Source organism: Acinetobacter sp. T63 (genome assembly GCF_053852345.1).
This window is the reverse complement of record NZ_CM132659.1, coordinates 807,402-865,072: the sequence shown is the minus strand read 5'-3', so window position 1 is coordinate 865,072 and position 57,671 is coordinate 807,402. Positions and strand designations below refer to the sequence as shown.

Annotated in this window: 46 protein-coding genes, 1 tRNA gene and 4 pseudogenes (2 of these 51 cut by a window edge); 19 read left to right on the top strand and 32 right to left on the bottom strand. The window is 41.8% G+C overall.

The features are described from left to right. Positions 1 to 573, top strand: partial view of a hypothetical protein gene (locus tag ACVLR6_RS04140; RefSeq protein WP_168397313.1) — the 3' portion only. 159 nt of this gene lie to the left of the window's left edge; only the last 573 of its 732 coding nucleotides appear in the window; the start codon falls outside the window, past its left edge; it ends in the stop codon at positions 571 to 573. Positions 574 to 613: 40 nt separating this feature from the next. Here the strand turns inward: ACVLR6_RS04140 and ACVLR6_RS04135 are convergent, their stop codons facing one another. Continuing rightward, positions 614 to 2,383, bottom strand: a complete 1,770-nt coding sequence (locus tag ACVLR6_RS04135; protein ID WP_455995879.1) for an alkaline phosphatase D family protein — start codon at positions 2,381 to 2,383, stop codon at positions 614 to 616. Positions 2,384 to 2,582: 199 nt separating this feature from the next. Here ACVLR6_RS04135 and ACVLR6_RS04130 point away from each other — a divergent pair. Further along, positions 2,583 to 2,668 (top strand) — tRNA-Leu (locus ACVLR6_RS04130). Positions 2,669 to 3,031: 363 nt separating this feature from the next. Here ACVLR6_RS04130 and ACVLR6_RS04125 read toward each other — a convergent pair. The 5 genes from ACVLR6_RS04125 to rlmE form a co-directional block, all read right to left on the bottom strand. Continuing rightward, positions 3,032 to 3,346 carry a DUF5713 family protein gene (locus ACVLR6_RS04125; protein WP_045796482.1) on the bottom strand — a complete coding sequence of 105 codons (315 nt, stop codon included), beginning with the start codon at positions 3,344 to 3,346 and terminating at the stop codon, positions 3,032 to 3,034. Between the two features lie 126 nt (positions 3,347 to 3,472). After that, complete coding sequence (gene folP, locus ACVLR6_RS04120) at positions 3,473 to 4,324, bottom strand: dihydropteroate synthase (RefSeq protein ID WP_104471725.1); 852 nt, start codon at positions 4,322 to 4,324, stop codon at positions 3,473 to 3,475. Between the two features lie 188 nt (positions 4,325 to 4,512). Next, positions 4,513 to 5,166, bottom strand: coding sequence for a YitT family protein (locus ACVLR6_RS04115; RefSeq protein ID WP_005176321.1), 654 nt, complete (start codon positions 5,164 to 5,166; stop codon positions 4,513 to 4,515). 259 nt (positions 5,167 to 5,425) lie between these two features. Beyond that, positions 5,426 to 7,315, bottom strand: a complete 1,890-nt coding sequence (gene ftsH / locus ACVLR6_RS04110) for an ATP-dependent zinc metalloprotease FtsH (protein WP_160241524.1) — start codon at positions 7,313 to 7,315, stop codon at positions 5,426 to 5,428. A gap of 134 nt (positions 7,316 to 7,449) precedes the next feature. After that, positions 7,450 to 8,100 (bottom strand): 23S rRNA (uridine(2552)-2'-O)-methyltransferase RlmE, encoded by a 651-nt coding sequence (gene rlmE, locus ACVLR6_RS04105; protein ID WP_005176316.1) that lies wholly within the window; start codon positions 8,098 to 8,100, stop codon positions 7,450 to 7,452. Positions 8,101 to 8,296: 196 nt separating this feature from the next. On the opposite strand from rlmE, the gene yhbY reads away from it, so the two are divergent. Together yhbY and ACVLR6_RS04095 are read left to right on the top strand one after the other, a co-directional pair. Continuing rightward, positions 8,297 to 8,620 carry a ribosome assembly RNA-binding protein YhbY gene (yhbY, locus tag ACVLR6_RS04100; RefSeq protein ID WP_005176314.1) on the top strand — a complete coding sequence of 108 codons (324 nt, stop codon included), beginning with the start codon at positions 8,297 to 8,299 and terminating at the stop codon, positions 8,618 to 8,620. A gap of 9 nt (positions 8,621 to 8,629) precedes the next feature. Continuing rightward, positions 8,630 to 9,169, top strand: a complete 540-nt coding sequence (locus ACVLR6_RS04095) for a DOMON-like domain-containing protein (protein ID WP_075167187.1) — start codon at positions 8,630 to 8,632, stop codon at positions 9,167 to 9,169. Between the two features lie 95 nt (positions 9,170 to 9,264). Here ACVLR6_RS04095 and ACVLR6_RS04090 read toward each other — a convergent pair whose 3' ends face one another. Beyond that, a complete protein-coding gene (locus tag ACVLR6_RS04090; protein ID WP_005176311.1) occupies positions 9,265 to 9,756 on the bottom strand; it encodes a hypothetical protein in 492 nt (163 codons plus the stop codon). Positions 9,757 to 10,066: 310 nt separating this feature from the next. On the opposite strand from ACVLR6_RS04090, the gene carA reads away from it, so the two are divergent. From carA to ACVLR6_RS04060, 6 genes are all read left to right on the top strand, one after another. After that, positions 10,067 to 11,206 (top strand): glutamine-hydrolyzing carbamoyl-phosphate synthase small subunit, encoded by a 1,140-nt coding sequence (gene carA / locus ACVLR6_RS04085; RefSeq protein ID WP_005176309.1) that lies wholly within the window; start codon positions 10,067 to 10,069, stop codon positions 11,204 to 11,206. Positions 11,207 to 11,220: 14 nt separating this feature from the next. Further along, the gene (gene carB, locus ACVLR6_RS04080) at positions 11,221 to 14,451 is read left to right on the top strand and encodes a carbamoyl-phosphate synthase large subunit (RefSeq protein WP_016659941.1); all 3,231 of its coding nucleotides are present in this window, start codon (positions 11,221 to 11,223) and stop codon (positions 14,449 to 14,451) included. A gap of 92 nt (positions 14,452 to 14,543) precedes the next feature. After that, positions 14,544 to 15,020, top strand: a complete 477-nt coding sequence (gene greA / locus ACVLR6_RS04075) for a transcription elongation factor GreA (protein WP_016659940.1) — start codon at positions 14,544 to 14,546, stop codon at positions 15,018 to 15,020. A gap of 132 nt (positions 15,021 to 15,152) precedes the next feature. Then, positions 15,153 to 16,589, top strand: coding sequence for a cryptochrome/photolyase family protein (locus tag ACVLR6_RS04070; protein ID WP_160243449.1), 1,437 nt, complete (start codon positions 15,153 to 15,155; stop codon positions 16,587 to 16,589). A gap of 42 nt (positions 16,590 to 16,631) precedes the next feature. Next, positions 16,632 to 17,255: a CatB-related O-acetyltransferase gene (locus ACVLR6_RS04065; protein ID WP_005176296.1), complete on the top strand. Its 624-nt coding sequence runs from the start codon at positions 16,632 to 16,634 to the stop codon at positions 17,253 to 17,255. 318 nt (positions 17,256 to 17,573) lie between these two features. Beyond that, entirely contained in the window at positions 17,574 to 18,011 is a 438-nt protein-coding gene (locus tag ACVLR6_RS04060) for a universal stress protein (protein WP_168414508.1), read from the top strand. 52 nt (positions 18,012 to 18,063) lie between these two features. Here the strand turns inward: ACVLR6_RS04060 and ACVLR6_RS04055 are convergent, their stop codons facing one another. From ACVLR6_RS04055 to ACVLR6_RS04045, 3 genes are all read right to left on the bottom strand, one after another. After that, on the bottom strand, positions 18,064 to 18,393 hold the full coding sequence (locus tag ACVLR6_RS04055; protein ID WP_168390664.1) for an MGMT family protein: 330 nt from the start codon (positions 18,391 to 18,393) through the stop codon (positions 18,064 to 18,066). A gap of 137 nt (positions 18,394 to 18,530) precedes the next feature. Then, positions 18,531 to 19,436, bottom strand: coding sequence for a KPN_02809 family neutral zinc metallopeptidase (ypfJ, locus tag ACVLR6_RS04050; protein ID WP_005176288.1), 906 nt, complete (start codon positions 19,434 to 19,436; stop codon positions 18,531 to 18,533). Positions 19,437 to 19,483: 47 nt separating this feature from the next. Beyond that, positions 19,484 to 20,410, bottom strand: a complete 927-nt coding sequence (locus ACVLR6_RS04045) for a DUF808 domain-containing protein (RefSeq protein WP_411688485.1) — start codon at positions 20,408 to 20,410, stop codon at positions 19,484 to 19,486. Positions 20,411 to 20,613: 203 nt separating this feature from the next. Between ACVLR6_RS04045 and trpS the strand changes: the two genes are divergently transcribed. From trpS to ACVLR6_RS04010, 7 genes are all read left to right on the top strand, one after another. Continuing rightward, entirely contained in the window at positions 20,614 to 21,627 is a 1,014-nt protein-coding gene (gene trpS / locus ACVLR6_RS04040; RefSeq protein WP_005176282.1) for a tryptophan--tRNA ligase, read from the top strand. Between the two features lie 405 nt (positions 21,628 to 22,032). Next, positions 22,033 to 22,680: a YqiJ family protein gene (locus tag ACVLR6_RS04035; protein ID WP_045796468.1), complete on the top strand. Its 648-nt coding sequence runs from the start codon at positions 22,033 to 22,035 to the stop codon at positions 22,678 to 22,680. 25 nt (positions 22,681 to 22,705) lie between these two features. Continuing rightward, on the top strand, positions 22,706 to 22,867 hold the full coding sequence (locus ACVLR6_RS04030; RefSeq protein ID WP_160243451.1) for a band 7 protein: 162 nt from the start codon (positions 22,706 to 22,708) through the stop codon (positions 22,865 to 22,867). Positions 22,868 to 23,050: 183 nt separating this feature from the next. Further along, entirely contained in the window at positions 23,051 to 24,346 is a 1,296-nt protein-coding gene (locus ACVLR6_RS04025; RefSeq protein WP_160243452.1) for a tyrosine-type recombinase/integrase, read from the top strand. Further along, the gene (locus ACVLR6_RS04020) at positions 24,333 to 26,729 is read left to right on the top strand and encodes a hypothetical protein (RefSeq protein WP_160243453.1); all 2,397 of its coding nucleotides are present in this window, start codon (positions 24,333 to 24,335) and stop codon (positions 26,727 to 26,729) included. Before ACVLR6_RS04025 ends, ACVLR6_RS04020 begins: the two co-directional genes overlap by 14 nt. Before the next feature lie 15 nt (positions 26,730 to 26,744). Next, on the top strand, positions 26,745 to 28,733 hold the full coding sequence (locus ACVLR6_RS04015) for a site-specific integrase (protein WP_455995873.1): 1,989 nt from the start codon (positions 26,745 to 26,747) through the stop codon (positions 28,731 to 28,733). Next, positions 28,733 to 29,218: a hypothetical protein gene (locus tag ACVLR6_RS04010; RefSeq protein WP_160243455.1), complete on the top strand. Its 486-nt coding sequence runs from the start codon at positions 28,733 to 28,735 to the stop codon at positions 29,216 to 29,218. The genes ACVLR6_RS04015 and ACVLR6_RS04010 overlap by 1 nt, the downstream gene beginning before the upstream one ends. 152 nt (positions 29,219 to 29,370) lie before the next feature. On the opposite strand, the pseudogene ACVLR6_RS04005 reads toward ACVLR6_RS04010, so the two are convergent. The 6 genes and pseudogenes from ACVLR6_RS04005 to ACVLR6_RS03980 all read right to left on the bottom strand — a co-directional run. Continuing rightward, positions 29,371 to 29,821, bottom strand: a pseudogene (locus ACVLR6_RS04005) (IS66 family transposase); the annotation flags it as partial. Positions 29,822 to 30,007: 186 nt separating this feature from the next. Beyond that, positions 30,008 to 30,112 (bottom strand): annotated as a pseudogene (locus ACVLR6_RS04000) (transposase domain-containing protein); the annotation flags it as partial. 39 nt (positions 30,113 to 30,151) lie between these two features. Next, positions 30,152 to 31,089, bottom strand: a pseudogene (locus ACVLR6_RS03995) (IS3 family transposase); the annotation flags it as partial. 204 nt (positions 31,090 to 31,293) lie between these two features. Further along, the gene (locus ACVLR6_RS03990; protein ID WP_252513924.1) at positions 31,294 to 31,488 is read right to left on the bottom strand and encodes an ArsB/NhaD family transporter; all 195 of its coding nucleotides are present in this window, start codon (positions 31,486 to 31,488) and stop codon (positions 31,294 to 31,296) included. 322 nt (positions 31,489 to 31,810) lie between these two features. After that, entirely contained in the window at positions 31,811 to 32,335 is a 525-nt protein-coding gene (locus tag ACVLR6_RS03985) for a TIGR00645 family protein (protein ID WP_160243456.1), read from the bottom strand. After that, positions 32,329 to 32,424 carry a hypothetical protein gene (locus tag ACVLR6_RS03980; protein ID WP_394803983.1) on the bottom strand — a complete coding sequence of 32 codons (96 nt, stop codon included), beginning with the start codon at positions 32,422 to 32,424 and terminating at the stop codon, positions 32,329 to 32,331. The genes ACVLR6_RS03985 and ACVLR6_RS03980 overlap by 7 nt, the downstream gene beginning before the upstream one ends. 172 nt (positions 32,425 to 32,596) lie before the next feature. On the opposite strand from ACVLR6_RS03980, the gene ACVLR6_RS03975 reads away from it, so the two are divergent. Further along, entirely contained in the window at positions 32,597 to 33,571 is a 975-nt protein-coding gene (locus ACVLR6_RS03975) for a calcium/sodium antiporter (RefSeq protein ID WP_160243457.1), read from the top strand. A gap of 176 nt (positions 33,572 to 33,747) precedes the next feature. On the opposite strand, the gene tnpC is transcribed toward ACVLR6_RS03975, so the two are convergent. From tnpC to ACVLR6_RS03940, 7 genes are all read right to left on the bottom strand, one after another. Next, a complete protein-coding gene (gene tnpC, locus ACVLR6_RS03970; protein WP_455995871.1) occupies positions 33,748 to 34,905 on the bottom strand; it encodes an IS66 family transposase in 1,158 nt (385 codons plus the stop codon). A gap of 74 nt (positions 34,906 to 34,979) precedes the next feature. Then, entirely contained in the window at positions 34,980 to 35,315 is a 336-nt protein-coding gene (tnpB, locus tag ACVLR6_RS03965; protein WP_160243458.1) for an IS66 family insertion sequence element accessory protein TnpB, read from the bottom strand. After that, the gene (gene tnpA, locus ACVLR6_RS03960) at positions 35,312 to 35,695 is read right to left on the bottom strand and encodes an IS66-like element accessory protein TnpA (RefSeq protein WP_156188711.1); all 384 of its coding nucleotides are present in this window, start codon (positions 35,693 to 35,695) and stop codon (positions 35,312 to 35,314) included. Before tnpA ends, tnpB begins: the two co-directional genes overlap by 4 nt. A 339-nt stretch (positions 35,696 to 36,034) precedes the next feature. Next, on the bottom strand, positions 36,035 to 37,141 hold the full coding sequence (locus ACVLR6_RS03955) for a hypothetical protein (RefSeq protein ID WP_160243460.1): 1,107 nt from the start codon (positions 37,139 to 37,141) through the stop codon (positions 36,035 to 36,037). A gap of 4 nt (positions 37,142 to 37,145) precedes the next feature. Further along, positions 37,146 to 40,301: a type I restriction endonuclease subunit R gene (locus tag ACVLR6_RS03950; protein ID WP_455995869.1), complete on the bottom strand. Its 3,156-nt coding sequence runs from the start codon at positions 40,299 to 40,301 to the stop codon at positions 37,146 to 37,148. A gap of 10 nt (positions 40,302 to 40,311) precedes the next feature. After that, positions 40,312 to 41,562, bottom strand: a complete 1,251-nt coding sequence (locus tag ACVLR6_RS03945) for a restriction endonuclease subunit S (protein ID WP_160243462.1) — start codon at positions 41,560 to 41,562, stop codon at positions 40,312 to 40,314. Next, positions 41,546 to 43,129, bottom strand: a complete 1,584-nt coding sequence (locus tag ACVLR6_RS03940) for a type I restriction-modification system subunit M (protein WP_160243463.1) — start codon at positions 43,127 to 43,129, stop codon at positions 41,546 to 41,548. The genes ACVLR6_RS03945 and ACVLR6_RS03940 overlap by 17 nt, the downstream gene beginning before the upstream one ends. Positions 43,130 to 43,431: 302 nt before the next feature. Between ACVLR6_RS03940 and ACVLR6_RS03935 the strand changes: the two genes are divergently transcribed. Continuing rightward, complete coding sequence (locus tag ACVLR6_RS03935) at positions 43,432 to 45,021, top strand: flotillin domain-containing protein (protein WP_455996153.1); 1,590 nt, start codon at positions 43,432 to 43,434, stop codon at positions 45,019 to 45,021. A gap of 59 nt (positions 45,022 to 45,080) precedes the next feature. Here ACVLR6_RS03935 and pgaD read toward each other — a convergent pair whose 3' ends face one another. The 9 genes and pseudogenes from pgaD to ACVLR6_RS03890 all read right to left on the bottom strand — a co-directional run. Beyond that, positions 45,081 to 45,569 (bottom strand): poly-beta-1,6-N-acetyl-D-glucosamine biosynthesis protein PgaD, encoded by a 489-nt coding sequence (pgaD, locus tag ACVLR6_RS03930; RefSeq protein WP_005176275.1) that lies wholly within the window; start codon positions 45,567 to 45,569, stop codon positions 45,081 to 45,083. After that, positions 45,562 to 46,830 carry a poly-beta-1,6-N-acetyl-D-glucosamine synthase gene (pgaC, locus tag ACVLR6_RS03925; RefSeq protein ID WP_171065070.1) on the bottom strand — a complete coding sequence of 423 codons (1,269 nt, stop codon included), beginning with the start codon at positions 46,828 to 46,830 and terminating at the stop codon, positions 45,562 to 45,564. The genes pgaD and pgaC overlap by 8 nt, the downstream gene beginning before the upstream one ends. Beyond that, complete coding sequence (gene pgaB / locus ACVLR6_RS03920; protein WP_455995867.1) at positions 46,830 to 48,680, bottom strand: poly-beta-1,6-N-acetyl-D-glucosamine N-deacetylase PgaB; 1,851 nt, start codon at positions 48,678 to 48,680, stop codon at positions 46,830 to 46,832. Before pgaB ends, pgaC begins: the two co-directional genes overlap by 1 nt. Then, positions 48,680 to 51,040: pseudogene (pgaA, locus tag ACVLR6_RS03915) on the bottom strand (poly-beta-1,6 N-acetyl-D-glucosamine export porin PgaA); the annotation flags it as partial. The pseudogene pgaA and the gene pgaB, both read right to left, overlap by 1 nt. 285 nt (positions 51,041 to 51,325) lie before the next feature. Continuing rightward, positions 51,326 to 52,216 carry a succinate--CoA ligase subunit alpha gene (sucD, locus tag ACVLR6_RS03910; protein WP_104471739.1) on the bottom strand — a complete coding sequence of 297 codons (891 nt, stop codon included), beginning with the start codon at positions 52,214 to 52,216 and terminating at the stop codon, positions 51,326 to 51,328. Between the two features lie 11 nt (positions 52,217 to 52,227). Then, positions 52,228 to 53,394, bottom strand: coding sequence for an ADP-forming succinate--CoA ligase subunit beta (sucC, locus tag ACVLR6_RS03905; RefSeq protein WP_005176263.1), 1,167 nt, complete (start codon positions 53,392 to 53,394; stop codon positions 52,228 to 52,230). 170 nt (positions 53,395 to 53,564) lie between these two features. Continuing rightward, positions 53,565 to 54,998, bottom strand: coding sequence for a dihydrolipoyl dehydrogenase (lpdA, locus tag ACVLR6_RS03900; RefSeq protein ID WP_005176261.1), 1,434 nt, complete (start codon positions 54,996 to 54,998; stop codon positions 53,565 to 53,567). A gap of 99 nt (positions 54,999 to 55,097) precedes the next feature. After that, the gene (gene odhB / locus ACVLR6_RS03895; protein ID WP_104471741.1) at positions 55,098 to 56,306 is read right to left on the bottom strand and encodes a 2-oxoglutarate dehydrogenase complex dihydrolipoyllysine-residue succinyltransferase; all 1,209 of its coding nucleotides are present in this window, start codon (positions 56,304 to 56,306) and stop codon (positions 55,098 to 55,100) included. 16 nt (positions 56,307 to 56,322) lie between these two features. Then, on the bottom strand, positions 56,323 to 57,671 hold the 3' end of the coding sequence (locus ACVLR6_RS03890; protein ID WP_005176258.1) for a 2-oxoglutarate dehydrogenase E1 component. It continues 1,477 nt past the right edge of the window; 1,349 of the gene's 2,826 nt are visible here — the last part of the coding sequence; the start codon falls outside the window, past its right edge — the gene reads right to left on this strand; it ends in the stop codon at positions 56,323 to 56,325.

Sequence of the window (57,671 nt, the reverse complement as noted above, 5' to 3'; positions counted from 1 at the left end):
ATTCCGCTGTCGATGGTCCTTGCAGATGTGATTCAGCAGCACTTGCCACAGTTTGATGCCGCACAAAGCAAAAGTATGGCAATTTTAGCGCTCATGTTGCTGTTGATGCTCACGACACCCTATGTGATTTATCAACTCAAACACAGTGCAGCGGCCTTATATCGCATGCTCCGCCACACCCCAATCAAACTGGCGATCGTGATTTTAGTGCAGGCGCTAAATGTCTATTACTGGCAAAGCGTGCTATTGCAAGGGATACTGTTCTTTTTTGCCCTGAGTTTTGGCTTTGTACGTTTTTATAAAGAAAACCTGTTTCGTCATGAGGCTACACCAGAACAGCAATATTGTTTGCAGCAGATTCGCCGTGCAGCGTACTGGTCATATCGTCAGCTTCGTAATACCCACCTAAAAATGTACTTTTATCCCAAAAGTTCGGCACGCTATGCAGACCTGGCGGTACAGCGGATGAAATATGCCAATCTGCATCAGCAAATCATGCAGGTTGAACACAAGTTTGCGCAGCAGATTAAATTTATTGATCTGGACAGTTATCTCAACGAAATCAGCCAATAAAAAAACCGGGACAATCCCGGTTTTTTTATAGAAACAGGGTTTAAGCACTGGCCGGCAGGTCTTTAATTTCCACCAGAGCCGGCGTGTATTGCAGACGGTGATAACGCGCATCATCCAGTTGATAATCTGCTGCTTTGACCGTGTTCACGAATTTCCACTCGGCCAGCATCTCATCTGCCGTAAAGCTGACGGTCAGATAACCTCGCTGATTCAGGTTGCAATAACTCAGCTCATCAATCAGGGTATTAAAGGCAAATTCAAATTCGTATAGCTTGGCCGCCGGAATCTGCAGATATTTTTCCATCCCCGGAGAGGACACCGAACTGGTGGCCAGCTCCACCCCGACAAAGTTCTGCTGGGCATCATACAGCTGTGCAGACCAGGCATTATGAGTATCGCCCGCCAGCACCACCACTTTTTTACCCAGTTGACCCAATACGCTATACAGTGCTTCACGCTCGTAAGCATAGCCATCCCAAGCATCCAGATTATACGGCACCACGGTCAAAATACGGGCCTTTTCCTGTGCGGTTAAAGTGGGATCGCCCTGTAAATAACGGCTTTTCAATGTGACCAGTTCTACCAGCATCCGTTCGACATTGGCCAAGGTCTCTACGGTTGCTTGACCACTGGTGATTTGCCCGAGCACCTGCAAGATTTCCGCCGGAATCAGCATTTTCGCCATCAGCACCTGTTGCCCCAGCACATTCCAGGTGGCTTGAGATTGAGTCAGCTGCTGGGCCAGCCAGGCAAACTGAGTACGTCCAAGCAAGGTACGGTTAGTGTCAGTTAAATCTGCGCTAAATCGGGCGGTATCCAGACCGGTCGCGGTTAAATAATGGGCATAATCCAGCTGCTTGTGACGTGCTAGTACCCGCGTATCCAGCATATTCAACTGCACCAGCTGACCGAAATTGAACTGGCGGTAAATATTCAGATGGTCATTTTCAGAGACCGGACGAATTGGCATCCACTCAAAATAGGCCTGCAATGCAGCCAACTTGCGTGCAAAGAAATCACCTTCGTTGTCCTGATGATTCTCCGCCCCTTCCATCCAAGTGTCATTGGTTAGCTCGTGGTCATCCCAGATTACAATAAACGGATGACGCTGGTGCACTGCCTGCAAATCGGCATCTCCACGATACAGAGCATAACGCTTGCGATAATCATCTAAACGGATAATTTCCTGATTGTTATCGGCGGCCAGGGTATGTCCCAGTTTTTCGGCATCTTCAGTGGCATAACCATCGGCGCCATATTCATAAATATAATCACCCAGATGGATGACTACATCCAGATTTTCCTTGGCCATTTCTTTATAAACATGGAAATAACCGGCCGGATAATTGGAGCAGGAACAGACTGCAAACTTTACGGCAGCGGTATCAAGCGGCAAGGTTTTAGTCTGGCCCACCGGTGAGCTTTGTGCGCCATAGCGGAAACGGTAGAAATAGGTCTGATTGGCTTCTAAACCGTCTGCATCAACTTTGACGGTAAAGTCCTGCGCCTGTGTGGTCAGCACTTTGCCCGTATTTACAATGTGCTGAAACGCCTGATCGGTCGCGATTTCCCACTGTACTTCCAGACGCATAGCCGTATCTTCGGGGCTAAGACGGGTCCATAGAATCACCCGGTCTGCCAATGGGTCACCACTGGCCACGCCATGTAAAAATTGTATTTGTGGCGCATCAGGAGATGGATGCTCTGGATCATCATCGCCACAGGCAGTTAAGCTGAGTGGCAAAGACAGTGCCCCAAAACCAGCAATGGTTTTTTGAATCAGTTCACGACGGTTCATGTGCGTTGTCATACGGTTTTCCTGTTGTTTTTATTTGATCTACCTTAGAAAACCGAGGTTTAGCTTTGATCTCATTTTGATGAAAAAATGATGACAGTCGTTTCCTTCCCTGCCGAGAGTTTAGGCTAATACAATGATTTGCTTGAAAAGAAAGCAATTGTAAGCAAATTTACTTGCCAAGTTTTCCATCCTCCTCTATTATTGCGCACATGCCCGAGTGGTGAAATCGGTAGACACAGGGGATTTAAAATCCCCCGCCCTCAAAGCGTGCCAGTTCGAGTCTGGCCTCGGGCACCATTTTAATAGATCTTAAAATGGTGCAATAAATTACCCAGCGTCAAGCTGGTTTTTTTATGCCCGAAATTTAATAAAACAGATTGAATAGAAAGAGAAGAAATATAAAAAGAAGAATGAAATATCAGGTCACCCTACTCACCTTGCCAAGCTGTTTTTCAAGCATTTATGCCGCCGATGAATCAAGCATTTAATATGATCAAGAAACGCCCGTACAGCAGAGTAACACACTGAGTAGGTCGTGCAGGTAGATGAGAGGACTAAAGCATATCCGAAACAGAGCTGCTATTTACTGTACACCCTGTAAGATTGAGCGATAGAATCATCTCAAACCCAGATCACCCCATTATAAAAAAAGAGAGCGGCTTACCACTCTCGATTCGATACCAGTTCTTCCATTTCCAGCTCGAAATAGCCGGCATCTTGCAGCACCATCATCATCGCTTCGGCAATATAATCTGCCGCAGTATCATCCAGTGATGAATCCAGATCTTCAAATTGTGGTTTCATCTTGTTGATGACGTTTACCGTTTCATGCGCGAAGTGATAAATGTCAGCCTCGGACAAATTCGGCTTGGCGACTTTTTTCGCAAACTGTTCAATGGACTGTTTGATTTCAGCGACCAGAATATCGGGATAATAGTCATCGTCAAACATGGGGAGAAGTAAATCTGTAAACATACAGGCACTCAAAACTACAAAAGGTCAAATTCAAGACAGGCTATATAGCACAAAGCCCCTGAAAAGCCAAACTGAGCGAGATTTGAATACCTATATGATATAAAGCAGGCTGGTATAGAGCAGCCCTTAAGCCAATTGCATCGCCTGCCAGATTTTAATGGCATCGGCGGTAGCTTTCACATCATGCGCGCGCACCATACAGGCACCCTGCTGAATACTCAGCAAATGCGCAGTGGCTGAACCAACTGCACGTTGCTGTGGCTCTGCGGCATCCAGCACACTGCCAATAAAACGTTTACGCGACAAGGCAGATAAAATTGGATAACCCATGTCAGTCAGTTTATGGAACTCATTTAGCAATTGCAGATTTTGCTGGGCATTTTTGGCAAAACCAAAGCCCGGATCAATCATAATGTTTTCAGCCTTGACCCCGGCATCCAGTGCATCCTGAACCCGTTGCGAGAGTTCACGAATAACATCTGTAGTGACATCCTCATATTGATCCAGATTATTCATGGTGGTTGGCTCACCGCGCATATGCATGATGATCACCGGAATATTTAATTCAGCTGCGGTTTCCAGCGCCTGAGGACGGGTTAAAGCCCGCACATCATTCCAGATATGTGCACCGGCCGCTACTGCCGCACGAATCACTTCCGGCTGTGAAGTATCAATTGAAATCACCACATCCAGTTTGGCCAGCTCCTCGACCACAGGCACCACCCGGCGGATTTCTTCCTCAATTTCCACCACCGCTGCGCCGGGACGGGTCGATTCACCCCCCACATCAATGACGGTGGCACCTTCAGCAATCATCTGTTTGGCACGGGCAATCGCCTGCTCTTTTTCATTGTGCTGCCCCCCGTCACTAAACGAGTCCGGGGTTACATTCAAGATTCCCATCACATGCGGCTGAGACAGATCCAAAGTTAAAGCTCCAAAGCTCCATTGACGCTGCGGTAATGGCATCAGCTGCATGTTTTTCTCCTCATTCACAATAAGGCAAATATTGTCTTATGGATAATTCAGTAAAGTAAAGCCTTAGATGTCAAACTGCGGCTTATTTGCATATTGTAACAGCTTGGACAGTCGGCTTAATTTAACAAAAGGGATCATTTTTTTCGTCCGACAAAACAGCTGATAGATCCCCTATTAAAGACAGGAGATTATGACTGACCTTGATAACGCCCCGGCCGATGATTGAGGGCCAAAAAGATACCCATAATCACCGCTGCCAAGATAGACCACAACACCTGCTGATACGGCATTACCCCAAAGGCCAATGCAACGACCACACAATCAATGGCCATTTGTACTTTACCGGCACTGATGCCAACTTTGTCTTGCAAATACAGCGACAAGATGGTGGCGCCGCCCAAACTCGATTGATGCCGGGCCAAAAACAGAATACCAGTTCCCAGCATTAAGCCACCGGCAATGGCGGCAAAAAGTGGATGCAAATAATGAATGTCCAGATATTGCGGCACAATATAGGTCAATAAAGAAAGTAAGGCCACACAAATAAAGGTTTTCAGCGTGAAGCTTTTGCCCAGTCTGCGCCACGCAAACCAGTAAAATGGCAGATTAATCAGGAAATACAGCAAACTAAACGACCAGCCAGTTGCATAGTGCAGCACAAAAGCAATCCCTGCGGTACTGCCGGTCAGCAGACCTGCCTGTTCATACAGAATCAGGGTAATTCCGACAAACAGCGTTCCCGAAAACAGGGCCAGACTGTCATCCATATAACTATGTTTAAGCGGATGCATCGATGGTAGAGGCGCAGCTTTTAACGCGCTTGGATTAGATTGGTTATTCATGTTGAGAATCCCCTGTTCACCCTGTACTTGTGGTCTGTGGTGAATAGCATGTGTGTGCTTGTGGCACGTGGTATTTTTATTGCGTTTTTAATATGACAAAGGATAAAAATTTCTACAATCTTTAATTGTTGTCTTTTCTCCTGTCCGGGTTTATGGCTTGCATAGACCTTTCATCTAACCAATTGGGTCAGGTACCGATAAATACATGCAAATTTCATGCATAAAAAAACCACCCGAAGGTGGTTTTCTTAAAATATTCTTAGTTGGCTGGCAATGGTGGCGGTGTGCTTGGACCATTGCTTGGGGTTACATCAATCACCGGATTTTCTGCAACATATACTTTTGGTGGCTGTGGTTCACGACCTTCCATAATGTCACGAATCTGCTCACGATCAATGGTTTCCCAATCCATCAGCGCTTTTACCATGGCATGGGCAATCTCTTTGTTGTTTTCCAGGATATCCCAGGCCACTTTATATTGCTCATCCAGAATGCGGCGCACTTCACGGTCCACTTCCAGCTGTGTCGCTTCAGAAATGGTCCGGCTACCCAGGCTGCCCATGAAGGATTGCTGTGAATCATCTTCATAAACCATCACGCCTAGTTTGTCCGACATACCGTATTTGGTCACCATGGCACGTGCCATTTTGGTTGCACGCTCAAAGTCGTTCGATGCACCGGTAGATTGCTGATTAATGAAAATTTCTTCAGCAATACGACCACCAAACAGGATTGAAATTTCTTTCAGCATCTTGTCTTTGTAATGGCTGGTCTGATCAAACTCAGGCAACTGCCAGGTTACACCCAGCGCCCAACCACGCGGCATAATCGTAACTTTATGCACAGGATCCGTACCCGGCAGCATTTCCGCCACAATGGCATGGCCTGCTTCATGATAAGCCGTCGCACGACGTTCTTCTTCACGAATCACCATTGATTTACGTTCAGGACCCATGTACAGCTTGTCTTTGGCGTCTTCAAAGTCATGCATGTCGACCGTGTTCTTGTTACGACGTGCAGCAAATAGCGCTGCTTCGTTCACCAAGTTGGCCAACTGTGCACCCGAGAAGCCCGGTGTACCACGTGCAAGGACTTTTACATCCACACCTGTGGTTGAAGGCAATTTTTTCAGGTGAACATTCAAGATTTGCTCACGACCTTTAATATCGGGTAAGCCCACCATCACCTGACGGTCAAAACGACCTGGACGTAATAAAGCTTTATCCAGTACATCGGCACGGTTGGTTGCGGCAATGACGATAATACCTTCGTTGCCTTCAAAACCGTCCATTTCGACCAGCATCTGGTTTAAGGTCTGCTCACGCTCATCGTGACCACCACCGGTACCTGAACCACGGTGACGACCGACCGCATCAATCTCATCAATAAAGATAATACATGGCGCGTGGCGTTTCGCCTGCTCGAACATGTCACGGACACGAGAGGCGCCCACACCCACGAACATTTCTACGAAGTCAGAACCTGAAATACTGAAGAATGGCACTTTAGCTTCGCCAGCAATGGCTTTTGCCAGCAAAGTTTTACCGGTACCCGGAGGACCAACCATTAACACGCCTTTCGGAATGGTTGCACCCAAACGTTTAAATTTGGCCGGATCTTTCAGGAAGTCGACAATTTCTACTACTTCCTGTTTGGCTTCATCACAACCTGCAACATCGGCAAAGGTTACTTTAATCTGGTCTTCAGACAGCATTTTCGCTTTGGACTTACCAAAGCTCATTGGGCCGTTTTTACCACCTGCACCGCCACCCATGTTGCGCATAAAGAACATGAATAACAAAATGATTAAAAGTACAGGGAAACTAGCAATGAGTAGTTGCATCAACAAACCTTGACGTTGAGGTGCAGTACCTTCAACAACAACGTTGTTTTCAATGAGGCTCGGCATGAGTTCAGGATCTTGAACCGCCGGACGAATACTTTCAAATGGTGAGCCATTGGCTTTTTCACCACTAATTCTTTCGCCATCAATTGTAACTTTTTTAATTTGACCAGCATCCACCGCCGCAACGAACTCGGAATAGTTCATTGACGTTGGCTTATCACTGCCATTGATGTTACTGAAAATCAGAATCAGTACACCAAGTATAATTAGCCACAATACGGCATTCTTGAAGAGATCGCTCAAAGCTTTATTCCCATATCAATCTAATTTGATCATGCCCTTTACAGGGTGACCTTAATGTTAAAGCTGAAGATCAGCCTACAAAACTCTTAAAAACGTACAAAATGCACAATTTTTAACGGCTTGGCAAGTAAACTTTATTTGAATGCCTTCTTCCGGCCCTGTCCGATCAAAAACACTTCTTTCGAACGTGCACGAGAAGCTGCCGGTTTTGCAGTCTTTAATACATCGAAGCTGTCGACGACCTGTTTGCGAAATTCATCGAAGCCAGAACCCTGGAACACCTTCACAACAAACTGTCCGTTTGGCCCCAGCACTTTTTGCGCAAAGTCCAAAGCCAGTTCACATAAATAGATTTGTCGTGGCTGATCTACTGCTCTATTACCTGATGTATTGGGGGCCATATCGGAAATTACAACGTCTACAGTCCGGCCATTTAAAATATTTAACAATTTTTCAAAAACTTCTTCCTCACGGAAGTCACCTTGCAGGAAGGTCACATCTGGTAAGGCATCCATAGGCAAAATATCCGATGCAATCACCAGCCCTTTGTCACCGACCAGTTTGCCGGCAATTTGCGACCAGCTGCCGGGCGCAGCACCCAGATCGACCACCGTCATGCCGGGTTTGATAATTTTATATTTTTCCTGAATCTCTAGCAGTTTATACGCAGCACGCGCACGATAACCTTCCTTCTGGGCTTTTTTCACGAAAGGGTCATCCAGGTGCTCTCTCATCCACGCACGACTACTTTTGGATAATTTCTGGTTGGTAATGCGTGTTGCCATAACTCTCTAAATATTAAAAACCTTCTAATTTATAATTGTACGTGAAAATTGCCGCGCTTGCAGTACAGATGTGTAGTTAAATGGACGTAGAAGGTGTGATTTTTTCTATTATTTGCATCGATTATTTGCGCAGATTTTACAGCGTTTCAAATTGGGATTTGCTATACTAAGCCGTTTTTAAAATCAGGTTATTTTTATGGCGGCTTTATCTATTCAGGAACGCAAGCGTTTACGTCAAATCGGTCATGCACTCAATCCGGTTGTGATGATTGGCGGACAAGGGCTTACTGAAAATGTCATTGAAGAAACCACGCGTGCGTTAAACGACCACGAACTGATTAAAGTGAAAATTGGCGGTGAAGACCGTGAAGCACGTGCAGCTGTAATTGAGGCAATTGCAGAAGCGACTGGTGCAGAAGTGGTACAGACCATTGGTAAAATTGCCCTGCTGTATAAAAAAGCCAAACCGCAAAATCCAAAATTATCGAACCTGGTTCGTCACGCGCATCTGGCAAAATAATTTTTCCTTATGGCAAGTTATGAACTGAGTGCTTTTGATCGCCGTTTTCAGGCCATCTCCCTGGTCGGGGCGATTGAGCAGCAAAGCCCGTTTAACCTGAATATTGGTTACTGGCTGCGTGATCCGAACCAGTATGTGCAGTGGCCCGATCTGGTGTCTGCGCATCCGCGTCAGGATTTTCTCTGGCAGAACACCTGTTTTGAAGTGTTTATTGGGGTTCATGGGGAAGATTTTTATCGTGAAATTAATCTTTCTCCATCTCAAGCCTGGCAGGCCTATCAGTTTGAGGAATATCGCTATCCGGAAGATATGCCGCCGCAAGCCGCCTATGATATTGAGCTCAACCAGCTGAAACGCACCCATTATGGACTGAATGTCAGTCTGGACTTGGGCGAATTCATGGCCAAGCATAAATTAAAGTGGTCGGATCTGTTCATTGGTTTAACTGCCGTGTTAAACACTTCTGAAGGTGAACACTATTACGCCATGCAGCACAGCAGCCCACAGGCCGATTTTCATAACAAGCGCGATTGGCTGCATCAGTTCTAGGCATTATGTCTGAACTAAAACGCAGTATAAAAAAAGTGAGGCACATGACCTCACTTTTTTATTGCCTGCATCGCACGCACCCGCTACAACACGCCTTAGCTTTTAAGGGTGGTGTCGGTTTCAGAAGCAGGTGCCGCCTCTTTTGCTGGTACAACTTTTTTCCAGGTTTCCAAGGTATGTTCTTTGGAGCGCTTGAAGGTTTCGGTTAACTGGTCTTTATGCTTGACTGAAATCTGGCTGACATCAGCCTTAAGCTCTTTGCCAATTTTATTCAAATCTTCAATCACCGCATTAAACTCGGTTTTCACAAACTCTTTCAGTTCACCAAGATCTTTTTGTGAGCTGCCAAAATGTTCCTTGAGCGATTCAATTTTCTGTAGCAGCTCTTTCTTGAGCTGACTGAGCTGCTCCTGCACGCTGCCATTAAATTTTTTCGCTTCGGTCTGCAGTTTTTCCTGGGTCTCCCCGACTGCTTCAGTGACCTGCTGCTTGGCCTCTTGTGCTGCCTGTTCAAGCTTTTCAGTGCCTTCTGCCACCACGTCTTTTAAGGAGTTTTTAGCCGCTGGCTGTTTTTGTTCTGCTGTCATTGCCGTTCACCCGCCTGTTATTATGAAAGACCACAGCATAGTAGAAACAGATAAAATTTAAGTTTTGATTTGTTAGACAATTATTAAATGCTTACATTTCTGTGACATTGCGTGACAAACATGCTTTTGCACCAAAAGAATACTTTTTTATTGGATATTCCGCTTCAAGAACGTGGACTTTTTCAGAGTTGGTGCGTATAATGCGCTGTTAAGTTCAAGCGAGCAGATGTGAGGAGGGTAGGTTGTATAGTAGCCTTCCTTTTTTTTCGTCTACTCGCTTTTTTACAGCCTAAATTTCAGGAGCTTTGGTTTGAGCACCCCCGCCATTTTAGCCCTTGCCGACGGTACGATCTTCAAAGGAACGTCAATCGGTGCATCGGGTAGTACGACTGGTGAAGTCGTTTTTAACACTGCCATGACTGGCTATCAAGAAATTTTGACTGACCCGAGTTATGCACAGCAACTTGTGACTTTAACTTACCCGCATATTGGTAACACAGGTTGTAATGAAGAAGACGCAGAATCTGGTCGTATTCATAAAGTATGGGCCAACGGATTAATCATTCGTGATTTGCCTTTATTGCATAGCAACTTCCGTTCTACACAGTCTTTAGCGGATTACCTGAAGCAACACAATGTGGTTGCCATTGCCGATATCGACACGCGTAAACTAACTCGTATTTTACGTGCAAAAGGTGCGCAAAACGGTTGTATTCTGGCTGGTGAAAATATCACTGAAGAAGAAGCAATTGCAAAAGCACGTGCATTTGGCGGCTTAAACGGTTTAGACCTTGCAAAAGAATGCTGTGACCCGAACGGTTTTGAATGGACCGAAGGCTCATGGGAACTTGGCAAAGGCTTTACTCAACCTGAACTTAAATTCCATGTGGTTGCATACGACTACGGTGTCAAAACCAACATCCTGCGTATGCTGGCAGACCGCGGCTGTAAACTGACCGTTGTGCCTGCACAAACCCCTGCTGCTGACGTACTTGCGTTAAATCCAGATGGCGTGTTCCTGTCGAACGGCCCTGGCGACCCAGCTGCTTGTGATTATGCAATTGAAGCTGTAAAAACTATTGTTGAAACCACCAATCTCCCTGTGTTTGGTATCTGTTTAGGTCACCAGATTCTTGCTCTGGCTTCTGGCGCAAAAACCATGAAAATGGCGCACGGTCACCACGGTGCCAACCATCCTGTACAAAACATCGAAGATGGTACAGTGATGATTACCTCGCAAAACCACGGCTTCGCAGTGGATGAAAGCAACCTGCCAGCAGTCTTGCGTGTTACCCACCGTTCACTGTTCGATGGTACCAACCAGGGTATCCACCGTACAGATAAGCCGGCATTTAGCTTCCAAGGTCACCCTGAAGCCAGCCCAGGTCCACACGACTGTGCCCCACTGTTCGATCATTTCATCGAACTTCTTGAAGCAGCTAAGAAGTAATTAAGGAGCAAATAATGCCAAAGCGTACGGATATTAAAAGCATCTTAATTATTGGTGCTGGTCCTATTGTTATCGGTCAGGCCTGTGAGTTTGACTACTCGGGTGCTCAAGCCTGCAAAGCGCTGCGTGAAGAAGGTTACCGCGTCATTCTGGTGAACTCGAACCCGGCGACGATTATGACTGACCCGGCAATGGCGGATGCAACCTATATCGAGCCAATCACTTGGCAAACCGTTGCAGCGATCATTGAAAAAGAACGTCCAGATGCAGTTTTACCAACCATGGGCGGCCAGACTGCACTGAACTGTGCCCTTGCTCTGGATGCCAACGGTATTTTAGAAAAATACAATGTTGAGCTGATTGGCGCGACTAAAGAAGCGATTGAAAAAGCAGAAGACCGTAAACTGTTTGACGAAGCAATGCGTAAAATTGGTCTGGAATGTCCAAAAGCTGCGATTGCGGAATCTATGGAAGAAGCGCTGGACATTCAGGCGCGCTTCGGTTTCCCTGTGATTATTCGTCCATCATTCACCATGGGTGGTTCTGGTGGCGGTATCGCGTACAACCGCGAAGAATTCCTTGAAATCTGTGAACGTGGTTTCGACCTGTCTCCGACTCACCAGTTATTGATTGATGAATCACTCATTGGCTGGAAAGAATACGAGATGGAAGTTGTTCGTGACAAAAACGACAACTGTATTATCGTCTGTTCAATCGAAAACTTTGACCCAATGGGCGTGCATACTGGTGACTCCATCACAGTTGCTCCGGCACAAACATTGACCGACAAAGAATATCAACTCATGCGTAACGCGTCTTTAGCGGTACTGCGTGAAATTGGTGTAGAAACCGGTGGTTCTAACGTTCAGTTCGGTATTAACCCGAAAGATGGCCGTATGGTTATCATTGAAATGAACCCGCGTGTATCGCGTTCATCTGCCCTTGCGTCTAAAGCAACAGGTTTCCCGATTGCGAAAATCGCAGCGAAACTGGCAGTGGGTTATACCCTGGATGAGCTGAAAAACGACATCACTGGCGGTACAACTCCTGCATCGTTCGAGCCATCAATTGACTACGTTGTAACCAAGGTTCCACGTTTCAACTTCGAAAAATTCCCGCAAGCAGATGCAACACTGACGACTCAGATGAAATCTGTGGGTGAAGTAATGGCAATTGGCCGTAACTTCCAGGAGTCTGTCAACAAAGCCCTTCGTGGTCTAGAAGTCGGTGCTTCTGGTTTTGATGAAAAAATCGAAGTGGGTACTGAAGGCGCACGCGAGAAAATTCTGCAAGAACTTAAAGTTCCAGGCCCAGAGCGTATCTGGTACGTGGCCGATGCCTTCCGTCATGGCTTCACTTTAGACGAAGTATTTGAAGCGACCAAAATTGACCGCTGGTTCCTGATTCAGATTGAAGACATTATCAATACTGAAAACCAGATCAAAACTTTAGGTTTCGGCGACTTAAACGCAGACAATATCCGTGCGTTCAAACGCAAAGGTTTATCGGATCTGCGTATCGCCAACCTGATGGGTATTTCACAAAAACAATTCCGTAAACACCGCTGGAACCTGGGCGTGACTCCGGTTTACAAACGTGTGGATACATGTGCGGCAGAATTCGAATCTGATACCGCTTATATGTATTCAACTTACGATGAAGAATGTGAATCGAATCCATCTGCGAAAGACAAGATCATGGTCATCGGTGGTGGTCCTAACCGTATTGGTCAGGGTATCGAATTCGATTACTGCTGTGTACACGCGGCGCTTGCGATGCGTGAAGACGGTTATGAAACCATCATGGTGAACTGTAACCCTGAAACGGTTTCTACTGACTATGACACCTCAGATCGTCTGTACTTCGAACCAATTACTTTGGAAGATGTGCTTGAAATCGTGCGTACCGAGAAGCCTAAAGGCATTATCGTACAGTACGGTGGTCAAACACCGCTGAAACTGGCGCGTGCGTTAGAAGAGGCTGGTGCACCAATCATTGGTACATCTCCAGATGCGATTGACCGTGCCGAAGACCGTGAACGTTTCCAGCAAATGATTCAACGTCTGCAACTGCGTCAACCAAACAACAGCATCGTAAAATCTGCTGAAGAAGGTATTGCTGAAGCGGCGAAAGTGGGCTATCCACTGGTGGTACGTCCATCATACGTACTAGGTGGCCGTGCGATGGAAATCGTGTACAACGAAGAAGAATTGAAGCGTTACTTACGTGATGCCGTTCAGGCGTCGAATGATGCCCCTGTTCTTCTTGACCGCTTCCTGGATGATGCGATTGAAGTTGACGTAGACTGCGTATCTGACGGTAAAGATGTGGTGATCGGCGGGATCATGCAGCACATTGAACAGGCGGGTATTCACTCAGGTGACTCTGCATGTTCGATTCCACCTTACTCGTTATCAAACGAAGTACAGGACGAAATGCGTCGTCAAACCGTAGCGATGGCCAAAGAGCTGGGCGTTATCGGTTTAATGAACGTACAGTTCGCGGTAAAAGGCGATGACGTTTACATTCTGGAAGTGAACCCACGTGCTTCTCGTACCGTGCCGTTCGTATCTAAGTGTATCGGTGAATCATTAGCGAAAATTGCTGCACGTTGTATGGCGGGTCAATCTCTGGAGTCACAAGGCTTCACAACCGAGATTATTCCTGAGCACTTCTCTGTTAAAGAAGCGGTGTTCCCATTCAACAAGTTCCCGGGTGTTGACCCAATCCTTGGCCCTGAAATGAAATCTACAGGCGAAGTAATGGGTGTGGGTAAAACTTTTGGTGAAGCATTCTACAAAGCTGTGTTAGGCTCGAATGAACGCTTACCAGGTTTGCCAACCGAAGGCGAAATCAAGCATGCATTCATTTCAGTACGTGATTCTGATAAACCACGTGCAGCAGGTATTGCCAAACAGCTTGCAGACTTTGGCTTCAAAATTATCGCTACCGGCGGTACTTATGATGTGATCAAAGCCGCAGGAATTGAATGTGAACGTGTGAATAAAGTAACTGAAGGTCGTCCGAATATTGTGGACCGCTTGAAAAATGGCGAAATTCACCTCATTATCAATACCACTGAAGGCAAACAAGCGCAGCAGGATTCATTCTCAATCCGCCGTTCTGCCCTGCAAGGTAAGGTTTATCATACGACTACCCTGAATGGTGCCGATGCGGTATGCCAAGCGTTAGCCATTAAATTGCCGATGGATGTTTATCGTTTGCAAGATTTAAGCAAAGGTTAATTGTCTACCGAGAAGTCCCGTCACCTCTCGGTGGCGGGCTTTTTTTCATTTATAGAGCTGTATTTTTCTAATATTCAACTTGAGGGACAACAATGCAACGTTATCCTATGACTCCTGAAGGCAAAGTCGCCTTAGAGAAAGAATTACACCAGTTAAAAACTGTTGAACGCCCACGTATTACTGCTGCGATTGCAGAAGCACGTGAACACGGCGACCTAAAAGAAAATGCAGAGTATCATGCAGCACGTGAGCAGCAAGGTTTCTGTGAGGGGCGTATTCAAGACATCGAAGGTAAACTCGGTGCTTGCCAAGTCATTGATGTAAAAGAACTTGAGCAAAATGGTCGTGTTGTATTTGGGGTAACAGTAACCATTGAAAACCTTGACACAGAAGAACGTAAAACTTACAAAATTGTAGGTGATGATGAAGCAGATTTTAAAATTAATAAAATCTCTGTGAACTCTCCTATTGCTCGTGGTCTTTTAGGTAAAAATGAAGGCGATGAAGCAAAAATTGTAACACCACAAGGTGAAGTTGAGTACGAAATCGTCAGCGTTGAATACATCTAATCCTTAGATGGTTTGACATCCCAAAGCCCCTCTTCTGAGGGGTTTTTTTATTATCTTTCAAACAAAAGTTCACGAAAAAATTACAGCAAATGTATATGCTTTAATAGTCAATATTTTTCTATAAATTTTAAAATGCAGCTTATTTGGTTCCGTCAAGATTTAAGAATTCATGATCATGCAGCTCTTTGGCATACTCGCGAAGCTGGCCCTTGCATTGCCTTAGTCGTGCTATCGCCAAAACAATGGCAAGTGCACAATGATGCGCTAATTAAAATTGACTTCTATTTAAGACAACTGAATCATCTAAAAAATGAACTTGCCACGTTAAATATTCCACTTGTTATTTTAACTATTCCATTATGGAAAGACCTGCCAAATCAATTATTAAGCTTATGCCAAAATCATAATATTCAAGCTGTTCATGCCGATATAGAATTGGGTGTAAATGAATTAAAACGCGATGCTCAAACTCAACAGCTATTAGAAAAGAATAATATTCGTTTTGAGTTGTATCATGACCGAACTATTTTCCCTGTTGGAAGCATTCGTAATAAAACTGGTCATCCATATCAAGTATTTGGTGCATTTAAAAAGCAATGCTATGAGAAACTCAGCATAAGCTTGCCACAATGCTACCCAACTATTGAGGTTCAAAAACCAATTCCACAGCACAATGACTTTACAAGAGAAGTTCCAAAATTAAGTGATATTTACTCAGATTCAGAAGAAAAAGTAATCAGCGAAAACCTACAGAATCTTTGGCAAATTGGTGAGCATCATGCTTGGGAACTTTTAGATGAGTTTATTGAAAATCAAGTTGAGTATTATCATATTGAACGTGATTTCCCGAATTTGAATAGCACGAGTAAACTTGCAGCTTATTTAAATATTGGCATTCTTTCTATTCGCCAATGTTTACAAGCTTTGTTTCGCCACAGTCACGGCTGTATGGAATTTGAAAACAATGGGCAACAAATTTGGTTAAATGAACTCCTTTGGCGTGAGTTTTATCAGCATATTTTATTCGACTACCCTCGCGTATCGAAAAACTTACCATTTAAATTAGACACTCAACGCATTGTATGGCGCAATGCTCCTGAAGATTTACAGGCTTGGCAGCATGGGCAAACAGGTATCCCAATTGTAGATGCTGGCATGCGACAGTTACTTGCAACGGGTTGGATGCATAACCGTGTTCGTATGATTTGCGCGATGTTTTTAAGCAAAAATTTACTGATAGATTGGCGTTTAGGCGAATCATGGTTTATGCAGCATTTAATTGATAGTGATTTAGCTGCCAATAACGGTGGATGGCAGTGGTGTGCATCTACAGGAACAGATGCTGCACCGTATTTCCGTATTTTCAACCCTGTAAGTCAGTCGCAAAAGTTTGATGCAAATGGCGATTATATTCGTCAATGGGTACCTGAAATTTCACATTTAAATGCGAAACAAATTCACGAACCTTATGCGAAAAATCCACAACTAAAATTGGATTATCCAAAGCCGATTGTAGATTTAAAAAGCAGTCGTGTTCGTGCAATTGAGGCCTTTAAGCATTTGAGTTAACTTCGGCTATAATGGCGTTACGCTTGTTCTTTGATTGCTCTTATGGCTGAACCCTTAATTAATTCCCCTGTTAAGCATTGGTGTGAATTCGAATTTATTTCTAAAACTATGAAAAACCCTAATATTCACATTAAGGGAAACTATTCTTATTATTCTGCTTATTGGGATCAGGGTTTTGAGCGTTGTGTTGTGCGTTATTTGCATGACAAGCCTTCTACGCCTGAGAAGCCAATTGATCAGCTTTATATTGGCAATTTCGTGTGTTTTGGGGCGGAATGCGTGATTATGATGGGCGGTAATCAGTTACACCGAACTGACTGGATTTCTGCCTTTCCGTTTGATACGCGCAGTTTTGTACCTGCTGGCGATACTGTTATTGGTGATGGTTGCTGGATTGGCTCACGTGCCATGATTATGCAAGGCGTGACGCTGGGTGAAGGTGCAATTGTGGCAACTGGTGCGGTCGTAACAAAAGACGTTCCACCTTATGCCGTGGTGGGAGGAGTTCCTGCCAAAATTATTAAATATCGCTTTCCACAAGAAGATATAGAAAAACTGCTTTCCCTTAAAATTTACGAGATGGATGAAAAGCAGTTTTTAAAGATGCGGGAACAGTTGCAGACAGAGGATGTTGCTGCTTTGGTTGATTATTTCAAAGACTGCTGATTATTCCCTTGGACTTTTGCTTAGGCCAAGCATCAGGTCAAAACTTTCATCTAATCGATATTAAAACTCAAAAAACCTGAGCTAAACACATTCTAAAGCCAGACTTAATGAAATAAGCCTTCAACTTTAGTGTAAACTGCTGATTAATTACTCAAAAACATGTTAAATTAGAAAGGCTTAAACTTCCTTAAAAAATAATTATCCCTATGAAATTACTGGGTTTTATTATTTAAAAATAAGCGCTAAGATAACATTAAGGCAATAGAAAGTGTTCCCTCAATTTTTTATTGTTGAATGACACAATAAGGAGAAATAACGATGGCATTTCAACACATTTTAGTTCCAGTGGACGGTTCTGAAACTTCTTACGCAGCAGTTACCAAAGCAGTCGAGCTTGCCAAAGCTTTCGGCAGTAAAGTAACCGTTGCACAGGTGTTAACACTCGATCCATATATTGCATCAGAATACATTTCAGCAGGCCAGACCAATGACCTGATTGAACGTGCGCGTGTGTCTATTCTCAAAACACTGGATGAAGCCAAAGCAAAATTCCAGGAACAAGGTGTAGCAGTTGAGTCTCGTCTGCTTGAAGGTCAAGTGATTCATCGTGAAATTGCACGTGCTGCAACTGAAATGAATGCAGACCTGATTGTGATGGGTTCTCATGGCCGTACCGGTTTGAAAAAGTTATTCCTCGGTAGCGTCGCGCAAAGCGTACTGGGCGAAGGTAATGTTCCTGTACTCATCGTACGTTAATCTTTCCTCCAGAAAATTCCCTGTACCTGCGGGTATGGGGAATTTTTTATTTTTAGGGCTGCCATTGATACTGCTTTAAGCTCACCTTGTTATTCAGGACCACTACACCCTCCTGTATCAGTTTTAACGCCTGTATATTTTCACCCTGCGCATTGATTTTGCTTAGGCTAATTTTCCCTTGCGCATTTAGCACCCGATGCCATGGCAACACATGCCCCGGTGCCAGATGTTTCAGTACATAGCCCACCAGACGCGCATGTTTCGGCAAACCGGCCAGTTTTGCAATCTGACCATAGGTGGCAACTTTACCAGGTGGAATCTGGGCAATCACCGCGGTGATATAAGCGGCCAACTCCTGACTGGGACGTGCTGGAATAGACATAAAAAGAATCTTAGAGTGTTGAAATCTATTGGGATGAAAAGCTGTGCTGGTTAGAAAAGCTAGGCTTAAAAAACTAGAGGACATGCAGTTGCACATCCTCCTGTATTCACCTTGAGTTAAAAAGCGGATGCAACACTTTAGATGGCTTGTCCAAAGGTATCGCAATCATTCATATTGCCCGACTTCAGACCAGTATTAAACCATTGCACGCGCTGGGCACTGGTACCATGGGTAAAGCTATCCGGCACTACTTGTCCGCTCGAACGTTTTTGCAAATAGTCATCGCCAATTTTATGTGCGGCATCCATCGCTTCCTGTACATCGCCCTGTTCCAGGAATTGAGTACGCTGATGGTTATGATGCGCCCAGACACCGGCCAGACAATCGGCCTGAAGTTCCTGACGAACCGATAACTGGTTGCCTTCGACCTGACTGGCACGCTGACGCATCTGCTGTACCTGTCCGGAAATCCCCAGAATGGTCTGAATATGATGGCCGACTTCATGTGCAATCACATAAGCCTGGGCAAAATCTCCAGCCTGATCCTGACGCGATAATTCGGTCTGGTTCTGCTCGCCGGAAATTCCCATCTGGGTGCGCATATCTTTAAAGAAACCAGTATCTAAATAGACTTTCTGATCGGCCGGGCAATAAAACGGCCCCATGGCAGCGCTGGCATTGCCACAGGCGGAACTGACCGCACCATTAAACATCACCAGTTTGGGTGGCACATATTGCTGGTTCAGCTGCTGGGCAAACACCTGCGTCCAGGTATCTTCGGTATCGGCCAGAATGGTACCAATAAACTCCATCGATTCCTGCTGCTCCGGCGTCGGATTTTCCAGACCACGCGTTTCCGCGCTCTGCCCCTGATTGGTCACCTGTTTGGTGGCCTGATAGGCTGTTTGCGGATCGACCCCAAAAAACTTCCAGGCCACAAAAGCCACCACCAGACCCAGAATACTGATCCCGCCGGCTTTGGCACCGCCACCACCGCGACGATCTTCTACATTGCTACTGACGCGACGACCTTTCCAACGCATAGCAATCTCCTTATTATCTTTATCTCTTGGCTAGAATTTTACATAGTTTAAGAGGCTTTGGAACGTGGCCAGACCTTTTTCACCAGACCAATTAGCGCCACCACAATCAAACCGGCAATAAAGCCCACAGCAAAATTGATCAAGGTTGGAGTAAGCGCACCAAAAATACTGCCGATATTGGGAATTTCCTGCACGTATTCCACACTGTCTTCGGTAAAGTGATGTACCAATGGAATAGCGTGGTTGATAATCCCGCCGCCCACCAGGAACATGGCCAGAGTCCCGACAATCGACAGGATTTTCATCAAGATTGGCGCAAAGGCCAACAAGCCGCGCCCGACCGACTGTTTAAAATTAGAAGCCTGTTCCGAGAGATGCAGCCCAATATCATCAATCTTGACAATAAATGCCACTAACCCATAGACCCCAATGGTCATGGCGATGGCAATAATACTCAGCACTGTGACTTTTACACCAAAGGCCGCGGTAGCTACAGTACCCAAGGAAATGACAATAATCTCTGCCGAGAGAATAAAGTCGGTCCGGACTGCCCCTTTGATTTTTTCATTTTCAAACATGGCCAGATCGGTTTCGGTTTTAATTAATTCCTGCTGCGCTTCTTCGGCAGTTTTGGCTTTTTTCTTGTGCAAGGAATGCAGGACTTTTTCAACCCCTTCATAACATAAGAATAAACCGCCCACGACCAGTAACGGGTTAATCAGCCACGGCGCCACCACGCTAATCAGTAGAGCTAGAGGCACCAGAATCAGTTTATTGACAAAAGAACCTTTGGCCACGCGCCAGACCACCGGCAGTTCCCGCTCCGAACGTACACCGCTGACCTGCTGGGCATTCAGGGCCAGATCATCACCGAGTACACCGGCCGTTTTCTTTGCGGCCATTTTACTCATGACCGCCACATCATCTAAAACAGTGGCAATATCATCTAATAATAGTAATAAGCTACTCGCCATAATTTTTATCCTTATCGTGTTCTAGGCTTATTCTAAGGAGAAATCTTCCAAGACTCTGTATTTACTTCATTAATAAATCTTTAAAATTTCCAGACAATTGTTGATTCTGTTCGGCTTATCCCGTGACATTCAAAAATATTATGCCGTACAATGTAGCCCAATCATCGGTATAGAAATGTCGTAACAACGACTTGGAAGAGATAATGAGTAATCAAGATAATCGTCCTGTTATTTTGACTGGCGACCGTCCAACCGGACAACTTCACCTCGGTCATTTTGTAGGTTCTTTACGTTCACGTGTAGGTTTACAGGATTCTCACCATCAACACCTTTTACTTGCCGATGCTCAAGCCCTGACTGATAACGCCGACAACTTTGAAAAAGTACGTCGTAATATTATTGAAGTGGCGACCGATTACCTGGCCGTGGGCATTGACCCGACCAAAACCACCATTTGTGTTCAGTCTTGCCTGCCGGCCTTGAATGAACTGACCATGCTGTATTTAAACTTTGTCACTGTGGCACGTTTAGAGCGCAACCCGACCATTAAATCTGAAATTCAGATGCGTGGTTTTGAACGTGATATTCCAGCTGGTTTCCTGTGCTATCCAGTTGCCCAAGCGGCCGATATTACCGCGTTTAAAGCGACTGTAGTGCCCGTGGGTGAAGATCAGATTCCTATGATCGAACAGACCAACGAAATTGTACGCCGCATTAACCGTCAGGTAGGTCAGGACCTGCTGCCTGAATGTAAAGCACTGCTGTCGAATGTTGGCCGTTTACCTGGTTTTGATGGTAAAGCCAAAATGTCAAAATCATTGGGCAACACCATTGTGCTCGATGCTACTGACAAAGACATTAAAAAAGCAGTAAATGCCATGTACACCGACCCGAACCACCTCCGCATTGAAGATCCGGGCCAGGTTGAAGGCAACGTGGTATTTACCTACCTAGATGCTTTCGATCCGAACAAAGAAGAACTGGAAGAATTAAAAGCCCATTATCGCCGTGGTGGTCTGGGTGATGGTACCGTGAAAAAACGTCTGGAAGGCATTTTAAAAGAGCTGATTGGTCCAATCCGTGAACGCCGTTTAGAACTGGCCAAAGATCCGGATTACATCATGGATATCTTAAAGACCGGTACCGATAAGTGCCGTGACATTACTCAAGCCACTTTAGATGAAGTTAAAGCCGGTTTAGGGGTGTTCCGCTTCTAAGCCCCATGCTGATCTTGAAAAGCCTTTCCTCGCGAAAGGCTTTTTTATGCTACGTTTACAATGATGGAGAAAATATGGAGAGAAATGTCACACAATTTTTATAGAAGCAACAATCTTTAACATGAATTTACCTGAACGCTGCTGAACCCTGCCTCATGCCGGCGTATTCTAGTCATATGTTCTAGGAGCAATCCTAATTCATAACATTTCTCCTTTACCGAAACTGTGCAAGCAGATTCGTTGTTCTACGCAATGATCACCCCAATCATTGCGTATTTTTTTGCCTAAAATATGCAGGTTTTTCAGACAAAAATGCGGCCTAATGCTATGCTAGGCGCATTCAATAATAATATATATTTTGAATATCAATAATTTAAACACAACAGAACAATAGAGTATTCAGTTATGTGGGATTTGCTCACTCACCCTTCCAATCTGATTTTTAGTGTCTGTATCTGCCTGCTGTTTTTCTTTGCCCTGCTGGAAGTGTTTCTGTTACTGGCCGGTGGCGGCAGTCAGGGCATTCTGGACCAGTTCCTGCCAGATGACTTAATTCCGCATAAAGATGTGGAAGTGAATATTGATGGTTCTAGTGGCCTGTTGGTCCAGTTTTTAGACTGGCTGTACATTGGCCGGGTACCGCTGCTGATCTGGCTGATTATTTTCCTGACCTTATATGGTCTGTCTGGCCTGATTTTACAATCGGTACTGTTTCAATGGACTGGACAATATATTACCGCCTGGATAATGGCACCGGCCTGTCTGTTTCTGAGCATGCCCCTGGTGCGTTATAGCGCCATGCTGATTGCCCGCATTTTACCGCAAGATGAAACCACCGCCATTTATAGTGACGAGCTGATTGGCCGCACAGCCACCATTATTTTAGGTGTGGCTACTCCCAATTCTCCGGCAGAAGCCAAAGTGCAGGATCAGCATGGTCTGACCCACTATATTCTGGTAGAACCGGAACAGGACGAAAGTTTTCAACAGGGTCAATCCGTAATTTTAACGGGGAGAACCAAAATTGGCTTTTATGCCATGCATTTAAATTAACAACTGAAAAACACAAGAGATAACAATGTTAAGTTCAAATATGTATAACGTCTTGATTATTGCCGGAATTATTTTCCTGGCCTTATTTGTGATTGGTTTAATCCTGGCCCGCCTGTATCGCCGCTCTAGCAAGGAAATTTCCTTTGTGCGTACCGGTTTTGGCGGTGAGCATGTCATAACGTCATAATAAAAGTGTTATACAAAACATCATAATAATTCTTGTAAAAAGTGTTAAGAACTCATTTTTACTTTATTTAATAATAACAATAACTTAGATAAAAGAACCTCTAACACATTCTAAATTAATGATTTGACATTAACACAATTCAGTTTACTATATTAAAATAGGAATTGTGTCAGTATTAAATACATGAAATCTATCGGTATTTCAGCAAATATCATGTTGAAAGAATTCAATTACAAAGTTCTAGACAACAAGGATATTGAATATTCTTCAAATGAAAGAAAACTAGATAGACTAGACAGATTTCCACAAATTTTTAACTTTGAAAACTTAGAGACTTCTATTGAGTTTAATAGATTCCTTTTAGATAAATTTCTAGAAAATAATTTCAATGTAAATAGCAATGGACAAGAGGTAACAATAGGGAGAATTAAAAGTCTCAGAAACTCTTTAATGAAATTTTTAAACTGGCTTACTGCGAATCAAATTAATTGGAAAGACCATCATTACTTAAAATATGAATTGCCAATTTATAAATATCGTAATTATCTGATTGATGAAATTAAAAGAGTAGATAGTCCCATTAAATATAGCACAGCCAATACATATTTAGGTGATGTTCGTATTTTATATGAATGGGCAAAAAGTAAGAATGTTATAGAAAAATTACCTTTCAGCTACCAAATCATTTATACGCCTACCTCTAATAACAATAGAATCAGTTCTCGTGCCCCTAAAATCAAACAAATGCTAAGTGCAGACATCACAATCCCTAAAAAGTATATACAGCCATCATCTAAAGAATTAAGTGCATACACAGAACAAGAATATAACTTAATTATTAATTCTGAATATTGTCAGACTAAATCACGACAATTATGGATTAAATTAGCAAAAGAATATGGTTTAAGAAGAATTGAGATTGCTAATCTTAATCAAGATATTTTAAATGACGAGTATAAGGGAACTTATAAAGTTAAAGGTAAATTTCAAAAGCAGAGAGGAATTTACTTTAAAGAAGAAATTCTTGAAGAAATAAAGGACTACTGCAATAGTAAAAGTCGAAAATTAGCATTAAATAAATACTATGAAAAAAAAGGTTTTACAAATGCTCCCCCTCTATTTTTAAACAATAAAGGTGATCGAATTAATGAAGCAACTATATCTAACATCATATATCCAGTTAAAGAAGAACTGGGAAATAAGGGCTTTATATTTGATAAAACCTTTCATGATTTAAGAGCGACATATGCTGTAAATCGACTAATAGAGTTATTAAAAGAGCAAGTCAATCTAGATGACATGAAATACGTACTTCAAGATGAATTAGGACATACCTTATTCGATACTACTAAGCGATATTTAAGAGTAAATAGATTAAGGGGTGACTGGTCACTTACAAGTGGTGCAGGAGATTACCTGTCAAAAGTAAAAGGGGTTGAATCTAGTGATGAAGGAAATATTTTAGATGACCTTATTTGAATACATAGACAACTACATAAAAAATTATGATCATGTTGCTAATAACGAAACAGCAATGATAAGGTATTGTTTTGAATTAAAGAGATTAATTAAAAAATATCCAGAAAAACTTAGAAATAAACTAGATAGAGATATAGAATGTTTAGTAAATAATCCTAAATATTTTCTCGATTTTGAAATATCAATATTTAATATTGACAATAAACTACACTCAGCAAAATTTCATTTATTTGAAAAGTTTTTAACACATTATAGTGGTAAAGAAATTGATAGAACTTCTACACTTATCTATGAGAATGAGAAATATAGCTTAATCTCTCTATATGCTTTAAATATTAAATTAACAGAACAATTAAGAAAAAGATTGATACAGGTATATGAAAAATTTTCAGTTTATACAAGAAGAAAATATACTACCATCTACCGTAAAGCTCTAGAAAATTCTAAATTATATCCCGTAAGTAAAGATTTATATGAGTTACTTAATGTACTGATTATCTCAAATGAATTGATGACATCTGAAAAACAAGTATTAAAATCATTGATGCAAATTAAATCATGTATAGTGGAAGTTGATGGTGTACAACATGATATTACTCAGCTAACTGACTTAAATTCTTCTATAAAGAAAGATTATGAAATAATAGTTAGCAGACTAAATAAAAAATTTGATTACAGGCGGCTTTTTAGTTTTACCTCTATAGTAGTTAAACATTTAGATAAAAATCCTGACGACCTAATACAATTTAAAAAGTTTGGATTGCATTCGATAATTGAAAATAATTATGAAATACTATTAAAGTTTAAAGAATATTTAACATTAAAAAATTTTTATATGATAGTTTTTATCATGGAAAAGCTATTAGATAAAGAAATTAACTATCATCCTTATGATAAGTCATGTATATATTTATACTATGACACTGGTTTAAAGACTTCTGTTGGTTTAAAAAAACTGGCAAAAGTAGCACCAATTTTTTCAGAGCAATTACGCAACTTCATCTATAACTATATAAGCGATATAGAATACAAAGATGAAAGTATGATAACAATTAATAGTCATACAAGTAAACTGGTAAATATTTTTGAAAATTACTGTAATCATGATGCATTAGAAAAATATGGCTTAGACATACTTGAAGCCGATGATAATTATTATTTTAGATTAATTAAGTCTAGAATTTATGAACGATATAAACAAAAAACATTAAAATCCCTAAGTATGCAATCAATATTTAATAGCCTAAAGTGGTTTTGTAAGATTAGAGATACAAAATATATTCAAGATTACGATCAGGCCTATAATACAAATAAAGCTCTTATAAATCGTGACAGAATTAAGGGGTGTTATTCTATTGATGAAATTAAAACATTATGGAAATATCTCACAATAGGAGTAGATAAATATGCTGATGATTGCAATAAATTAATGTTATTATATTTTGCAATGATACTTATGCTAACTGGGTGGAATACATCATCATTATGTTCTTTGAAAATAAATAATGTTGAACCTGATAAAAATATTTCCAATTTATTCCATGTGAAATTTGTTAAAGCTAGAGCTAACTACAAAGTAGAAACTTATTCATTTTTTAAAAAATCTAAGGATAAGACAATTTATCTTTTACTATATGTGAAAGATATTCTACGCAAAGCCGTATTGGAAAAGAGTGTAGATCCAAACTTCAATGATCAAGACTATATGTTCATTTACTTATCTCAGTCTGATCACCCTGTAATTGCACAAGTTCAAAATATATCTTATAGAATCAATGAAATACTTGAGATTCTTGATTGCCCTATGAGATTTAATATGCAAAAGATTCGTAAGACAACTTCAAATGAAGGTTATACGTTAGCTTTGCAAGATTACAGTGTCTATAAAGATTTTATTAATCATCAATTGCAAGTATTCATTAGACACTATGAGCAAATTGACATTATAGAAAGCAATAGTAAATTAATGCTCGGCACTAAAGCTCTAGAAGAATATTTGAAAAGGGAAATCAATTTTGACATCCCCCTTATTAATGATACAGACTCAAATATAATTCAATTTACACCTATTGGAAATTGTTCTGAGCCTCAAATAAATAATATACCAATGTGTTCTGATTATATGGCTTGTTTATTTTGCAAAAACTTTAGCATAGTAAATAGTGAAGCCCAAATACATAAGTTACTCGACTTTAAAAATATATGTATAGAACAAATGGTTAATTTATCCTCCTTATTCCCACCAGAATCAAATAATAAATTAGCCATAAATGAATTTAGTGATAGAATCGAACATATATTAAACCTATTAAAGGAAAGTAATACACAAGCTTATAATCTTGCTTTAATTAATTATGTTCCAAATAAATATTTTACTCTTTAGGTTTTAGGTTTAAATATGAATGATCTTGAATACATCTTCAAAAATGCAATTATTCGTAATGCTGATGGTACAATTACCATTAAACCTTTTTCAATAGATTTATATAAAAAAATAGAAAATTGTATAGTTTTCATAAATAAAAGTATGGATCAAGACACAAGAAATGTTTTATTTAAAAATGAAAGATTCACTTTTACTCCTGCTGAGAAACCTCTTAGTTTTTGTGATGTAAATGAAATATTAAGTTATGAGTTGAAAATTATTTTTTTATGTCTGATTTTTATTGGTCGCAAACAGAATTTTAGAAGATTAAAACCATCAACTGCATTAAGCACAGTTCAAAAATTAAAAAGAATTACTACAACATTAGAAAAATTAGGCTGTAAATCATTATTTGATATTGAATCTTTAAGTGTATTAAATAAACAAAAGATCACCGAAGAGTATATTAGCAAGACCACAGCTAAAGAAAATGGTTTTTATATTATCACTGAAATTTTATTAATCTATGGTTTTATTTCAGAGGATACTTTAAAAGTTCTAAATTTAAATACACAAAGAACGGTTTTACCCTCTACCAGTAATTATGATAGCAAAAGTTTTCCAATAATTCCTGAGCATACTTTGCTAAAAACATTTGATAAAATTAAAGAATATGAAGAAAATTTCTATAAAACATATGCAATTTGGAAGACATACAATGAAAAAGACATTAAACGTATACATAATGAAAATTACAAAGTAGTAAATGGTGAGTATGTTTCAAGTAGAATACATACAGACAATATGCAGGGTTTTTGCAATTTTTTAAACAAATTTAAAAAAGTTGTTTTTTTAAACACACTTCTTTTTACGGGAATGAGAAAAGATGAAGTAAAAGAGATTAGAAATACAGGCTTAATAGAACGTGATGGCAAATATTATATAACATCATATTTAGGAAAAACAGTTGATGATCATGAAGAACTCACATGGATTAGTTCAGAATATTGCAATAAACTTCTGAAATTATTAGTTGATATGAATAAAGAAATGCATAATCGTGTTAAAGCGATAATTGCAAGAAATGATAGTCGATTTTCAGAATCATATCTTAATTATTTAAAATCAAACTTAGAAAATGATTTAATTTTTGGTGTCAATTATTCTATGAATCTGTGTAGATTTGATAATATGAGAAATCTTAAATCAGAAAAAATAAATTATGAATATTCTATATTTAAAATCCCCATTGACCAACATGATATTGATCAATTGAACTTCTTAGACTGTAACTATCAATCAACTGTTAAAATATCTAAACTTTATATGAAAGAATACAAAGTTGGTGATTATTTTAATTTCACACCTCACCAATTTAGACATACATTTGCATTTTTCATGATTACAAATAATTTGTGTTCTATACAAGAAATTAAGCATCAATTTAAGCATGTTAGTGGTGCTATGTCTTACATATATTCCAAACGTGCTATTTATTCTGACATCATAAAACGCTCTAAGAGTCTTGATGAAACATTAAAAATTAAATCATTAATGGGATTTAGCAATTCTATAAAATCAAACAAAGGAATTGGTGGTGGTGTTAAATATATTTTTAATGCTTTAAATCTTAAAGATTTCAAATACAATATATCTGTCGATCCATTTATTTTTAAAGGTCTAGAACAAGTAAATACATTTTTATTACAGCGTAAAGATTCTATTAATTTCTTACCTCATGGATTTTGTATGAACGGATCAGACTGTTCATTGAAATCTATTTCCGATCCTGTAAGTTGTATTAATTGTCATGGATATGTGACTACAGATCTAAATTTACCTTATTGGCGTGGTTTACTTGATGATATAAACATTAAAATTTTAAAATTATCCAAAGCATCTCCTGATCAGCGTAAAGCTTATGCTAACTTAATTTTAAACCTTGAAGAAAAACGTCACAAAGTCAATGAGATAATAAATTCTCTACAAGATAAAAAACTTGAAATAATTGAGGTTGTATAATGAAAAAAGTAAATAATTTAGATTTAGAACCACGCCTTTTAGAGTATTTCAATCTAGAATCTATTGATGAATTTTATAATCAAAAAATTGATCATGAGCTAATTTGTAAAGTTGCTAATTTTCTTATTGAATCAGGTGAGAAATTAACTTTCCAAAAAGTTTCTGAAATACTAAATATAAATAGAGCATCTATTTATAATACTCATGGACTAGCTTCTGAATACATTAAATCCCTTATAATTCAGCAAAAAGCTAGTAAACAAAGCGCCTTAGTTAATAAGAAAGGCTTTAAATTAGCGAAAAAGCCTTCAAGTAAAAATACTGAGCATACCACCTTAGATACTGAGAAATATGAAAAGTTTATGTCTGTAATTATGAGTCTTGAATATCAAAAACAATGTCAAAATAGATTGATTGACCAATTGAAATCAGAAATTAACAGTCTAAAATCTACCATCAAAGAATTAAAGCTACAAAATCAATAACTACTCGGACAGTAATTGCTGAAAATTACAAGACTTTTTTACCTATTTTTTTCATATAGACTCACCTTCTAAACTAAATAGAGAAGTAGCAATTTGTAAAATAGTAATATTGAAAAAGATCGTAAGCGTCCGCTGAGCCCCATAGCTATTTTTTAATTTGAGTTGGGTTTCCAGCGGTGTGGAAGTAATTCTTCTATTTGGGTCACTTTATGTGTCGGCAGCCTTTTTAGCACATTACTTAAATAGGCATACGGATCAAGCCCATTCAGCTTTGCTGACTGAATCAGCGTCATGATGTTCGCCGCTCGCTGACCACTGCGCAGCGAGCCAGCAAACAGCCAGTTCTTACGCCCTAAGGCCCAGGGACGCATCTGATTTTCGATCCCTTGCGCAGCAATGCTGCTCATATCTATAGGTAAATTACCATCATCCAGATAGCGGCAGAGTGCCTGCCAGCGTTTTAGGCTGTAGTTGATCGCCCGGGCGGGTTGGAGAACTCGATGGCACCGTCAGCTGATGTTGGTTGAGCCATTCATATAGTTGTTGCATGACCGGTTGACTATGCTGTTGTCGGTATTCGCAGCGGTCTTCCGCTGTACCATCGTTATATATAGATATTATTATGTCCACTTTATATAAATGAGCTTGTTTTAGTGGGGATTACCATCGCTGCTTAGATCGAATTCAACATAATGTAAAGTCAACTTCCCTTTGCCTATATACTCTTTCAGAGATATGTGATCATCATAAGACTCAGGGTAAGCGTCCGCTGAACCCCATGCCTATTTTTTAATTTGAGTTGGATTTCCAGCGATGTGGTAGTAATTCTTCTATTTGGGTCGCTTTATGCGTCGGCAGCCTTTTCAGCACATCACTGAGATAGGCATACGGATCGGTAATCCTCCCATAAATAACCGAAGTTAAAAGTAGAGGTTAAGCAGCCATTAGAGGTGGCCTTCCTTTGTTTGCTTGGTGTGGTCTTTCATAGTTGTAATGCCACAGCCAACTCGTTGCATAATCTTGTACTTCTTCCAGTGTGTCAAATAGATGCTTGCTTAGCCAGCTATAACGTATAGTCCGATTATAACGTTCAATATACGCATTCTGCTGTGGCTTACCTGGTTGAATATATTCAATACGAATACCTTGTTCAGTTGCCCAGCGTACAAATTCATGACTGATAAACTCCGGGCCATTGTCACACCGAATAACTAACGGCTTTTCTCGCCACTCCAGCAACTGATTCAACGTACGAATAACTCGGATTGTAGGTAATGAGAATCCTGCTTCAATCGCTAAGCCTTCTCGACGGTAGTCATCAATCACATTTAATAATCGGAACTTTCGACCATCGATCAGCTGATCATGCATAAAATCTAATGACCAGACCTGATTTTCTCGGATTGGTTCTTTCAATGGTTCAGGCGCGTGCCGTTTTAGTCTTCTTCTCGGTTTAATACGCAGATTTAGTGCCAACTCACAGTAAATGCGGTAAACCCGCTTGTGATTCCAGCAGTGATTCTCAACATCTCGTAAATATGAGAAGCACAGACCAAATCCCCAATCGGAATTTTCCTCAGTGAGTTCAATGAGCTGTTTAGCAATTAATGCATTGTCATCGCAAAGTTTAGCCTGATAACGGTAGCAGGTTTCACTAATGCCAAATGCAGAGCAAGCTAAACGGATACTAACCGCATGCAGGGCAACGGCTTGTTGAGCCATCTGACGTCGGCAAGATGGCTTCACCACTTTTTTGACATTGCTTCCTGAACAATCTCTGCCTTTAATCGCTCTTCAGCATACATTTTTTTTAGTCTGGTATTTTCTGCTTCCAGCTCTTTCAGTCGAGCCATCAATGAGGTATCCATACCGTAAGCGTCCGCTGAATCCCATGCCTATTTTTTAATTTGAGTTGGATTTCCAGCGGTGTGGCAGTAATTCTTCTATTTGGGTCACTTTATGTGTCGGCAACCTTCTTAAACACTGGGTAACATAGGCAACTAAAATACTAAAGCCAAAAGCGTTACAAGTAGTGCTGGCGGTGTTATAGCTAATCCAATCTTCATATACTGCCCTCAGCTTATCTTATAATCCTTTTCCGCCAATACATGTAACCATAACAAGGTTGCTAGGCTACCAATTGGGGTTAATTTTGTCCCTAAATCATTACCAATAACATTGGCATAAATCATCAGCTGACGCGTTGCGGCAGGCACTTGAGCGCTATCAATAGCAAGTGCGCCGATAAGGGTTGACGGCATATTATTCATTACATACGCTACGATAGCTGATAGAAAGCCTGTGCCAACCGCCGCCAGTTACTACCACATCAAATATCTTAGTTGACATAATTACCCTCAGTGCCTGCTACTAAAAAGGTTGGCTGCTTATTTTTAAGTTTTGTTAAAATCTCTATCTCTGTTAGACGTTCATAGATCTTGATTAGATTACCATCAGGATTTTAATGCACAAGTCACATAAACACTCATCATACTAATGTCATCGAATAAGGTTAATAAACTAGCTCATGCCATCTACGCTCCTTTGCGCCTATTTGCGTAAATTAATAAATAGATTTCTATTGAGCTTTTTTTAATGTTTTTTAGTATCACCAACAATCTTGTCCATCAAGGCAAACAATAGGCCTGAAAGTACAAACGTCATATGAATAATCACTTTCCACATCAATCTATCAGCATCACCCTCGCTCATATCTTTGGGTATATCCATAAATGATTTAAGAAGATCGATAGCAGAAATGGCAACAATAGCACCAATGACTTTAAGTTTTAGGCCAGAGAAATTAGTTTTTCCCATCCATTCAGGACGATCCTCATGCCCCACTGTATCAATTTTTGAGACAAAAATTTCGTAACCACTGAATATAATGATGAGTAACAAACTTGCGACCAATGCCATGTCGATAAGAGCTAACGCACCAACGATCACATCGGCTTCAGACGCACTGAGCACATGGGTGATCATATGCCACATTTCTTGGAAAAACTTGATAAATAATAAAATAATACCGAGCACTAATCCCAAATAAAATGGGGCTAGTAGCCAACGGCTATTAAATATGATTTTCTCTAATCTTTGCTCAGTTTTCTTTAGCATATGGATATCTTAAGGTTTTTGATGGTATTAATTATAAGGCTTAATATGATGAAAATCACATCATTGGTAATCGCAAATGCACTAATCATGCTTTCAAGACTGAATGAGACATTAAGGACTTCAAAGTATAAAAAACAATAATACCTTTTCTCATAATTGCGCTGGTTGCTTATGCTACTATAAAACTGAGCCTTCTATTGCTCAATTTTTTATGCCCATTTTTCTTAACGATTACTCTAATTTTTATAAGGAAACGCACTGATGTGGTTAGCAATGCTAGCAGTAGTAGTAGTAGGTCTAGCAATCTTGGTTTGGAGTGCTGATGTTTTTATTGATGGTGCCGTCGCTTTAGCTAATAAGCTGAATGTACCCAGCTTTTTGATTGGTGTCATCATTCTAGGTGTAGGCACTTCATCACCAGAGATGATAGTGTCCATGTTAGCTGCTTTAGAAGGTAGCCCTGGGCTGGCATTGGGTAATGCTTATGGTTCTAACATTGTTAATATCGCCATAGTATTAGGCGCAACGGTATTAATAAGTCCAATTATTATCCGAAAAAGTATTATCAATCGTGATATGCCTTTACTACTGTTGGTGACGGCAGTAGCTGCTTGGCAATTAAGCGATGGTGTCTTAGGTAATACCGACGGTATAGTATTGATAGTGCTTCTAGTCGTTGTCTTAGGCATACAAATCATCTTGAGCATGCGTGAAGGCAACCACGAACATGAAGACGATACTGTAGAAGAAACTGCAAAGGCTGAACACAGTATGGCACAAGGTTTAGGTAGGTTATTTCTTGGTTTGTTCGTATTAATACTAAGCTCGCGCGCTATCGTTTGGGGCGCTACTGAACTTGCTACTTTATGGGGCTTGAGTGAGCTTATCATTGGTCTCACTATCGTCGCTATCGGTACGTCACTGCCTGAATTAGTTGCGAGCTTGTCGGCCGCACGTAAAGGTGAGCATGATATGGCTTTGGGTAATATTATAGGCTCTAACGTTTTTAATACTTTAGGAGTCGTAGGTATAGCAGCACTCATTGCGCCTATTACTCCGAGTAGCATTATTCTGTCGCGTGATATATTAGCGATGAGTCTCTTAACCTTACTACTGTTTGTGATGTGTCTATTTGCATTTAAAACCAAGCGTGTATTCGGTCGTACTTCTGGCACTACTTTAGTACTATTTTTCGTCGGCTATACTGTCTGGTTAATTCAGACGGTCAGTCTGTAGCAAGTTACTAATAATCACCTACGTTTGATTCGACAGTTTACAGTTTCTAATGATCCGTCATAGATTTTCATGTAACTACCTAGGCGTATTCAAAGTGATAGTATTGGAGATCATGGTTTGGACCGTTAGACCACAGAGGTTAAAGGTAAGCGTCCGCTGAACCCCATGCCTATTTTTTAATTTGAGTTGGATTTCCAGCGATGTGGCAGTAATTCTTCTATTTGGGTCGCTTTATGCGTCGGCAGCCTTTTTAGCACATCACTTAAATAGGCATACGGATCCAAGCCATTCAGCTTTGCTGACTGGATTAAAGTCATGATATTGGCAGCTCGTTGGCCGCTGCGCAGCGAGCCAGCAAACAGCCAGTTCTTGCGCCCCAACGCCCAGGGACGCATCTGATTCTCGACCCAATTATTGCAAATCGGTAGATTGCCATCATCCAGATAGCGGCTTAAAGCTGGCCAACGCTTCAGAGTGTAATTGATGGCCTTGGCGGTGGGAGAACTCGATGGCACTGTCAGATGATGTTGGTTGAGCCATTCATATAGTTGTTGCATCACTGGTTGACTATGCTGTTGTCGGTATTCGCGGCGGTCTTCCGCTGTACCATCGGTCTTTTTCCTGAGCTCTGCTTCTATCGCATACAGTTTCTGAATCAGCACCAATGCCTGTTCAGCGATCTGACTTTTCCCAGTCACATGTAGCTCATGGAATTTACGACGTGCATGGGCCATGCAGCCCACCTCTATGACCTGGCCTGATTTAAAGCGTGCTTTATAACCACTGTAATCATCACAGACCAGATGACCCTGCCAGCCATTCAGGAACGCTTCAGCATGCTGGCCTGAACGACTATCCTGAAAGTCATAGATCACCGCCTGAACTGGATTGTACTGTGTGGTGGCATAGGCCCAGACATAACCTTTCTTCGGTTTTTTATTATTCTCACCCATCCGCATGATGGTGACCGGTGTTTCATCTGCATGCAGCACCCGCTGTTGCAGCACCACCTCTTTTAAGGCATTGGCCAGAGGTTCCAGTTCTAGATCAACCGCGGCAATATCTTCTTCAACCGCTTCATCCCACAGGTGGATTTGTTTTGCAGTGAGATGTTCGTTTTTACTGCCGAATTTATGCTTTTTAAACAGCGCCAGTTCATGCTCGTATTTTTGATTGAGAATAGAAAGATGCTGAACTTTGGCATCCAATTGCTGGTTTGATTTTTCTAATTCTTGATTTGATTGTGCCAGAGACTGATGCTGCATCGCCAACTGCTTGGTAAATTCCAGCAGTTGTTCATGGGTCAGTTGGCTTAAGTCAGGCAGCGTATTCATGACCGCAGTATGCCTGAGGTCATGACGCAGAGGAAATAGAACGTTTGGAGAATAGCAGAATGGAACAGCCTGGTTTAAAGCATCGTCACCACCTGCTGTCGTCCAATGCGCTGCCAGGGCAAACCTTGGATCAGTGCCTGTAACTGTTCCGGACTGATCGCCATGCTTTCACCCTGGTGAACCTGCGCCCAGTGGAATTTTCCCTGTTCCAGCCGCCGGGCACACAGCCAGATGCCCAGTCCATCATGTACCAGCACTTTCATGCGATGGCCACGTTTATTACAGAACAGGTAAGCACAATGCGGTTTGATGTAGCCAAAGGCTCTCACCACCTGAGCCATGGTCGTATCCATACCTGCACGCATGTCCATGGGCTGAGTAGACAACCAGATTTCATCGATACGGATCATGTTGCCAGCACCTTGAGTAATTCTGCCAAGGCAGGTATTTCTGATACTTGCCATTTCAAGCCAATTTCTGCTTTTGAGTGGGGTAAAGTAATTTGAACCGTTAACATGTCAGTAGGAGTAGGATCTAATGGTGCAGAGCAAGATAAGGCAATAAATGCAGGTTTATTCGGTAGTGGTGAGCGATCACTCCCTGGCTTAGCATCAATTAAGCGAATCCATTTGGATACAAGATTTGTATTCAATCCATGTTGCAAAGCGACTGAAGCAATTGAAACGTCCGGTGCTTTACAAGCCTGAACGATCTGCTGTTTAAATTCAGCACTGTATGTTCTTCGTTTTTTCGCAAGAGATGCGATGGATGTCTGATGATTTGTAGTCATAAATTTAAGTCCCCACTTGTTTCTAAGTGGGGACTAAATTAAGGCTTATAGGATGAATTCAGAAGGTGTGTTCAGCGGACGCTTACGTTGGTGCAGTGTCTATAACTGTCTTTAAATCCATAAATAGGTGTCCACTTAAATTTTAGTGGACACTATCGCGGTATTAATGAGTTAGAAAAAGTGGGATTCAGCGGACGCTTACGTTTCTATCTACCAAAAGTATTTAGCTAGGTTTCCTATACTCTCCGAAGTCATTTCACAAAAAATTGAAGAAATGACATTAAACCTTAATCTTCTTTATAGTGAGAAAAAGGCATTAGAAACTTTAATTGATGAAATTTAATCCTCTTCTTCTTTGATTTCTAATAAAGATTTTTTTGCTGCAGTAAGCATTTCTTTCAAAATTACATGATGTACATCTTTTTGATCAAGCTCATCTCTTTCAATACTTATAGCCATGAAAAATTCCTCATTTTGAGTAAGGTATTCTGCAAAAAGTTTAGTAAACTCTTTTGTATTTTCTTCTAGATAGATATTCATATCATATCCTGAGGATAAAAGATGACTATGAAACAGTTCGGCAATACTTGTTAAATTTTCTCTTTTGCTCATTCTTTCATAATAGAGGTAATCAACTGCAATATATGGAGCTTCTTGATAGGATAGGATAGCATCCTGTATTTTACAAAATGGGATAAAAGTTATTCTGTTACTTTTTTCTCCACCTCTAATATGCAGCCCTAGAATTTGTGGTTGCCCACTTTTAATAGTTATTATCAATCCACCAGACATACCGTTAGTATTGGTATTTAGATAAGTCATTTTATCAAAGAAATATAAGCCTTTCTCTAGATTTAACTTACCTAAAATAACATCTCGTTTAAGTACAGTGCTGCTTGTAAATCTAGTTTCATCAAATGGTAAGGTGGTATTTTCCCCTTCATAATAATATGGATTTGATACTTCAGAAAAACCACTATCAAAAACAGGTAAGCCTATTGAATAACTACTTAAGTCCAAGACCTTTTCTGCTTCTAATTCTATAAAGTGATCAAGTCTTTGCCATGGTAGGGGCTGAAAAAGCTCAACTAAGACTACATCTTCCACTTCATAATCATCAGTTTCTGGAATAATTGATCCTATATTCCAAATCCTCTTGGGATATAAGAAATCATTAGTGTTATCAAAGTTTTTAGAACTATGGCAAGTGATTCGAAAAGGTGATGTGTTTGGAAGCTCTTTGTCTAAATAATCTTTTAAAACATGTTTGGCTGTAAGTAAAAAATATTTTATACCTATCTTAATTAAAACGCCTGAGCCGTAAGATGAAAAGTATTTATCTTTAAACGAATCCTTTTCATCCACTTCATAGTCAGTAGTAATGTGAAAAATTCTTCTTGTAGACAGTAATAAATTAAAAAATTTATCATTTTTACTAGGCGACATAAAGTTATCCTGCTACTTGAGCATATTTCTTAAAGTTTTCCGCTTGCTCAAAGATTTCTTTATACACTTCATCGTGATCAATCGGTGGATAGCCATATTCAGCAAGCAGGACAATCAGATCGACTTTTAGTTCAGCTCGAATATCTTCTCGATCACTCCAATCAGGGTAGCTAGACTTATCATCTACTACTGCTTTAACCGCTTTGGCTAAATCTAATAGCTGATCTTCAGGGTAGGTGAAATCATATTTCACAGCCAAAGATTGAAGGATGTCATAGAAAGCTTTCTCTTCAATGCCAATTCCAAGATCGGCAAATGAGCCCATTTCTTGCTTTAAATCTTGGAGTAGATTCATAATTTCATTTGAGAAGTCTTCAAGAACGCCACTGACTAAAATGCTGTCTTCTTTACGTTCGTTATAGCTATCAACCAAAGCTTTAAAACGTTTGGAGAAATCAATAGATTTAGTTTTGTTCACCTGTTTAAACTTGCCAATAGCTTTAGCCAATAATTTTTGCAACAGTTTAATCTTAGTGTTCGGGAGCTTAATTTTTTCTAGCTTAGCTAAGTAATCATCTCCGAAGATATCAACCTCACTAGACTCCTCTTCACCAATCTTAAGAATTTCATCAACTCCATCTGCTTCTAAAGCGTCTGCAATCATCTTTTGCACTTGAAGATTCATTTGAGCAGTATCAGGAGCATCACCCCTCGTTAGCTTAAACACGATAGAACGTACAGCTAGGTAGAAGTGAATAATATCTCGTTCATCCTGACTAATCTTTTCAGAGCCATTGCAAACGTCATACGCTGCTTTTAAACGCTTCACAAGCTGCATAAAACGATGTTCTAGCTCCTTGGTAAGCTGAACATACTCAGATGCCTTATTTAAGCACTGAAGCTGTTTTAAAGGCTCTCCTGAAAAATAAGGTGAGGTATCAAATTTATTAAATAGATCCTTCAACAATTCTAGATGATCTTTAACAACGATAATGGATTGCTCAACATCTTCAAAGTTTTTTGCATCAGATTTATTGTAATGAGCTAAAGCCAACTTCATTTGGTTTTTAATACCAATGTAATCGACTACTAAACCTTTCTCTTTACCCTCAAATTTTCGATTCACACGAGAAATCGTTTGAATTAAGTTATGTTGTTGAATTGGTTTATCAATATAAATCGTATCTAGGAAGGGAACATCAAAGCCTGTCAGCCACATATCGACAACAATCGCAATTTTGAAGTTGGACTTTGGATTCTTAAATTGTCTGTCGTGTTCTTTACGATCATCTTTTGTACCGCAAAGATCATAAAGTTCTTTTTCATCATCTTTATGTCTTGTAGCAATTAGCTTGATTTTCGCATTTGGCTTGATTTCTTTTCTTTCTTGGTCAGTTAAAGCGATACCATCATCCGCTTCTTTAACTTCAGCCCATTCAGGTCGAAGTGCAATAATTTCTTGATACAGACTAAAAGCAATTTGTCGTGATGCACAAACAAACATTGCTTTCCCCATGATTGTAGAGCCTTCACTCACACGGGTTTCATAATGGTTTACAAAGTCTTCAGCAATAGCTTTAATTCGGTCAGGATTCCCTAAAATTAACCGCATATTTGCCATAGCTTTCTTACTTTCTTCAACAGCATAAGTTGAAGCACCATCATTTTCTTGACACTTTTTATAATAATCTTCAATTTCTTGAAGTTTTTTATTGTCTAGCAATACTTTCGCAGCGCGACCTTCATAGACTAGTCGTACTGTAATCTCATCTTGTACTGATTCATTCATCGTATAAGAGTCAACGACATCACCAAATACGTCTAAAGTTGCATCAACAGGTGTGCCTGTAAAACCAACATACGTTGCATTAGGTAAGGAATCATGCAGGTATTTAGCAAATCCGTATGTTTTCTTCACACCGTCTTCAGTTACACGGATTTTTTGATCTAAATTGATTTGACTGCGATGAGCTTCATCTGAGATACAAATGACATTTGTACGCTCAGTTAATAATTCAATGTCTTCTGTGAATTTGTGAATAGTCGTTAAGAAGACACCACCACTTTTTCGACCTTGCAGTAGCTCTCTAAGGTGCTGTCTACTTTCCACACTGATTATTGTTTCATCACCAATAAAGCCTTTTGCATTAGTAAACTGAGCAGAAAGCTGATCATCCAAGTCTGTACGATCTGTAATGACCACAATAGTTGGGCTTTCAAACTCTACACTTTTCATAATCAAGCGTGATAGAAAAAGCATTGTGAAGCTTTTACCACATCCCGTTGCACCAAAATAAGTACCCCCTTTACCATCACCTAATGGCTTACGATGTTTCTTAATATTTTCAAATAACTTATTGGCTGCATAATACTGAGGGTAACGACAAACGATCTTATCGTCTCGCTTAGTCGTATCAGGAAAATAAATAAAATTTCGAATAACATCAACTAAACGTTTAGGCTCGAATAAGCCTTCGATCATGGTATGTAAAGAGTCAATACCGCTCTTTTCAAGGGTTTCATCCCCCGTAACTTTGCGCCATGCATAGAAAAACTCATAAGGTGCAAACAAAGATCCCATCTTTGTATTTACCCCATCACTAATCACGCATAGGGCATTGTATTTCATAAGCTCAGGGATATCACGCTTATAACGTACTGTTAACTGCTGATAGGCATCATAAATTGTCGCATCTTCACGAATGGCGCTTTTAAACTCAAAGACAACTAATGGAATACCATTGATATAGAGAATTCCATCAGGAATTCTTAATTCATTACCTTGTACTTTTAATTGGGTTACAAATTTTAATTTATTATTTTCTATATTTTGAGAATCTATTAATTGAATATATACATCTTTTCTTTTACGATCCTCTCTCTTTAGCAGAAATCCATTACTCACTAAATCTAAAATACTTTTGTTTATTTCATATATATCTAAGCCACTCAATGATTTTATTTTTTTAATAATATATTGTATTTCATTAGGTGTAAGATTTTTATTTTTATAACGTTTATACAAATAACTTTCTAAATCTTCCTTAAAAAAAACATCATTTACAGCCTCCTTATTTTCACATACAGACATATGATGAATATTTTTCTTGATTAATAATTCTGTTATTGCTACCTCTAATGATGCTTCTGTAAAACTCATTTTATTCCCCCTATTTTGATACAGCAATTTTTGACAATAAGAGCTTAGAAGCTTCTTCAAGCATCATAATTTTCTTTGTAAGTTCAGCTTTATAATTAATGAGTTTTTCAAAGGTATCAGTTATTTGATTAATGCTATTGGAAGAAAAAATTGGTAATTTCTCAATTAAAGCCTTACTTAAGTTTTCTTGAGCCCCACCTATCGCCTGTCTTTTAATCTCTGATTGCTCACTCAAAAGTCTATAATATAAATATGCAGAATCTTGAGTATTTTTACAAATCATGGCACAACAAGCTTGATTGGTAGTTGACTCTACTTTTAAAATCGCTAACTGTGCTGCTGTAGCCCCATACATAGCCATTAGAACAGTATTTGAAGGTAATAACCGAGTAGAGCTTTTCTTAAATCCGAGAGCGGATATTTTTTCTTCTGAATTAAAAATTATATTATTATATATTTCTCCAGTTTTTAACCAATTTATTTCTGGGGGATTCCAGTATTCAAGAATTTCTCTTTTAGGAGTTGCTCCATTTTTCATATCAGAACAAAACTCCTTAATAGATATATCTTTAAAAACTACAGGTATCTCTTTGTCTAAATTTTCTGAGTATGTAAATTCACAATTAGAAGATTTATATGATGTACCTTCTAATTCAGGATCATGGAGATCTTTAGCTAATTCTCTTGTAATTGGAAATTCAAAATCCTCAAACCATTGTTTGTAGATTGCTAACCCAAGCTGATCAATAATTTTTAAATTTTTGTTTGAAATATCAATGCTATTCTTCAATTTAGTGAATTGATCTACTATTTTTTTTTGCTCTTCAAATGAAGGTAATAATAGTTTAATTTCACAAAATTCTTGCCAAGAGAATCCACCTCGAACACTATTATCAGTAGTAAACCAACAGTTTCGATCAAACTCACTTCGTTTACACCACATCATTAAGTATTCTGGATTTAATATATTTGAATCTGTAATTTCGAATACAGTATATGCAGGAGAAACAATAATAGGCTCTTCTTCTTTCCATAATCCAATTGGAAGCATTTCATCACGTCCCACATGCATTGGATTAAAGGCGAATTGTCCTTTTTGAACAACTTTGTATTTTGATAAATCTGTGCCATTAATATTTGCTACTGAAGGCATAAACTCTTTATTGATGTTAATGCCTTTTAGATTGGTCACGTTTAAATCTGTATTGCGATTGGTAACTTGACGAACAAAAGCACCAATTTTTTTATAATTTGATTTCATAACCGAGCTCTTTAAATACGTTCAACAAATCTTGTTTTGATTTTTCTTCAGCTTTTAAAAGCTCAGTAAAATCTGAGCTAAGAGCTATCATTTTTTCATCAAAATCAATATTTTCATCACGGTTTATGAATTCAATATATTTACTTGGTACGAGTGAATAGTCTTTAGATGCGATCTCTTCAATTGTTGCAGAATAACAATACTCAGGAATGTCTTTATACTCAGCATCAAAAGATTTCTGTTGCCACGTATGGAAAGTTTCTGATATTTTTTCAATATGCTCATCTGAGAATTGAATAAATTTCTTCTCGAACGATTCACCAATTTTTCGTAAATCCATAAAGAGTACTTCATCTTCACGATCACGGTATTCACGAGTTAGGTCACCGTGAGGCACAGAGCGTTCTTTTTTATTACGATTCAATATCCATAAAGAAACACTAATATCTGTTGTATAGAACATTCGCATTGGTAGTACAGCAATCGCTTCTACCAATTTATTTTCAATCAGCTTCTTACGAATCTCTTTCTCTGTGCCATCGCCAGATAATGCACCATTGGCAAGAATGAAGCCTGCAACACCGTTTTGAGAAAGCTTGGATACCATGTGGAGAATCCAACCATAGTTGGCATTTCCTGTAGGTGGAACTTCATAGCCTTCCCAGCGAGCATCATTAGTTAACTCATCTGCTCCACGCCAATCCTTTTGGTTGAATGGGGGGTTCGCCATAATGAAATCAAACTTTTGGTCAGGATGTTGATCCTTCGAGAATGTATCTCTGGCTGCTGCACCAAGATCAGCACTAATACCGCGAATAGCTAGGTTCATTTTAGCAAGCTTATAAGTAGCGGTCGTTTGTTCTTGTCCAAAAATCGAAATATCTTTTCTATTACCTTTGTGGTTTTCTACAAATTTCATAGATTGAACAAACATACCACCTGAACCACAAGCAGGGTCATAAACACGACCTTTGTACGGTTCAATCATAGAAGCAATCAACTTAACGATACTCTTAGGTGTATAGAACTCTCCTTTACCTTTACCTTCTGCTAAAGCAAAGTTTCCTAAGAAATATTCATATACACGACCAACAACATCTTCATGTTGGTTGGAGATCGTTTGAATGTTATTGATCTCATCAAGTAATGCAGCAAGCTTACTGACTTCTAAATCAATACGAGAGAAGTAGTTATCAGGAAGCGCACCTTGAAGTGCTTTATTTTTCTTCTCAATGTTATGAAGGGCTGTATCAATCTTAAGAGCAATATCTTCTTGCTTAGCATTAGCAATGAGATAGCTCCAACGAGATTCTTCTGTTAGATAAAAGACATTATCTTGATGATAAAAAGCTTCAATCTCTAAGAATTTTTCAGCATTAGCACCATGCTTTTCAGCAATCTTTTTACGTTGGGCTTCAAATGTATCACTTACGAATTTCAAGAAAATAAGTGATAAAACAATATGTTTATATTCAGAAGGTTCAACACTACCACGTAACTTATTGGCACTATCCCATAAAGATTCTTCAAAACTTTTTACTTTTGATTTGATAGTTTTTTTAGCCACTGAATATATTCCTGAAATTAATACCCCCAATTAAAGCAAATTTTTGATAAAAATAGAATTAACTAGCTTTTATTTGTTTGCTATGAATGTTTTTTATCCAACCATGTCATTTAGACTTAAAATAAAATACCGATTTATTAGCTAAAATTTTACCCTTGTAAATAAGTGTCAATTTTTTTGATACTCTTTAATTGAAGCTAATACTTTGATAAAAAGTGTTAAGAAAACTGTTAATTTTTCATTTTCTTAGATAAATTTTTAAAATCATATACTTAACAAATATTTTAACATATTGATATGACATTAGTTGTGTTCTCGGCGGGGGGGCGATTGTGTTACCGGTGCTGCATGAAATTATTCCGGTCAATATGAATACCCTGCGTCTGGAAGTGCGCCGTGCTGAAGATCAGGCCCTGATTACCCGCGACCGTATGCGTGTCGATGTCATGGCCGAATTTTATGTGCGGGTTAAACCGACCGCTGAATCTATTGCCACCGCAGCACAAACGCTGGGGCAAAAAACCATGTCACCGAATGAATTAAAAAATCTGGTCGAAGGCAAATTTGTTGATTCGTTACGTGCCGTAGCCGCAGAAATGGCGATGGAAGAACTACATGAAAAACGCGTCGACTTCGTGCAGAAAGTGCAGCAGGTGGTATCGGAAGATCTGTTTAAAAACGGTCTGGAACTGGAAACTGTATCTTTAACCGGACTGGATCAGACCAGTTTCCGCTACTTTAACCCGCAAAATGCTTTCGATGCCGAAGGTCTGACCAAATTAACCGAAACCATTGAAGACCGTCGTCGTAAACGTAACGACATTGAACAGGATGCCGACTTAGCCATTAAAGCCAAAAACCTGGAAGCCGAACAGGCGCGCCTGCAGATTCTTCGTGAAGAAGAATATGCCAAGTTACAGCAAGAACGTGAAATTTCGGTACGCCGTGCTGAACAGTTGGCTGAAATTGCAGCGCAGGAAGCAGCTAAAAAACGTGAAGCGGAAGAAGCCCGCATTGATGCTGAACGTGAAATTGAACTGAAACGGATTGGCTCAGCACGTGATGTCGCCAATGAAAATATTTTAAAAGAACAGCTAGTCCAAAAAGCCCAGGTAGAACAGAAGAAAACCATTGAGCTGGCCGAACAGGATCGTGCCATTGCCATTGCGGAAAAATCCCGTGCCGAATCTGAAGCCAAAGCGCAGGCCGATTTAGCCCGTGCTCAAGCGGTAAAAGCAGAAGAAGAAGTGATTACCGTACGTGAAACCCAGCGCGCAGAACGTGCCAAGGCAGTCGAGCTGGTGGCTGCCAAGCAGGCCGCTGAAAAAGATGCGATTGCCATTACCGTTGCTGCTGAAGCCGGCAAACAGGCGGCGGTCGATGAAGCGGAAGCGGTGCGGATTACCGCAGAAGCCAATGCAGAACAGCTGCGTTTAAAAGCGCGTGGTGAAGCCGATGCCAAAGTCCTGCTGGCACAAGCGATGGAAAAACAGTATCAGGTTGATGCTGAAGGTACCCGTGCAGTCAACGAAGCCAATAACATCCTGTCGACGGAACAGGTCGAAATGCAGGTACGTCTGGCCATGCTGAAATACCTGCCAGAAATTATCCGTGAAAGCGTCAAGCCAATGGAAAATATTGATGACATCAAGATTCTGCACGTCAATGGTTTAAATGGGATGGGCAGCGCACATGTCGATGGCAGCGAACACGGTCATGGTCAAGTGGCCCTGTCTGATCAGGTGGTGAACAGTGCCCTGCGCTATCGTTCGCAAGCACCGTTAATTGACAGCCTGATGAGTGAACTGGGTATTCATGGCGGTGATATTAACGGTCTGACCCAAAGCCTGAAATCTCAGCCGAAAATCAATCAGGAAACTTCATCAACTTAAATGAGGTGAATAAAAAAACGCAGCTAAGGCTGCGTTTTTTATGGCTGTTTTTCAATGTTCTATGATGAAGACAGTGGCTGATGAACTTCAAATTTTTCCAGCTGTCCATCTTGATCATAATGTAAGGTCAGATTTTTGGCCTGCTGCAAATACGCCATTTCAGTTGTGTCGACCTGAAAACTTTCCGCCAGTTGCTCAGTCTGAATATGCTCCGGAAAAGCCCGGCGCTCATTATCACGAAAACGCAGCCAGTTATACACAGCCCAGATCAGCAGAATCAGAATAAACACCATAATCGCCAGCCCCAGATAAAACAGGCTGAACGAGCTTTGCGGTGCCGACATCACAAACAGCTGCTCATATACGGTATAGCCCTGAAACAGCCACAGCAACATAGTGATCAGAGGCAGGAATAACCAGATCCAGGCCAGCCAGCCCAGAAAGAACAGTCCATAGCCTGCGGCCTTGTTACGTACATAGCGCGGCTCATCAATATATTCTGGTAGCTCCAGCTGAGCTTCATCCTCAATCATTTTAAATTTAGCCATGCTCGTGCTCCTTGGTAAAACCACGGTCCGGGCTGACCCAGCGTGCACGTTTCTGCTTTTTCAGCAAAGTTTTTGGCACAGACACCACCGTGGTCAGCGCGGTAATCAGCCAGAAAAATAGCGGATACCAGATTACCCAGAAATAGGTTCTCAAGGTACGGTTTTTATCATATTGATGATCGATCATTAAGCTGACCAGAAACTGCAGCAAACAGGTTAGGCCCAAAATCACCCCGTACCACTGCGGCAGAATCGATTGAATCGCCCACTCACCCGGCAAGGGGAAAAACAGCCCATAAAAATACAGCACAAAGATGCCCATAATCACATAGGCCCATAGCACGCTGATGATCGATTCAATCACAATCGGCCACATCCGTCTAAGGCGCCATTTAAACAGTTTTGGCACATAGGCAATTAGCACTTCAATCCCGCCTTGTGCCCAGCGTAAGCGCTGTTTCCATAACCCTTTGAAGGTTTCCGGCATATAGATATAACACAGGGCTTTGGGGACATACTGCAAATCCCAGTGGTCAAACTGCAAACGCCACGAAACATCAATATCTTCCGTAATCATGTCATCACGCCAGTAGCCAATCCGGTCCAGCGCGGTTTTACGAAAACCGGCAATCGCACCTGATACGGTAAAAATCCGGCCATAGGTGCGCTGCGCGCGTTTAATCAATCCAATAATTGAAGAGAATTCACCGACCTGAATTTTACCCAGCACGCTGGAACGGTTAATAATCCGTGGATTACCGGTAACCGCCCCGACACGCGGAAAGCTGGTCAGCTGATGCATCATCCAGAATACCGCGTGTGGATGCAGCAGCGCATCACCATCAATACAGACCAGAAATTCATAGCGACTAACCATTGCCCCGGCTCTTAAGGCATAGGCTTTGCCCTGGTTTTCGGCCAGATGGACCACCCGCAGCTTTGGATATTGCGTGGCCAGTTCATCCAGAATTGCTGCAGTCCGGTCCTGACTGCCATCATTGACTGCAATTACTTCAAATTCCGGATACTGGCTTTGCATGGCAAACTTGATGGTACGTCTGACCTGCTCTTCTTCATTGAAGCAAGGAATGATAATACTGCAGCCTTCATCGCTCGGTTCAGGGAAATGATCCTGACGATGTTCCCGTTTAAAATAAAACCAGATCCCGCCCGCAATCCACAGCCAGGCCATCAACAAGGGATATAAAAATGCAAAACCAAAATAAAAATCGTTAAAACTCAATTTCGAGAACACTTCCATCATTGCGGCTCTCCCTGTTCCAGGACATAGGGATCACGATAACTCAGCGGACTTGCATTCAGGCTCAACGCCCGGTACAGGTGCTGATGCACGGCCTGCCCATGGGTCGGCTGATAATTATCAATACCAATTTTTTGAATGCCCTGACGTCTCAGCTGCTGATACATCTGCTGATAATGCCGCCACTCTGTTGCAGTGCTATCCGAATTGATCTGCAAGTTAATCATCAAATGCTGCTTTTCACGATCATTTAACTGGTTTAAAGCCTGATGCAGATTTTTGATGGCTTGGGGGGATGCCAACGGATCGACAGCCAGATACAGGAAATCGGCATGATCCGGCAGTTGCTGCAGCAGTTTTTTCAGTCCGTCAAGTGGCTGATTCTGAATCTCCAGCTTTAATGCAGTCTGATAGTTATTACTGATATTGGCATAGTATTTACCCTGGCTTTTGGTCCGGTTCTTGATGCTCAACACCTGTTGCAGCTGTGCCTGACAGCTTGCACTCCATTCGGCCTGAAATACGGTGCAATGTAGCGCATCGCCGGTTTCAATCATCAGCCCTTCAATCGAGCTGTTGTTTTTCACCAGATCTGCGGTCAATTCTGCCAGATCATAACCTTGCTGGGTTTCCAGACTCAGCGGCATTTCTGCATATACCCGATTAGCAATTCGGGTCCGGGCCTGCCATACCACCCGGTTCAGCAAATCCTGAGCCACCGGCAAGCTTCGATTCGGAAAATAAGCCACATCAATTTTGCCATCGGCATTCTGATCGGCCACCGCATTCAAAACCAGTGTATTGGATTGAAAGGCATTAACCTGATTAAGCAGCTGACTCAGATGTGCTTCTGATGCGGTGATATTGCTCCCCGCCAGATCTGCCAGGTTAATGCGTAATAAACTTTTGCGCTGCTTATGCGGCGCCCGGCTATTCATTAAGAAGTCTTTGATTTCACCAAACACTTCTTCAGGTGATGGGTTTTCCGTAATCAGGGCACGCTGATAGGTGGTATCGGCATCGGCCAACGTCAATACACTGCCCAGACTAAACGACATTGGTAGACCGGCTTCACGGGCCAGCGCTTCAGTTTCCTTGGTCACCGCACCATACGGCCAGAAAATAGCACGGGTATTAATTCCTAATTCGCGATCCAGAATCTGCTTTGATTGACGCAAGTCTTTTACCACTCGCGTCGCATAGGCGCGATCAGATTCATAACGCTGCTGGGCCGGGAAATATTCACGGGTAATCGCGGCTGGCTGCTGGTTTAGCTGCGGATTGGCAATAATCCCGTGATGCAAGTCATCACTGTGTGAGGCAAACTCGACCAGACCGGATTGCTGCATTTCACGCATCTGCGGCCAGTTCATCAGGTTGCCCTCCCCATAGGCTTCATAGGCATCTTTGGTATTGCCATTAATCCAGCTGGTCGGAATGGCAAAAACAGCCGGAACCTGATGCAGTTTTAATAAGGGGAAAATATGGCTATAGCTGCTGAGCGCGCCATCATCAATAGTTATTAATACTGCTTTTTCCGGTAAGGCTGTCTTATGCTGACGGGCCTGCCAGACATCTTCTAACCGAATAGGCTGCCAGCCATGTTCCCTGATCCATTGCAGGAACTGGGCAAAGTTATGGGTGCTGATGGCGTATAGATCACGGTCACCCTGTTTGGCAACGTCATCACGCACATCATGAAAAGTTAAGGTAACAAATTCATAGGCCTGCGCATCAAGCGGTGCTGTAGTTGCTGCTGGCGCTGTGCTGGTCTCGGCCTGCACGGTCAAAGGAGAATAAACACATGCAGCAATACAGGCACTCAGGAGTAAAGCGGGTTTCATTTGCATTAGAATCGTCCTTCAAAGCCGAATACTGCATAGGTTTTTTCTTCTGTTTTGCCATCGTACGGATGGCTGCCCCAACCAATGCCATAGTGCAGTTTCCAGGTTCGTGACACACGCCAGTCATGGCGATACAACAGGTTATATATCGGCTCATTGGAATAATCTTTCTGTCCAAATGTGCCCAGCGTCAGTTCAAAATGCTGATTAAAATGTTGCTCATAACGACGCCAGGTCATCCAGTCATGTTCCAGTTTCAGCTCTAAACTATGGCTGGATTCAGGATTAAAATAATCCACGGCGACGGGCTTATTTTTTCCATAATAGCCGCTGAGCGTGGCACGACTCAGATGATGCGGGGCCTGATAAAACTGCTGGCTAAAATAGGCCTGATATTCCTGACGGGTGTTGCCATCATCAATATCGGTCAATTGAAATTGTGCACCGGCTTTACGCGACTCGTTGGCCTGCCAGTTAAAACCCGCCCGATACGACTGTCCTTCATGTGCTTTGGCCATTGCCTGCAACGGAATATCGGCCTGGGTATTCACCGCCAGATGATATTGCCAATGATCATTTAACCAGTGTGACCAGTCCAGTGCAGCGCCCACACGGTCTTCATCTAAAGATTGAGACAGCAACAGGCTGGCATACTTGCGATCTTTGGACCAGGCCACACCCAGACCTAAACGCGGATCATCCAGGGTGCCATCTTCATAACGCCCCTGCCGATGCTGATGGTCAATAAAAACCTGATAATGCTCATTTAGCCACGGGCTGTTAAGACGGGTCCAATGGGTACGCTCTTCTGAACCTTTTAAACGGTTCAGCAACTGTTCCTGATCGGAACGACTTTCAGAAAAATAACTTTCATGCTGAATGCTGAAATGATCGCGATCCTTTAATTCTTTGCGGCTTAATTGCACACCGGTATCATCTGCAGCCGTCTGTAACAAGGCCTGATTCAGCTGACGCCAGCCCCTAATATCATTCAGGGCTTGGGCATTTTGCATCTGGTTAATCTGGGTGATTTGACTGACCTGATCCAGGCCATTCCACTGCTCCAGCGTTTGTTGGGAAGTCAGTGGTTTTTCACGCCAGCGCTGAATTTGTGCCAGATTGTTCTGATAGGCCAGATTATTCGGTGCAATTGAAACCAGGGTTTCAAAATACTGCTCGGCTTTGGCATGTTCGTTGCGGTAGGCATAGTTCAGCCCTTTTAAAGCCAGATACTGCTCCCGGTCTTCATGGGTACTGCGGTCCACGCCTTTGGCCTCGCTATAACGATAACGCGGTAACTGACGGTCCATGTCCTGAATCAGCTGATCAGCCTGCTTGAATTTTTCCTGTTCGATATAGGCATAATACAAACCGGCATACACCGTATAGTCTGCATAGTTCTTTTCCTGAAACAGGCTTAAATACACCGGTTCAGCCAATTCCGATTGTCGGGTGGCCAGATAGGCATCGGCAATGGCATGGCGTACATAAGCCGGCCAGTTTGCAATTGGCTGATGCTGCTGTTGCACAATTTTCAAGACCTGCTGATGACGCTTACGCTGTCCCAAGGCATACAGATAATCGGCATAGAATGCGCGCTGCAGTTCGGCGTCAGCTGCCACCTGTGGTTCATGTGCAGCCATATCGGCCAGTACCGCATCCAGCTCGGTATAGGCTGTTGCATATTCACTGCGCAGTTGTGCCGTTTTATAGGCCTGTACTGCATTCTGAATCCGGGTAGAAAACTGGTGCTGTTTGACTTGCAATAATAAACGAGGATGGCTCTGTGCTAACTGTTGTTGCAGCAGATAGTTCTCTGCTGCATGATGCTTGCCATTAAGCATCAGCGACAGTACATATTGTTCATGGCCTGCAATGCTGCTTTGCTTTTTTAATCCGGCTTCGGCTGCCTGCAAGGCTTGTACCGGCATATTCAGGATACGATAGGTATAAGACAATAAACTCAGGTCATCGGCACTAAGCTGTTGCCATTGCAGGTTTTTCAGCAACGTTTTAGCGGCTGCTGCCTGACCCGACTCGGCTTCCAGTACCGCGTGCCAGACTTTGCCGCTGGCCTGGGTATTTAAAGGCTGAAACCGGGCCAGATACGCTTTGGCCTGAGCGTACTGCTTGGCATCACGGAGCACCTTGATAGCGCTGACCTGGGCATAGGCAGGAAAGGTTTTAGGTTGAATCTGCTGCGTTAGGCGGTATAAATCCTGTGGATGTACCACAGGCTGACCATAGGCCAAAACTAGATAATCCGCAATTAACTTTTGATCTGTGGGAAATTGAGCTAATAACGCCTGCAAGCGATTGAGTCCAGAGACCACCTGCCCGGACCGAACCATCTCCACCGCGTGCTCACGTTGCTGATCAAGCGTATTGGCATGAGCAGAAGAAAAATAAAAAAGAGCAAAGCGACAGACACTGAATCGGCATGATCGTTGTTATTTTGATCATATAAATTCTCAAGTTTCTGATAATTATTGCTCTATATTCTATTAAAGTGTGATGTAAATCATAATTACTAAAACAATCATTTTATTTGTTTTGTATGCTTTACTTTTTCCTCAATAGAAGCGTCATCATTATCTATGTTCTTTGCCATAAAAAACCCCAAGAACTGGGGTTTTTTAGTCAGGTAGGTTTTACACCAAACCTTTGGCCTGCAATACTTTCAGCATGGTTGAACCGAGCTCGGCCGGGCTACGGGTATAAGCCATTCCGGCACGTTCAAAGGCAGCAAATTTCTCCTCTGCGGTTCCTTTACCGCCAGAAATAATCGCGCCAGCATGGCCCATGCGTTTGCCTTTTGGTGCGGTTACACCGGCAATATAGCCCACCACAGGCTTGGTCACATGCGCCTGAATGTATTCGGCTGCTTCTTCTTCGGCTGTGCCGCCAATCTCACCAATCATGATAATGGCTTCAGTTTGAGGATCGTCCTGAAACAGTTTCAGACAGTCAATCTGGTTCATGCCCGGAATCGGATCACCGCCGATGCCGATACAGGTCGACTGGCCCAGACCCAATTTGGTGGTTTGCGCAACCGCTTCATAGGTCAGCGTTCCTGAACGCGAGATAATCCCGATTTTCCCTGGCTGATGAATATGACCTGGCATAATCCCGATCTTACATTCGCCCGGGGTGATAATACCCGGACAGTTCGGGCCAATCAGGCGTGTACCATTACCATTGGTTTCTAAATAGCGTTTGGCTTTTAGCATATCTAGGGTTGGTACACCTTCGGTAATTACCACAATCAGTTCAATACCGGCATCGACTGCTTCAACAATCGAGTCCAGTACAAAAGGTGCGGGTACATAAATCACCGAAGCATCGGCCTGAGTTTCACGAACTGCCTGCTTCATGGTGTTAAATACTGGCAGGTCTAAATGGGTTTGACCACCTTTACCTGGAGTTACACCGCCGACAACACGCGTGCCATAATCCAGCGCCTGAGCCGAATGAAAGGTTCCGTTTTTACCAGTGAAACCCTGAACCAATACTTTTGTGTCTTTATTTACTAATACGCTCATGATGCATCTCCTTAAGCTTTTACTGCAGCAACAATTTTTTCTGCAGCATCGGCCAGGCCATTTGCAGAAATTAAGGTCAGGCCAGATTCATCCAGTAATTTGGCCCCCAGTTCAGCATTGTTTCCTTCCAGACGTACCACCACCGGCACGCTGACATTGACTTCCTGAACTGCTGCAATAATCGCCTCCGCAATCATGTCACAACGTACAATTCCACCAAAAATATTGATTAATACTCCCTGAACCGAATTGTCAGCCAGAATAATTTTAAATGCTTCAATCACGCGCTCTTTGGTTGCGCCGCCACCGACATCGAGGAAGTTGGCCGGTTGACCACCATACAATTTGATGATGTCCATGGTTGCCATGGCAAGACCGGCACCATTGACCATACAGCCAATATTGCCTTCTAGCGCTACATAGTTCAGATCGAACTCAGAGGCTTTCAGCTCGCGCTCATTTTCCTGGCTCTTGTCACGCAGCGCAGCCACTTCCGGCAAACGGTACAGCGCATTGGAATCAATGCCGACTTTGGCATCGACACATAAAATTTCGCCGTTTTCACGTACAGACAATGGGTTAATTTCAAACAGGGCAAAATCGTTTTCAATAAAGGCCTGATACGCTGCAGTCATGATTTTAACAAACTGGTTGATTTGTCCATCTTTTAAGTTCAGGGCAAACGCAACTTCACGTGCCTGAAATGGTAATAAACCGACTAGAGGATCAACTTCAACTTTAATAATTTTTTCTGGGGTTTCTTCTGCGACTTTTTCAATTTCAACCCCACCTTCGGTTGAGGCCATAAAGGTCACGCGACGGCTAGAACGATCCACCACGGCACCTAAATATAATTCACGCTCTACCGGATAGACATCCTGGGCCACCAGAATACTGTTCACCGGCTGGCCATTGGCATCGGTCTGATAAGTGACCAGTCGAGTACCGATCAGCTGATTGGCATACTCTGCCGCTTCTTCAGCCGATTTCACCACTTTCACACCACCCGCTTTACCACGGCCACCCGCATGCACCTGGGCTTTCATGACAGCGAATTTGCCACCGAGCTGTTCAAATGCCTGTACTGCTTCATCTGCATTGGTTGCAAGCAGACCTTCCTGCACCGGCATACCATATTTTTTTAATAGCGCTTTGGCTTGGTACTCATGTAGATTCATTTATTTACCTTTTACTACTTTTCACGTTTTTTTATGACTCGCTAAAACTCCAACATCCATCGTCGTGAGTATTAACATTTATACAGTTTTATCGTTTTAGTTTTAGATGATTATTCAAACAAAAACAACCACCAAATGAAAAAGAGCGGTCGAAACCGCTCTTTTTTTATTTATTTACGCTTACGCTGAATCGCGTGGATGGCACGTCCATCGACGGCCAGTGCCGCTTCGTGCACCACCTCAGAGAAGGTTGGGTGACCGAATGTCATTAATTGTAAATCTTCAACTGAAGATACAAATTCAAGCGCGATCATACCTTGGTGAACAATGTCAGACGCTGCAGGCCCAATCACGTGCATACCCAGTAAACGATCTGTTTTTGCATCAGCAACAAACTTCACGAAACCTGCACCTTCACCGGCAGCTAAAGCACGGCCGTTGACTGCGAAACCGAATTGACCGGTTTTCACTTCATGACCTTTTTCTTTGGCCTGCTCTTCTGTTAAACCTACCCACGCCGCTTCAGGGTGTGTATAGATGACAGAGATGATGGTGTCATAGTTCACTTGAGCAGCATGACCGTGAATACGTTCAACTGCCATTACGCCTTCTTCCATAGCCTTGTGTGCCAGCATTGGACCACGTACCAAGTCACCAATTGCATATACGCCTTCAACAGAAGTCGCACACCAGTCGTTCACTTCAACCAGACCACGTTCAGTCAGTTTGATACCGCAGTCATCAGCCAGTAAGCCTTCAGCATACGCACGACGACCCACACACACGATCAGCTTGTCGAAAGTCTGTTCTTTCTCTTCGCCGCCTTGGGTGTATTTTACAGTCACTTCACGACCGTTGACTTCAGTGCCAGACACTTTCGCGCCTACACGAATATCCAGACCCTGTTTGGTCAGCAGTTTCTGGTAGTCTTTTGCCAGCGCTTTATCCGCCATTGGCAAGAAGGCATCCATTGCTTCAAATACAACAACTTCAGCACCTAGACGACGCCATACTGAACCAAGCTCCAGACCGATCACGCCGGCACCAATCACGCCTAAACGCTTCGGTACTTCAGGGAACTCAAGCGCGCCAGTAGAATCAACAATAATGTCTTGATCAACAGGAGCAACCGGAATGTTCACAGGTACAGAACCAGACGCAAGAATTACGTATTTTGGTTCTAGAATCTGAGTTTCACCTTCGTGAGGAACAAACTCAACTTTCTTACCCGCCAGTAATTTACCAGTACCTTTTAACCATTCGATACCATTGCCTTTCAGCAACTGGTCAATACCGCCAGTCAACTGGTCAACAATCTTGTCTTTACGTGCCAGTAATTTAGACAGGTCAAAGTTTACTTCACCTGTCGTAATACCATGATCAGCCAGGTGATGAACGGTATCTTCATAACGGTGTGAAGAATCAAGCAGCGCTTTAGACGGGATACAGCCCACGTTTAAGCAGGTACCACCTAAAGATGGTTTACCTTTGTGGATGCGTTTTTCGATACATGCCACTTTAAAACCAAGCTGAGCCGCACGAATGGCTGCTTCATAACCGCCTGGACCACCGCCAATAACAACTAAATCAAATTGTTGAGACATTTTTATCTCCAATCAATCTCTCTAAATCCCCCCTTTTACTCAAGGGGGAACCTTTCCCCTCTTTTTTAGAGGGGTTAGGAGAGATTTTTAATTAATAAATTATAAGTCAAGGATAAGTTTAGCTGGCTCTTCTAACAATTCTTTGATTGTTACAAGGAAACCTACCGCTTCTTTACCATCGATTAAACGGTGGTCATAAGACAGCGCTAAATACATCATTGGCAAGATTTCAACCTGACCATTGACTGCCATAGGACGTTCCTGGATTTTGTGCATACCTAGAATAGCAGTTTGTGGTGTATTCAGAATTGGCGTAGACAGCAGTGAACCGAAAGTACCACCGTTAGTAATGGTGAATGTACCGCCAGTCATGTCTTCAATCGCAAGTTTGCCTTCACGCGCTTTCGCAGCATAAGCGCCAATGCCAGATTCAACTTCAGCGTAGTTCATACGGTCTGTATCACGTAATACAGGAACCACCAGACCACGGTCAGAAGATACAGCTACACCGATGTCATAGTAACCGTGATAAACGATATCGTCGCCATCAATTGATGCGTTTACTGCTGGGTAGCGTTTTAGCGCTTCAGTCGCAGCTTTTACGAAGAATGACATGAAGCCAAGACGCGCACCGTGGCGTTTTTCAAATGCGTCTTTATATTGCTTACGCATTTCCATGATTGGTTTCATGTTCACTTCGTTGAACGTCGTCAACATTGCAGTTTCTTGAGTCGCTGCAAGTAAACGTTCAGCTACACGCTTACGTAAACGCGTCATAGGAACACGTTTCTCGATACGCTCGCCTACTGCTGCAGTTAAAGGCGCAGCCGCTGGTTTCGCCTGATGGTTTGCCACATCTTCTTTGGTGATGCGACCGCCACGGCCTGTACCTTGTACGTCAGCAGCGTTGATACCTGTTTCAGTCAATGCTTTACGCACTGCTGGTGCCTGGTCCGCAACTGGTTGAGCACGCTCAACTACAGGTGCTGCACCTGCTTCAGTTTTCGCAGCGGCCTGTTCAACTTTCTCTTCAGACTGAACTGCTTGAGTTTGCGCAGCGCCAGATACAGCACCTTCTTCAAACTGTGCAATCACTTCATTTGAAAGTACAGTATCGCCTTCATTTTTAATGATTTGAGCAATCGTACCGTCTGCAGGAGCTACAACTTCCAGAACAACTTTGTCAGTTTCAATGTCACAGATCACTTCATCACGTGATACTGCTTCACCTGGTTGTTTGTGCCAAGTCGCGATTGTTCCATCTGCAACTGACTCTGGAAATACCGGTGCTTTAATTTCGGTTGCCATTACTTCGAATCTCCTGTTATTCAGCTACGATCGCAAGCGCGTCATTGATGAGCTGAGCTTGTTGTTTTGCATGCAAATATGGTGAACCACACGCTGGAGCGGCAGAAGCCTCACGACCAGCAAAGCTGATACGAACCTGTTTACCAGCTTTCATCACGTCATCATATAGACGCGGCGCGATGAACAACCAAGCACCTTGGTTCTTCGGTTCTTCCTGAGTCCAAACCAGTTCTTTCACGTTTGGATAAGCTTCAAGAATTTCCGCAATGCGTTGTTCTGGGTATGGATACAACTGTTCAATACGAACAATTGCCGTGTTGTTCAATTCTTTTTCACGACGTTTTTCAAGCAGGTCGTAATACACTTTACCACCACAAAGTACCAGACGGGTCACGTCGGCCTTGTTGATGTTGCTGTCGATTTCGTCAATCACAGTCTGGAAAGTACCAGTTGCTAGCTCATCAAGAGATGAAGTTGCCAGCTTGTGACGCAGTAATGATTTCGGTGACATCACAATCATTGGCTTACGGATTGGACGAATCGCTTGACGACGTAAAGCGTGGAAAATCTGTGCTGGTGTAGTCGGAGTAATCACTTGCATGTTATCTTCAGCACACAGCTGTAAGAAACGTTCTAAACGTGCAGATGAGTGTTCCGGACCTTGACCTTCAAAGCCGTGTGGCAGCAACATGGTTAAACCACATACACGTTCCCACTTGGTTTCACCAGAGGCGATGAACTGGTCAATCACCACTTGCGCACAGTTAGCGAAGTCACCAAATTGTGCTTCCCAAATGATCAGACCGTGTGGAATCGTGGTCGCATAACCATATTCAAATGCCAGTACCGCCATTTCAGACAATAGCGAGTCATATAAAGCAAAACGCGGCTGGTTTTCTTTCACATGGCACAATGGAATATAAGTTTCGCCATCAACCTGGTTATGCAGTTTGGCATGACGGTGCGAGAAGGTACCACGACCTACGTCTTCACCAGTAATACGTACCAGGTAACCCTGATCTAGCAGTGTTGCATAGGCTAGAGTTTCAGCAGCACCCCAGTTCAGCGGCATTTCGCCGGTCTGCATTTTCAGACGTTCGTCAATCACTTTAGACACCTGACGCTGCATCACGAAACCTTCTGGAAGTTTACGCATGCCTTCACCAAGCTCTTTTAAGCGCTCAGCCGGGAAAGTGGTATCCCATTCGTCAGTGTATTCATGGCCCAGGTACGGCGTCCAGTCCACAAACATTTTCTTGTTCGGTTCAAGAACCAGCGCATTGGCAACGTGATTACCTGCTTCAAGATCGGCACGGTAGTCTTCAACCATTTGGTCTGCAGCAGCGCGATCTAATACGCCCTGTT

Coding starts and splice junctions, on each gene's coding strand:
- ACVLR6_RS04135 (WP_455995879.1), bottom strand. CDS start 2,383: ATGACAACGCACATGAACCGTCGTGAACTGATTCAAAAAACCATTGCT.
- ACVLR6_RS04125 (WP_045796482.1), bottom strand. CDS start 3,346: ATGTTTACAGATTTACTTCTCCCCATGTTTGACGATGACTATTATCCC.
- folP (WP_104471725.1), bottom strand. CDS start 4,324: ATGCAGCTGATGCCATTACCGCAGCGTCAATGGAGCTTTGGAGCTTTA.
- ACVLR6_RS04115 (WP_005176321.1), bottom strand. CDS start 5,166: ATGAATAACCAATCTAATCCAAGCGCGTTAAAAGCTGCGCCTCTACCA.
- rlmE (WP_005176316.1), bottom strand. CDS start 8,100: ATGGCAACACGCATTACCAACCAGAAATTATCCAAAAGTAGTCGTGCG.
- yhbY (WP_005176314.1), top strand. CDS start 8,297: ATGGCGGCTTTATCTATTCAGGAACGCAAGCGTTTACGTCAAATCGGT.
- ACVLR6_RS04095 (WP_075167187.1), top strand. CDS start 8,630: ATGGCAAGTTATGAACTGAGTGCTTTTGATCGCCGTTTTCAGGCCATC.
- ACVLR6_RS04090 (WP_005176311.1), bottom strand. CDS start 9,756: ATGACAGCAGAACAAAAACAGCCAGCGGCTAAAAACTCCTTAAAAGAC.
- carB (WP_016659941.1), top strand. CDS start 11,221: ATGCCAAAGCGTACGGATATTAAAAGCATCTTAATTATTGGTGCTGGT.
- greA (WP_016659940.1), top strand. CDS start 14,544: ATGCAACGTTATCCTATGACTCCTGAAGGCAAAGTCGCCTTAGAGAAA.
- ACVLR6_RS04070 (WP_160243449.1), top strand. CDS start 15,153: ATGCAGCTTATTTGGTTCCGTCAAGATTTAAGAATTCATGATCATGCA.
- ACVLR6_RS04065 (WP_005176296.1), top strand. CDS start 16,632: ATGGCTGAACCCTTAATTAATTCCCCTGTTAAGCATTGGTGTGAATTC.
- ACVLR6_RS04060 (WP_168414508.1), top strand. CDS start 17,574: ATGGCATTTCAACACATTTTAGTTCCAGTGGACGGTTCTGAAACTTCT.
- ACVLR6_RS04055 (WP_168390664.1), bottom strand. CDS start 18,393: ATGTCTATTCCAGCACGTCCCAGTCAGGAGTTGGCCGCTTATATCACC.
- ypfJ (WP_005176288.1), bottom strand. CDS start 19,436: ATGCGTTGGAAAGGTCGTCGCGTCAGTAGCAATGTAGAAGATCGTCGC.
- ACVLR6_RS04045 (WP_411688485.1), bottom strand. CDS start 20,410: ATGGCGAGTAGCTTATTACTATTATTAGATGATATTGCCACTGTTTTA.
- trpS (WP_005176282.1), top strand. CDS start 20,614: ATGAGTAATCAAGATAATCGTCCTGTTATTTTGACTGGCGACCGTCCA.
- ACVLR6_RS04035 (WP_045796468.1), top strand. CDS start 22,033: ATGTGGGATTTGCTCACTCACCCTTCCAATCTGATTTTTAGTGTCTGT.
- ACVLR6_RS04030 (WP_160243451.1), top strand. CDS start 22,706: ATGTTAAGTTCAAATATGTATAACGTCTTGATTATTGCCGGAATTATT.
- ACVLR6_RS04025 (WP_160243452.1), top strand. CDS start 23,051: ATGAAATCTATCGGTATTTCAGCAAATATCATGTTGAAAGAATTCAAT.
- ACVLR6_RS04020 (WP_160243453.1), top strand. CDS start 24,333: ATGACCTTATTTGAATACATAGACAACTACATAAAAAATTATGATCAT.
- ACVLR6_RS04015 (WP_455995873.1), top strand. CDS start 26,745: ATGAATGATCTTGAATACATCTTCAAAAATGCAATTATTCGTAATGCT.
- ACVLR6_RS04010 (WP_160243455.1), top strand. CDS start 28,733: ATGAAAAAAGTAAATAATTTAGATTTAGAACCACGCCTTTTAGAGTAT.
- ACVLR6_RS03990 (WP_252513924.1), bottom strand. CDS start 31,488: ATGAATAATATGCCGTCAACCCTTATCGGCGCACTTGCTATTGATAGC.
- ACVLR6_RS03985 (WP_160243456.1), bottom strand. CDS start 32,335: ATGCTAAAGAAAACTGAGCAAAGATTAGAGAAAATCATATTTAATAGC.
- ACVLR6_RS03980 (WP_394803983.1), bottom strand. CDS start 32,424: ATGATTAGTGCATTTGCGATTACCAATGATGTGATTTTCATCATATTA.
- ACVLR6_RS03975 (WP_160243457.1), top strand. CDS start 32,597: ATGTGGTTAGCAATGCTAGCAGTAGTAGTAGTAGGTCTAGCAATCTTG.
- tnpC (WP_455995871.1), bottom strand. CDS start 34,905: ATGAATACGCTGCCTGACTTAAGCCAACTGACCCATGAACAACTGCTG.
- tnpB (WP_160243458.1), bottom strand. CDS start 35,315: ATGATCCGTATCGATGAAATCTGGTTGTCTACTCAGCCCATGGACATG.
- tnpA (WP_156188711.1), bottom strand. CDS start 35,695: ATGACTACAAATCATCAGACATCCATCGCATCTCTTGCGAAAAAACGA.
- ACVLR6_RS03955 (WP_160243460.1), bottom strand. CDS start 37,141: ATGTCGCCTAGTAAAAATGATAAATTTTTTAATTTATTACTGTCTACA.
- ACVLR6_RS03950 (WP_455995869.1), bottom strand. CDS start 40,301: ATGAGTTTTACAGAAGCATCATTAGAGGTAGCAATAACAGAATTATTA.
- ACVLR6_RS03945 (WP_160243462.1), bottom strand. CDS start 41,562: ATGAAATCAAATTATAAAAAAATTGGTGCTTTTGTTCGTCAAGTTACC.
- pgaD (WP_005176275.1), bottom strand. CDS start 45,569: ATGGCTAAATTTAAAATGATTGAGGATGAAGCTCAGCTGGAGCTACCA.
- pgaC (WP_171065070.1), bottom strand. CDS start 46,830: ATGGAAGTGTTCTCGAAATTGAGTTTTAACGATTTTTATTTTGGTTTT.
- pgaB (WP_455995867.1), bottom strand. CDS start 48,680: ATGCAAATGAAACCCGCTTTACTCCTGAGTGCCTGTATTGCTGCATGT.
- sucD (WP_104471739.1), bottom strand. CDS start 52,216: ATGAGCGTATTAGTAAATAAAGACACAAAAGTATTGGTTCAGGGTTTC.
- sucC (WP_005176263.1), bottom strand. CDS start 53,394: ATGAATCTACATGAGTACCAAGCCAAAGCGCTATTAAAAAAATATGGT.
- lpdA (WP_005176261.1), bottom strand. CDS start 54,998: ATGTCTCAACAATTTGATTTAGTTGTTATTGGCGGTGGTCCAGGCGGT.
- odhB (WP_104471741.1), bottom strand. CDS start 56,306: ATGGCAACCGAAATTAAAGCACCGGTATTTCCAGAGTCAGTTGCAGAT.